Genomic DNA, 57112 nt, shown 5'->3' with positions numbered 1-57112 from the left:
CCTGTTCGCGCTCGGCGGCATGGGCGGCGGCGACGCCAAGCTGCTGGCCGCGACCGCCGTATGGATGGGGCTCAACATCAATCTCATCGGCTATCTGGTGACCTCGACATTGATCGGCGGCCTCTTGACGGTTGCCATTCTGGCCTACCGGAAATCGCCATTTGCGGTCTACACCGGCCACAACCGTTTTCTGCGCCATTTCGCCGACGAGAGCGCAGGCATTCCTTATGGCGTCGCACTTGGTCTCGGCGGGCTCATCACCTTTCCGGATTCTCCGCTGATGGTCTGGGCGCTCGACAGGCTCACCGCGTAAAGCATATCGCCATCTTCAGATGCGCACGGCACCCCTTGCGAGTTTGGCTTTACGCTTGCCCGGTCCCGAAACCGCTTGTCGCCTTCGCAAGTTGCGTTTCTGTGACAAGGGTTCTCGGCGCTTGGCTGCCTTTTCGTTAACGGCAAACAGTTCAGTCCAATTTGAGTAAACCTTAAATTAATCACGATCGTAAGCATTGCATTAACCTTGTTTTGACGATTGCGGCTGCAAAGTCCGGCTTGGCGAGGTGGTTTGCCTTGAGGCGAAGGGTCCGGACGAATGCCAGCATCCCGACTGATTATTCTGAGCGTGGCCGTGGCCGCGGCGGGTGGCGCGGGTTATGTCGCGAAGAACATGGTAGTCACGCCGCCAGCTCAAGTCGTCGTCAACGCTCCCAAGCAGCCGGCGATCGCGCTGCAGGACGTGCTGGCGCTTTCCGGCGATGTCGCAATGGGCAGCCAGCTCGGTGACAACATCAGGTGGGAGCAGTGGCCGGCGAGCGGCATCAACGCCAATTTCATCACCCGTGCGGCCGAACCGGACGCAGTCGAAAAGCTGAAGGGCTCGGTGGCGCGTGTAGCCATGTATGCCGGTGAGCCGTTGCGGCGCTCCAAGCTGGTCGGCGAGGGGCAGAGCTTCATGTCCTCGATCCTGCCGTCCGGCATGCGCGCGGTCGCGACTGCCATATCGGCCGATACGTCCGCTGGCGGCTTCATCCTGCCCAATGACTTCGTCGACGTCATCATGACCCGGCGCGCCGACGCCAGCAATGGCGGCAGCGGCTTCAATACCGAGACCATCCTGAAGAACATCCGTGTCCTGGCCATCGACCAGACCATCCAGGTGGATGAGGAGGGCAAGAAGACCAGGGTCGGCCAGACCGCGACGCTGGAGCTCACGCCGCAGCAGGCGGAGATCATCACGGTGGCGCAGCAGATGGCGGACCGCCTGACCCTGGCGCTGCGTTCGATCACCGACACGAATGAGAGGAACCTGGGCGAGGCCGACTATCTGGTGAACGGCAATGGCCGGCGCGGCACGGTGCGGTTGATCAAGTCGGGCCAGGTTTCCGAAGTGGGAGCAAGGAAATGAGCCTAATCGGCAAACTGCCCGTCATCGCGGCGGCCGCAATCGGCCTGTTCCTGATCGGCACCAATGCGCCCGGGCTCGTCGAGGCCAAGGCCGCGAAAAGGGCGGCGGGTGTGACGGCCTCGGTTGCCTCGCAACGCGTCAAGCTTGGCCTCAACAAGTCGGTCGTTATCGACCTGCCGAGTGACGCCTACGACATACTCGTCGCCAATCCCGCGGTCGCCGACGCAGTGACGCGCACGGCGCGCCGCATCTATCTGTTCGGCAAGGCGGTCGGCGAAACCAACATCTTCGTCTTCGGCCCCAACGGTGAGCAGATCGCCAGTCTCGATCTGGCGGTCGAACGCGACGTGGCCGGGCTGGAAGACTATCTCAAGCGCTTCCTCCCGACGTCGCAGATCAAGGTCGAGCTGCTGAACGACAACGTAATTCTCACCGGCAATGTCGATACACCGCTCGATGCCAAGCGCGCCGTCGATCTGGCCACCATCTTCGTGTCGGGCGGTGAAGCGACGACCGGCCAATATTCGCAGACGGCCGCCGGCGGCTCCGCCAATGGCGGCGTCGACATCAACAATCCCGACCAGGAGCGCCGGGTCTCCAAGATCGTCAATCTGCTGCAGATTATCGGCGACGATCAGGTAACGCTGAAGGTGACGGTGGCCGAAGTCAGCCGCTCGGTGATGAAGCAGCTCGGCGTCAACATGATGGCTACCGGCGGCAGCAACGGCATCTCCTGGGGCGCGCTCAGCGATCCTTACACTGGTCTCGGTAAGCCGCTGTCGAACGCGGGCGTAGCTGTCAGTGCGTCCGGGCTGCAGTCTTATATCAACGCAATGGAGCAGTCGGGGGTCATGAAGACCTTGGCCGAGCCAACCTTGACCGCGGTGTCCGGGGAAAAGGCGACCTTCAAGGTCGGCGGCGAATACAATATGGTGACCAATGTTTCTGCAAACGTCTCCAACGACAACCAGACCGGCCTGAAGAACTATCAGGTCGAGAAGATCGAATACGGCATCGGATTGGAGTTTCAGCCGGTGGTGCTGTCACCCGGCCGCATCAGCCTGAAGGTGAGAACGTCGGTTTCCGAACCGACAACCGAGGGCTCCGTGTCGGCTTCCACGGATAACAGCAGTATCGGCATGAATGCCCTGTCGCTGCGCAAGCGTCTTGCAGATACGACGGTGGAACTGCCTTCCGGCGGGTCGATGATGATCGCAGGTCTCGTGCGCGACGACGTCAGGCAGGCCGTCGTTGGATTGCCCGGACTGACCAAGATTCCGGTGCTCGGCGCGCTCTTTCGCAGCCGCGACTTCGTGCGCAACGAGAGCGAGCTCGTCATCATCATCACGCCCTATCTGGCGCGGCCCGTTGCGCGCAACGAATTGGCCAAGCCGGACGATAATTTCAATGCGGCGAGCGATGGCGCCGGCATGTTCCTCGGTCGCGTCAATCGCGTCTACGGCACCATGCAGACCGATAGGCCACCTGGCCGTTACCACGGCGTCGTCGGCTTCATCTACAAGTGACGGGAAAGCGGACATGTCCAACTCGACATCGAAGGCCATCGCGATCGCAGCGGCAAAATACGGCCGCGGACGTTTCCGCGGGGCGTCTCCGGTCCTGGCGATCGCCTTTGCGGCGTCGCTCGCCGGATGCGCCAACTTCCACCGCGACAGTGTGACGGTGGGCTCCATTCCGGACGACTACCGCACCAATCATCCGATCGTTATCGCCGAGAAGAACCAGAAGATCGACCTTCCGGTCGGCGCCGGCGATCGCGGCATGACCGCTTCGCAGCGCGACACTCTGCTCGGCTTCCTCGACGGCTACGACAGGAGCGCCGCGCCGGCGCTGACGATCGCGGCCCCGGTCGGTTCCGCGAACCAGGCCGCCGCCCAGGCCGCGAGCCGCGATTTCGCCAGGCTTGCCATTGCGGCCGGCGTCAAGCGCGATCGGATCGTCATGACGGCTTACCAATCGGCCGTGCCAGAAGCTTCGGCGCCGGTCCGCGTCGCCTTCGTCGCCGTGAGGGCCCAGACCGACAAATGCGGGCGCTGGCCGGAAGACCTGCTGCAGACATCGGAAAACAAGCATTATGCCGATTTCGGGTGCTCCTATCAGAACAACCTCGCCGCCCAGATGGCCAATCCCAACGATCTGCTCGGGCCGCGCAAGCAGTCCGACATCGATGCCGAAAATCGCGGCGCGGTCATCGACGTCTACCGGGCGAGAGGCATTTCGGATGAGTTCCTCGGCAATTCGGAAGTGACTTACTGAGCCCACGCCGGATCACGGAAAGAGCATGACGATGAGCAATCTTGCGTACGACACGCCTGCGGATACCGGCGATCTCTCGCAACAGGACATCGCCGCCATGCAGGCGCTGCGCCCGGTGCCGCGCATCTCGATCCAAGCTTTCTGCGAGACCGAAGGCGTCGCAAATCCGATCGGGCGCGCCGGCGAGGACCGCCGCATGGCCAAGGCCCATCTCAAGGTCCATATGGGCGGCATCGCCACCGCGATCGAATTCTACCAGTCGGCGCCGACGCCAAACCTGATCCTGCTGGAATCGCGCAGCGAGCCGAAACAGCTGCTCGAGCAGCTCGCTCAGCTCGCCGAATATTGCGATCCGACCTCGAAGGTCGTGGTCATCGGCCATTACAACGATGTCGGCCTTTACCGGGAGCTTATCCGTTCGGGCATTTCCGAATATGTCATCGCGCCGGTCTCGATGACGGATATCGTCAGCGTCGTCTCGTCGATCTTCGTCGATCCCGAGTCCGATCCGATCGGCCGCTCCATCGCCTTCATCGGCGCCAAGGGCGGCGTCGGCTCGTCGACGATCGCCCACAACGTCGCCTGGGCGATGTCGTCCTTGTTCAAGTCCGAAGTGGTCGTCGCCGATCTCGATCTCGCCTTCGGCACCGCCAACATCAACTTCGACCGGGACCCCGCGCAAGGCATCGCCGAGGCGGTGTTTTCGCCCGAGCGCGTCGACGAGGTCTATCTCGACCGGCTGCTGGCGCAATGCGCCGAGCATTTGTCGCTGCTGGCGGCGCCCTCCACGCTCGAGCGCGTCTATGATTTCGATCCTGACGCCTTCTCCCAGGTCATCGAAACGGCGCAGCGCAGCGCGCCTTTGCTGGTGCTCGACGTCCCTCACGTCTGGAGCGGTTGGACCAAGAGCACGCTGATCAAGGCCGACGAGATCGTCATCACGGCCACGCCAGAACTCGCCAATCTGCGCAACACCAAGAATATGGTCGACATGCTGAAGCGGTTGCGTCCGAACGACCCGCCGCCGAAGCTGATCATCAACCAGGCGGGCGTTCCCAAACGCCCGGAGATCGCGGCATCGGATTTTTCCGAACCGCTCGGCATCACGCCCATGGCGGTGATCAATTTCGAGCCGCTGCTGTTCGGCAACGCGGCCAACAACGGCCGCATGCTTGGCGAGATGGACGCCAAGAGCCCGGTCGTCGGCACGATCAACGAAATCGCGCATGTACTGACCGGGCGCAGCGAGATCAAGGCGAAGAAGAAGGCAGGCCTTGGCGCCATCCTCGGCAAGCTTTCACGCAGCAAGAAATGACGCTCGCTGAGCGGCATCGGGTAGTCGATCATGTTTGGTAAAAGAGGCACAGACGACGGCAGCCGGGCAGCTCCCGAATTCCGTCCGCCAGCACCTCCTCCGGCCGCTCCCGCTCCGGCCGCGACGGCGGCTCTCGATCGGCCGGCCGCGCCCGCGCCGAGCACGCCCGCCGCGTCGCCCGTTCGACGTCCGGTCGAGGCGCCGCCGATGGCGCCCGAGCCGCCGAAAAGGGTCCAGCGCGAGCGCGGCGAAACCTACTATGACACCAAGAGCCAGGTGTTTTCCGCGCTCATCGACACGATCGATCTTTCGCAACTCGCCAAACTCGATCCGGAAAGCGCGCGCGAGGAAATCCGCGACATCGTCAACGACATCATCGCGATCAAGAATTTCGCGATGTCGATCTCGGAGCAGGAAGAGCTGCTCGAGGACATCTGCAACGACGTGCTCGGCTATGGGCCGCTGGAGCCGCTGCTCGCGCGCGACGACATCGCCGACATCATGGTCAACGGCTCAAAGAACGTCTACATCGAGGTTAACGGCAAGGTCGAACCGACCAGCATTCGCTTCCGCGACAACCAGCAGCTGCTCAACATCTGCCAGCGCATCGTCAGCCAGGTCGGCCGCCGCGTCGACGAATCGAGCCCGATCTGCGACGCGCGCCTTCCCGACGGCTCGCGCGTCAACGTGATCGCGCCGCCGCTCTCGCTTGATGGCACCGCGCTCACCATCCGCAAGTTCAAGAAGGACAAGCTGACGCTCGACCAGCTGGTCAAGTTCGGCGCCATCTCGCCGCAAGGCGCGGAGATCCTGAAGATCATCGGTCGCGTCCGCTGCAACGTCGTCATCTCGGGCGGTACCGGCTCGGGCAAGACGACGCTGCTCAATTGCCTGACCAACTACATCGATCGCGAGGAGCGGGTCATCACCTGCGAGGACTCGGCCGAGCTGCAGCTGCAGCAGCCGCATGTGGTGCGTCTCGAAACCAGGCCGCCCAATCTCGAAGGCGAGGGCGAGGTGACCATGCGCGACCTCGTCAAGAACTGCCTGCGCATGCGCCCCGAGCGGATCATCGTCGGCGAGGTGCGCGGACCGGAAGTTTTCGACCTTCTGCAGGCGATGAACACCGGCCATGACGGCTCGATGGGAACGATCCACTCCAACAGCCCGCGCGAATGCCTGAACCGTATTGAATCGATGATCGCCATGGGCGGCTATTCGCTGCCGCAGAAAACGGTGCGCGAGATCGTCGTCGGCTCGGTCGACGTGATCATCCAGGCGGCTCGTCTGCGCGATGGCTCGCGCCGCATCACCCACATCACCGAGGTGATCGGCATGGAAGGCGACGTCGTCATCACCCAGGATCTCGTCCTCTACAACATCAAGGGCGAGGACGCGAGCGGCCGTCTGATCGGCGAGCATGTCTCCACCGGCATCGGCCGGCCGCATTTCTGGGATCGTGCCCGCTACTATGGCGAGGAGCAGCGCCTCGCCAACGCGCTCGAGGCCATGGAGAAACGCGCTGACTGATGCATCTGGAGGTGTAGGGGCCCCGGTCGATGTTCGGAATTGACACCACGGTTCTGGCTTTCGTCGTGCTAGCGGGCCTCAGCGCCGGCGCGATAGCCTATGCTTTCCTGTTCAAGCGCATCGATAACGAGAAGCAGGCCGGCAAGCGGCTTGAAACGATCAAGACAGCCGAGACCGACCGATCGGTGGTGAAGGCTACGCGCGACCGCGCCGCGGAAGCGGTCAGGCGGCGCAAGACGCTTCAGGATTCGCTGAAGCAGCTCGATGAAAAGCAGAAAACCAACGACCGCAACGTCAAGAAACCGCCGCTGAGGGCGCAGATCCGCCAGGCCGGCATGACGGTCTCCCTCGAGCGCTTCTACATCTACTCGGTGATCTGCGGCATCGTGCTTACGGTCCTCGCCTATCTTGCCGGCGCGCCGTTGCTGGTCCTGCCCGGCGCTCTCCTGGCCGGAGCCCTCGGCCTGCCGCGCTGGTTCGTCTCGTTCCGTCGCGCGCGCCGGGTGAAGGCCTTCCTGGAGGAATTCCCGAATGCCCTCGACATCATCGTGCGCGCGGTGAAGTCCGGTCTGCCGCTGAACGATGCGATCCGCCTGATCGCCAACGAATCCCCGGAGCCGGTCCGCTCCGAGTTCCGCCGCATCGTCGATTCCCAGCAGATGGGTATGTCGATCCCCGATGCCACGATGCGCATGTCCGAGACCATGCCATGCACCGAGGCCGGCTTCTTCGGCATTGTCATCCAGATCCAGTCGCAGGCCGGCGGCAATCTCTCCGAAGCACTGGGCAACCTTTCGCGCGTGCTGCGCGACCGCAAGAAGATGAAGGCCAAGGTGCAGGCGCTGTCGATGGAAGCGAAGGCATCCGCCGTCATCATCGGCGCCCTGCCTTTCGTCGTCGCCTTTCTCGTCTATCTGACCAGCCCGAACTACATCATGCCGCTGTTCACCACCAGCACAGGCAATCTGATCCTCGGCTGCTCCGGCGTCTGGATGTCGATTGGCATCCTGGTGATGCGCAAGATGATGAACTTCGAAGTGTAGGGGCACGGATCCAATGACAGACCAGGTCGTCAAGACGCTGACCGATCCTTCCTTTCTTATCGCGCTCCTGGTCGGCATCGCGGTTTTTGCGACCGTCTTCACGCTCATGCCTGCGCTTGGCGGCGATCAGCTCAAGGCGCGCATGAAAACCGTGGCGCTCGAGCGAGACGAGCTGCGCGCTAAGCAGCGTCAGCGGCTCGCCAATGAAGCCGACCGCCGCCGCAAGGGTTTGCGCGAGGAACAGTCGATCGGCATGCGCAACATCGTCGAACGGCTGGATCTCAAGCGCGCGCTTGCCGACGAAGGCACGCTGCAGAAACTGAAAGTTGCGGGCTTCCGCGGCCAGAATCCGCTGACGCGCTTCCTGTTCTTTCGTCTGATCCTGCCCTTCGTCGGATTCGCGCTCGCGGCGATCTATCTGTTCCTTCTCGGCGGTCTGGCGCAGCAGCCTGCCTTCATCAAGCTGTTTGTCTGCATTCTCGTCGCCTATGGCGGCTTCTATGCGCCCATCCTCTACGTCAACAACCGCGCCACCAAACGCAAGCAGTCGATCCAACTGGCGTGGCCGGACGCGCTCGACCTGATGCTGATCTGCGTCGAATCCGGCATGTCGGTGGAAGCAGCGCTTCGCAAGGTCGCCGACGAGATCGGAACGCAGTCCGTGGCGCTCGCCGAGGAATTCGTCCTCACCAATGCCGAGCTCTCCTACCTGCAGGACCGCAGGGTCGCTTACGAGAACCTGGCAAGCCGCACAGGTCTGGATTCGGTGAAATCGGTAACCCAGGCCCTGGTCCAGGCGGAGCGCTACGGCACGCCGGTGGCGCATGCGCTGCGCGTGCTTGCCTCGGAAAGCCGCGACATGCGTATGAATGCGGCCGAAAAGAAGGCCGCAGCGCTGCCGCCGAAGCTCACCGTGCCGATGATCCTGTTCTTCCTGCCGGTTCTGTTCGCCATCATTCTGGGGCCGGCCGGCATCCAGGTCAGCCAGCGCGGCATCTTCGGCGACCAGCACAATTCCAGCAGCCAATAGGCGAAACCATTGAGTCATGACAAAGCCACCTGGCGGGTGCCGCGCGGCTTTCCTTGTCCGGCATCGCTTCAAAGCAATTCCAGGAAGTGTGTAGCGGTTTTCCGTCCGAGATGCGGAAAACCAAACAGCTAGAGAGCAGTTCGCGGTTTCCGCAAAACAGTGACCTGCACTAGGTGCCGGGCCGGGTCAGTTGGTCGCGACCTTCGCCTTGCCCTTGTCCTGATCCTTGAGCTTGCTCCAGGCATTCTGCTGCGCAAGCATCTGGCGCAGATAGGCGATGTTGGCCTGCGCCTGTTCCGGCGAAAGCTCCTGCGAGGCGATCTTTTCGGCCTCGTCGAAGCGGCCCTGCAGGCCGACGACCAGCGCCAGGTTCTGCCGCACGCGGCTGTCGGCGTTAGGCTGCTGCGCGGCCGAGCGCATATAGGTCTCGGCGGTGCGCAGATCCCCCTCCAGCACATAGGACATGCCGAGATTGGAAAGGATCGAAGGTTCGTTCGGCTTGAGCTCGAGCGCCTTCCGGTAGTCCTGACGTGCCTCGTCCCGCTGCCCCATCTGGTCAAGGATGGCGGCTTCCGCCGAAACCAGGCGCCAGTCCGGATATTCCGGCGTCTGCGCGCGGCGCACCGCATCCAGCGCCTGCTCGAACTGCCCGTTGGCGGCAAGCGCCTTGCCGTAGGCGGCGAGCACGTCGCGGTCCTTGGGGTAGGCGATCGCGAGCTTGCGCATCACAGCCAACGACTGGTCGGCGTCGCCATCCATCTGCAGCGCCGCGGCATAGTTGGTGGCGATGCGTTTGTCGTTCGGGTTCCTGGCGTAGGATTCGCCGAGCCTGGTCGTGGCGCTGTGCAGTTCGCTGGCCGACATCGTTTCCAGCGGCCGACTGTCGGAGCGGGAAATGGAGCCGGTCGTGAACTTGCTGGTGCTGCCGCAGCCGGCCACGCTGGCCGCCAGCACCGCCATCAATGCCGTGGTGACCAGACGCTTGCTTGTGAAGGTCAACGCTTTGATCGGCATCGGCGCCTATCTCCATTCCTGCGCGGCCATTAAGCTGGCCGTCTTCCCTCCCACAGAAATATTCTGTTAACCCTAACGGATCGTTAAAAAAGCCGACTCGCTGTGCCGGCCGGAGACCATCGAATGCCTGTTGAACTCGTTGACCAGAAACCGGAAGCAGCCTTGCCAGTCTACCTGATGGGAAAGGATGGCCTCGACGGCACTGGCCTTCCCCCTTCCGTTATCGCCTGGGCACGGGCCAACGGCTTTTCCGGCGAGGCGGGCCGCACGCTCGTTCTGCCGGCCGAAGGTGGCGGTCTCGCCGGCGCGCTGTTCGGCACTGGCGACGGCGAGAGCCGGCTTGCCGTGGGCGCCTTGGCGCGGTCGCTGCCCGAGGGCGAATGGCATTTCGCCCAGGATCTGCCAGCGCCCGAGCTTGCCGCGCTGGCCGTCGTCCTCGGCGGCTACGCCTTCACCCGCTACGGCAAGAAACCCGGCAGGGCGTTGCGCTTCGCGCTGCCGTCGGGCGCCGACGGCGCGCATGTGCGCCGCACCGCTGAGGCTATTTTCCTGACGCGCGACCTCGTCAACACGCCGACGAGCGACATGGGGCCGGATGAGCTGGAGGAGGCTGTCCAGGCATTGGCAGCCGGGCACGGCGCCGACGTCTCCGTCGTCAAGGGTGACGATCTCCTGGCGCGGAATTTCCCGATGATCCATGCCGTCGGCCGCGCCTCGGCCGGCGCGCCGCGGCTGATTGACATGACCTGGGGCCCGAGCGACGCGCCGAAGGTGACGCTGGTCGGCAAGGGCGTCTGCTTCGACACCGGCGGCCTCGACATCAAGCCGTCGTCAGGCATGCTGCTGATGAAGAAGGACATGGGCGGCGCCGCCAACGTGCTGGGTCTCGCCTCGATGATCATGGCGGCGAAACGGAATGTGCGGCTGCGCGTGCTGATCCCTGCGGTCGAGAATTCGATCGCCGGGAATGCCTTCCGGCCTGGCGACGTGCTGAGGAGTCGCAAGGGCATAACGGTGGAGATCGGCAACACCGATGCTGAAGGCCGGCTGGTGCTGGCCGACGCGCTGGCGCTTGCCGACGAGGAAAGGCCGGCCCTGCTGTTCGACATGGCGACCTTGACCGGAGCGGCCCGTGTTGCGCTCGGTCCCGATCTGCCGCCCTTCTACACCGGCGACGAGGCACTGGCGTCCGACCTGGCCGCGGCTTCGCTCGCTGTCGAGGATCCGCTGTGGCGCATGCCCCTGTGGCGTCCCTATGACGCGAAGCTTTCCTCGAAGGTTGCCGACGTCAACAATGTCACGACGGACGGTTTTGCCGGATCGATAACCGCGGCACTCTTCCTCAAGCGCTTTGTCGAGAAGACGCCCGGCTGGGCGCATTTCGACATTTTTGCCTGGAACCCGAATGATCGCCCGTACGGTCTGACCGGCGGCGACGCGCAAGGCATTCGCGCGCTGGAACGAGTGATCTCGACGCGCTTCGGGTGAGGTTTGGCCAGGAAACTGGCAAAAGTGGCCGCGGACTGAAACGGAAGCGAAACAATTTGCCGTCATGCTGTCCGGATGTCGATCTCGATGCGCCCGAGCCAGGCCTTGCGACTGTGGCAGCAGGTATTGCTGTCGCAGGTGCGCGAGAACGAGCCCGACCTCACCATGCGCCAGACCGCGATCCTGCTCACCATCTACCTCGATCCGCCACCGCATACGGTGCGCGGGCTAGCCGCGAGGCTCAACGTCACCAAGCCGGTCATCACTCGCGCGCTCGACACGATGGGCGCGCTGAAGCTGGTCTCGCGGCACCGCGACGAGCTCGATAAGCGCAACGTGCTGATCCGGCGCACGGTGGAGGGCGCGCTCTTTGTCGAGCGTTTCGGCGATGGTATCGTTGCAAAGGCGCATGAGCTGCCCATCTGACTGACAACTTGTCTATCCGACCGATAAACCCATTTGACTGGACTACCGATTTGACCGCCAGGGATGCCCGCCTTCACGCCTTTCGTTCCGATCTCGCCGATGCCCGGCTGAAGGGGGAGGTCGCCGCCGACCGCTTTGTCGCCGGCCGCCCGGCGCGGATCACCGCCTCCATCGCCGACCTGCGCAAGGCGCCGCGCCCCGATGCCGGCATCAACACGCAGGCGCTGTTCGGCGACGACGTGCTGGTCTTCGAGGTTGCGGATGGCTGGGCCTGGGTGCAGGCCGAGCGCGACGGCTATGTCGGCTATGTCGCCGACAATGTGCTCGGCGCACCTGAGCACGCGCCCACCCACATCGTCTCCGTGCCGCGCACCTTCCTCTATCCGGGACCGGACCTGCGCTTCCCGATAGGCGGGCAACTGTCGATGGGCTCCGCGGTGACGGTGACGGGTTCGGCCGAAACGCGCGGCACGCACTACGCGCTGCTGCCATCGGGCCAGGCGGTCATTGCCCGCCATCTGCGGCCGCTCACCGAGGGGGCAGACGACTTTGTGACGGTCGCCGAAAGCTTCCTCGGCACGCCCTACCTCTGGGGCGGCGTCTCCGGCTTCGGCATCGACTGCTCCGGCCTCGTGCAACTGTCGATGCGCATGGCCGGCAAGCATGTGCTGCGCGACTCCGACATGCAGGCGGCATCGATCGGGACGCCGCTCGAGCCGGGCCCTGACTTTGCCGGACTGCAGCGCGGCGACCTCGTCTTCTGGAAGGGTCACGTCGCGATCATGACCGACGCGAAGGACATGATCCACGCCAATGGCGACACCATGCTGGTTTCGCGCGAAGGGCTGAAGGAGGCCGTCGAGCGGATCGGCTATCTCTATGGCGGCCCGACCGGGTTCCGGAGGCCGTAGCGGCCTTAACTCTCCCCCTGTGGGAGAGGTCGGATTGCCCCGATTTGCTCTTCGCAAATCGGTTGGCAATCCGGGTGAGGGGCAAGTAGCGCCAAGCTGGATCACTCCTCATCCGTCTCGGCGCTGCGCGCCGAGCCACCTTCTCCCACAAGAAGGGGAGAAGGGAAGAATGATCCCCTTTTGTTCCGATTTTCCTTGGCGATCGCTTGCCAGCGCGCTACCTCTTTGCGCGTGACAGAGCAGCCGCGCCTTGCCGAACAGAATGTCGCCGTCCTTCTCCCCGAGCCATTCGTAAAATGGTTCGCTGCAAAAGGCTGGTCACCGCGCCTCCACCAGCTCGAACTGCTGGCGAAGGCTCGGGCCGGTCAATCGGCGCTGCTGATCGCGCCGACCGGCGCCGGCAAGACGCTGGCCGGATTCCTGCCCTCGCTTACCGAACTCGCCAAACGTCCGCGCCGCAAGCCCGGCGGGGCGCATCGTGGCATCCACACGCTCTATATCTCGCCGCTCAAGGCGCTGGCCGTCGACATCGAACGCAATCTCGGCAAGCCGGTCGAGGAGATCGGACTGCCGGTCACCATCGAGACCCGCACCGGCGACACGCCCTCGCACAAGCGCCAGCGGCAGAAGCTCGCGCCGCCCGACATCCTGCTCACCACGCCCGAACAGCTCGCTCTTCTGATTGCCTCGGCCGGCGCCAGGCGCTTCTTCGAGGATTTGCGTTATGTCGTCCTCGACGAACTGCATTCGCTGGTCACCTCGAAGCGCGGTCATCTTTTGGCGCTAGGCCTGGCGCGGCTGCGCGCCTTTGTCCCCGAGCTGCAGACCATCGGCCTGTCGGCTACGGTCGCCGAGCCGGATGAATTGCGGCGCTGGCTGGTCAGCCAGGCTTCCCCTGAGGCCATGTCCGAGTTGATCGTCGTCACAGGCGGCGCAAAGCCCGACATCTCCATTCTCGATTCCGAAGAGCGGGTGCCATGGGCTGGCCATTCCGCCCGCTATGCCACTCCGGAAATCTATCGCGAGGTCAAGCGGCACAAGACGACGCTGCTCTTTGTCAACACGCGCAGCCAGGCCGAGCTGCTGTTCCAGGAGCTGTGGCGCGTCAACGAAGACACGTTGCCGATCGCGTTGCATCACGGCTCGCTCGACGTCGCCCAGCGGCGGCGGGTCGAGAAGGCGATGGGCGAAAATGCCTTGCGCGCCATCGTCGCCACCTCGACATTGGACCTGGGCATCGACTGGGGCGATGTCGATCTGGTCGTGCATGTCGGCGCGCCGAAGGGGGCCAGCCGCTTGGCGCAGCGCATCGGCCGCGCCAACCACCGCATGGATGAGCCATCGAAGGCGATCCTGATCCCGGCCAACCGGTTCGAGGTGCTTGAATGCCGTGCCGCGCTCGACGCCAACTATCTCGGCGCGCAGGACACGCCGCCTTTGGTCAATGGCGGGCTCGACGTGCTGGCACAGCATGTGCTCGGCTGCGCCTGCGGTGCCCCGTTCCACGCCGACGCGCTGTTTGACGAGGTGAGGACGGCTGCGCCCTATGTCAGCCTGGACCGCCCGACATTCGACCGCGTCATCGATTTCGTCGCCACAGGCGGATACGCGCTGAGAAACTACGAGCGCTACGCCCGCATCCGCCAAACCAAGGAAGGCTTGTGGCGAGTATCCAATCCCAGAGTGGCGCAACAGTACCGGCTCAATGTCGGGACCATCATCGAAGTGCCGGCCCTCAACGTTCGTTACGTACAGGCTGGAAGCAAGGGCGCGGCTTCGCGCGGCGGCAGAGTCTTGGGAAAGATCGAGGAGGCTTTTCTCGAGACCTTGACCTACGGCGACACTTTCATGTTCGCCGGAAGAGTCCTGCGCTTCGAGGGTATTCGCGAGAACGAGTGTTTCGTGTCGAATGCTCCTGGAAGCGACGCAAAGGTGCCCTACTACGGCGGCGGCAAATTCCCGCTTTCGACCTATCTCGCCGAGCAGGTGCGCGCCATGCTCGATGATCCGCAGCGCTGGAAGAAGCTGCCCGAGCAGGTTGCCGATTGGCTGCGGTTCCAGGCGGAGAAATCCGTCCTGCCGAAACGGGACGATCTGCTGATCGAGACCTTTCCACGCGGAAACCGGCACTATCTCGTCGCCTATCCGTTCGAAGGCAGGCTGGCGCATCAGACGCTGGGCATGCTGCTGACGCGCCGCCTGGATCGAGCGGGCGCCAAACCGGTCGGCTTTGTTGCCACCGACTATGCGTTGGCTATTTGGTCGCTGGCCGACATGGGCTGGATGTTCAAAAACAAAAAACCGTCGCTGGCTGCGCTCTTCGATCAGGACATGCTCGGTGACGATCTTGAGGCATGGTTTGCCGACAGTTGGCTGCTCAAGCGCACCTTCCGCAATTGCGCGCTGATTTCCGGACTGATCGAGAAACGTCATCCCGGCAAGGAGAAAAGCGGCCGCCAGGTCACCGTATCGACCGACCTGATTTATGACGTGCTGCGCAGCCACGAGCCCGACCACATCCTGCTGCAGGCGACGCGTGCCGATGCGGCGACCGGATTGCTCGATGTCAGCAGACTTGCCGAGATGCTCTCGCGCATCCGCGGTCGAATCGTGCATAAGGACCTGGAACAGATATCGCCGCTAGCCGTGCCGATCATGCTCGAAATCGGCAAGATGCCGGTGCATGGCGAGGCGGATGAAACGCTGTTGATGGATGCCGCCACCCTCGTTGAAGAGGCCATGGGGCCGGAGATGGCCGACTGAGAGAAGGCAAGAGGGGATGAATTTTTCGCTGTCGCGCGCAACGCTGATAGCCGAGGCCGACTTTGTCGGCATCGCCGGCGAGCGCGCTGTCTGCGACCGGCGCGGTGTGCTCTATTTCCCCGAACTGCGGCTGCTTGCGGTCTCCGACCTGCATCTCGAAAAGGGCTCATCCTTCGCTAGGCGCGGCGCCCTCATTCCGCCTTACGACACGGGAGCCACACTGCTACGGCTGCAGGCGGTAATTGCCGACTACCAGCCGCGAATTGTCGTCAGCTTGGGTGATTCCTTTCACGACGGCGGCGGCGCCGAGCGCATGCATCAGAGCTTCCGCGAGCGGCTTGAGGCGATGATGGCCGGCCGCGACTGGTTCTGGGTCGCGGGCAACCACGATCCGGATGCTCCTGCCGATCTGCCTGGTGACACTGTGAGGGAACTCGCAATCGGCTCGCTCGTGTTCCGCCACGAGCCCTCCAAGCTGCGGGTGGAAGGCGAGATCGCCGGCCATCTCCATCCCTGCGCCCGCATCGTTCAGCGCGGCCGCTCGGTCAGGCGGCGCTGCTTCGCCGGTGACGGCGGCCGCATGATCATGCCGGCCTTTGGCGCCTATACCGGCTCGCTCAACGTGCTCGACCGCGCCTATGCCGGTCTGTTTCGCCTGGAAACTCTTGTTGCCTACATGCTGGGTGCAGAGCGCATCTTTGCCATTTCGAGCTCGATGCTGAGACCAGGCTAGCGCACCTATCTGCCGTAATAGAGCGTGACGGTGTGCTTCGCCTCGGCGAAGAACAGCCAGCGTTCGACCAGCATGCCGGCGAGCTGTGAGAGCGCTGCAAGCAGTGATGCGGCTGCTGCGAAAGGCCATGGCAAGGCGAAGGCGATCATGAGCAAGATAGCCGGCATGGCGAAGGCCAGCACCTGCGTGATTCGCCTCAGCTTCGCGCTGTGTTTGCGCGCAATTCGAAACCCCATCTCCTTGAGCAGGTAGTTTTCTTCCGTATGCGGCCATTCGATGGACCGCACCGTGCCGCCGGCCAGGCCGGTCGCCGTGTTGGCCGTGGTCGGGATTTCCAGCCGGTCGTTGTAGTGCCAGGTCGCAAGCTTCCAGCCCCACCCGGCGAGCGTGGCGAGCAATGCGCCGACCAGAGCCGCGGTTGATCCGGCGCCGAAACTGCCCAGCAGGCCGTTGAGCAGCATGCCACCCGTCATTGCCGAGAAGATAAGATAAGCCGGCAAAGTATAGCGGCTGTGCCACTGCGCGATCGGTTTCAGCGAGGCATAGATCATTCCGGTCGTGCAGACTGTCATGACGGCGCCGGCGGCAGCCAGCAGGCCGACGATGGCGACCCAACCGCCGCTTTTGCCCATCAGCACCCAGCCAATGCCGAACAGCCCGGCCGGGATGAAGGTCGCGACCGAGGCCATCCCTTCGCGCGACAGCCAGGAGCTTCGCCATTGCGAGAAGGCTCGCCAGGCGCGTTCAGGCCGGCCGAGATGGCCGGTCGAGGAGAGCAGGCCGGCCGCGATCAAGCCAAGCGAAAGCGCCATGCCAACGAGCCCGAGCCAGAACTCGGGCGCGATGAATCCCAGCCCGCCAAGTACGCCGAGCAGCGCCAGCAGGCCGTAACCGGCCCCGGTGGCGGTGGTGAAGAAGACGACGGAGTAGGCGGGATGCATGGCTGCGCGAATTCAGTTCGAAAGCATGCGGTCGATCCAGCCGAGGAAGCCTCCGTCGGCCCGGATCGGTTCCAGCGCCGGCGCGTCCACCTTCGCCGCGCGCTCGGTGCGGGCACGCGGGGGCAGGTATTTGTTGGTCGGCTTGTAGCCAAGCTCGGGCATCAGCTCCACGCCGCCACGCTCTTCTACGAGCTGCGAGATTGCCGAGGCGGGATCGCCGAGATCGCCGAAATGCCGGGCACTGGTCGGGCAGGCGGCGACGCAGGCCGGCACGCGGTCCTCTGCCGCCAGATTGTCGTTGTAGATGCGGTCCACGCAGAGCGTGCATTTCTTCATCACGCCGACATCCGTATCGAATTCGCGCGCGCCATAAGGACAGGCCCAGCTGCACAGCTTGCAGCCGATGCACTTGTCCTCGTCGACCAGCACGATGCCGTCCGAGGCGCGCTTGAAGGACGCGCCGGTCGGACAGACGGTGACGCAGGCCGGCTGCTCGCAATGCAGGCAGGAGCGCGGGAAATTCACCGTGCGGCCACCTTGTTCGGTCGTGTGCTCATAGCTGTGCACGCGGTTGAACCAGACGCCGTCGACACGCCCGCCATACGGATCCATGTCGGTCAGCGGCGCCATATGTCCGCCGGTGTTCCATTCCTTGCAGGCAGTGACGCAGGCCTGGCAGCCGACACAGGTATCGAGGTCGATGACGAGGCCGAGCTTCTTCTCGGTTTGGGCGGGAAGGCAGGTCATTCGGCGGCTTCCCTTCTTACGCGGAATTCATCACCGAAGCGAAGCACATCCGGTGACGGCTCGAGATTTGGCGGCTGCCGCAAGCGCTCGAATTGCGGCTCGGTGAAGCCGGCCTCTTCCGCTGCGCATCTGGCGATACGCACGCGCATGTCGAACCATGCCGCCTGTCCGGTGACGGGGTCGGAGTTCGAATAGCGCTTGCCTTTGGCATCGGCCGCGGTCTGGTCGCCGATGATGTGATTGAGCAGGAAGCCGCGATTGCTCTCTGCGGCGTCGTCCTTCAGACCCCAGCTGCCGCGCCGCTTACCGATCGCGTTCCAGGTCCAGACAGTGTCCGGATTGACGCCGTCGATCAGCTTGAGCTGCCCCTTCACGCGGCCGTTGACGCTTTCGATCCACACCCAGTCGTCGTCGGCCAGCTCAAGCCTCGCTGCCGTCTCCCGGTGCACGAACAGCCGGTTCTGGCTGGTGATTTGTCTCAGCCACGCATTCTGCGAGCCCCAGGAATGATACATGTGCATCGGCCGCTGCGTCAGCGCGTGCAGCGGATATTTTTGCAAGTCGACAGTGTCCTCCTCGAAGGGCGCGTACCAGAACGGCAGCGGGTCCATATAGGTCTCGATGCGGTCGCGCTCGGCCTCCTGCGGCTGCAGCTTGCCATGACCGCGCGCGGCGAGGCGGAAGCGCTGCATCGGCTCTGAATAGAGCTGGAAGACGATCGGGTCGGCCTTGGAGATGAATCCCATCTGCACGGCGAAGTCGAGATAGGCGCGGTTGCCCATCTTGTAATAGCGCTGGTCGTCGGCGAACTCGTGGTGCCAGAAGCCGCCATTGTCGATGTAGCGCTGCAGCTGGTCTGGGTTCACCTCGCCCTTGCCGATCGCGTCGCCGTTTTTACCGCGCCAGCCGGCGAGCGGCCCGATGCCCGGCATGCGCTCGTGGTTGACGATGTAGTCGGCATAGTCGCGGTATTTCGCCGAACCGTCTTCGTTGACAAAGCCAGGAAGGCCGAGCCGCGCGCCGAGCTCGATCAGCACCGATTGGAACGGCCGGACATCCCGGTCCGGCTGCACCACCGGGTGCCGGATGGCATCGCCCGGCCCGTCGGCATGGCTGATCGGCCGATCGAGCAGGCTGATGCAGTCGTGCCGCTCGAGATAGGTCGTGTCGGGCAGCACCAGGTCGGCGAACGGCACCGTCTCGGAGTAATAGGCGTCGGAATAAATGATGAAGGGGATCTTGTAGGCGCCCGCCTCGTCCTTGTCGGTAAGCATACGAACAGTCTCGACGGTATTCATCGAGGAGTTCCAGGCCATGTTCGACATATACATCATCAGCGCGTCGATCGGATAAGGATCGCCGGCCCAGGCATTGCGGATGACGCTGTGCATCAGGCCGTGCGCGGCCAAGGGCGCTTCCCAGGAATAGGCCTTGTCGATGCGGATCGGTGTACCGACCTCGTCGACGAGTAGATCGTCGGGCCCTGAGACGAAGCCGAGCGGCGTGCCTTCAAGCGGCGTCATCGGCCGCACGTTCTTGCCGGCGGGCTTCGGCCCCGGCGGCGCGCAACGCGGGTAGGGCGGCTTGAAGCGGAAGCCGCCGGGCACGTCCACCGTGCCGAGCAGAACCTGCAGCAGGTGGATGGCGCGGCAAGTGTGAAAGCCGTTGGAATGGGCCGAGATGCCGCGCATGGCATGCATCGACACCGGCCGGCCCTTGATCGTCTCGTGCCGGCGGCCCGCCCAATCGGTCCAGGCGACCGGCAGCTCGATCGCCTGCTCGAAGGCGACATGCGCCAGCTCCGCCGCGATCCGTCGGATGGTGTCGGCGCCGACCCCGCAGCGCTCCGCCACCGCATCCGGCGAATGGCTTTCGTCCAGGTATCGGTCGGCGATCAGCTGGAACACTGGCGTGCAGCGGCGGCCATTGACCGTGTAGCTGCCGGTCAGTGCTGGTTTGGCATCCGGATCGGCGGCATTGACGGGCGTTTTCGCCACCCTGTCCCAAGCCAACAGGTTGCCGTCGTCATCGCGCATGAACAATCCGTCATCGGCGGAACCGGGCTCCTGCACGACAAGCACCGGCGCGTTGGTGTAGCGCAGCAGATAGTCGAGATCGACGCGGCCGGCCTTGAGCAACTCATGGACGAGCGCCAGCACGAACAGCCCGTCCGTGCCGGGTCGTATGCCGATCCAGTCGTCGGCGATCGCGTTGTAGCCGGTGCGGCAAGGGTTGATCGACACCACCTTGGCGCCGCGCGCCTTGAGCTTGCCGAGGCCGATCTTGATCGGATTGGAATCATGGTCCTCGGCGACGCCGAACAGCATGAAGTATCTCGTATTGTCCCAGTCGGGCTCGCCGAACTCCCAGAACGAGCCGCCGATCGTGTAGAGCCCACCGGCCGCCATGTTGACCGAGCAGAAGCCGCCATGGGCGGCGAAGTTGGGGGTGCCGAACTGGCTCGCCCACCAGCCGGTCAGCGACTGCGATTGGTCGCGCCCGGTGAAGAAGGCGAGCTTCTTCGGATCGGTGCGGCGGATCGCCGACAGCCGCTCGGTGGCGGTGGTGAGCGCTTCGTCCCATTCGATCTCGCGAAACTCGCCGGAGCCGCGAGGCCCTGTGCGCAGCAGCGGCTTCCTCAGCCGCGCCGGGCTGTAATGCTGCATGATGCCGGCGCTGCCCTTGCCGCAGATCACGCCCCGGTTCACCGGGTGGTCCTTGTTGCCGTTGATGTAGCGCACCCTTCCGTCCTTGATGTGGACGTCGATGCCGCAGCGGCAGGCGCACATGTAGCAGGTGGTCTTGGCGATGCGGTCGGAGACGCTCGGCGAGGTGTCGACGCCGTCGCCTTCGTCAGGCGCTTGGCTGTCGGCCAGCGGCCGCTGGGAGGGCGCGGAGTTTGCGCCGCGTGGTTCAGCTAGGCTCATGATCCGCGAACGCTCTTGCCGCTTGCCATCTTGGCTTTGGTCTTCGGACCGGGCCCGCGCATATAGTGCAGCTCAGGATGGTAGCGGTCGCCGGCGAACTGCCGCTTCAGCTGGCGGCTCCAATGCGCGAACAGAGATTTGAAGCGCCCGATCATTTCCAACCTTGGCGGCAGAACGGCCAATTTTTTCCAAGCTCGGGTAAAAAGTTAGAACAAAGCGATTAATCTGTCTAACAAGCCGCTCTTGTAATTCCGATCGATTTTGCTTCTTAGTTGGCCATGACCCTCGATCAGCTTCGCATCTTCGTCGCCGTCGCCGAGCATGGCCATATGACCAAGGCGGCCGACCTGCTCGGCATCTCGCAATCCGCCGCCTCCGCCGCCATCCGCGCGCTTGAAAGCCAGCATGGCGTGCGGCTGTTCAACCGGGTCGGCCGCAACATCGAGCTCGCGCAGACCGGCCACCGGTTCCTGCCCGAAGCCAAGGCTGTTCTGGAACGGGCAGCGGCTGCCCACAACGTGCTGGAGCATGTTTCCCAGACCATCACCGGCAGCCTGTCGATATCGGCCAGCCAGACCATCGCCAGCTACTGGCTGCCGCGGCGCCTGGCGTCCTTTCACGAGGCCTATCCGGCTGTGCGCCTGAGCGTCACCATCGGCAACACGCGGCAAGTGGAAACCAATGTGCTGGACGGCCGGGCCGATTTCGGGCTGGTCGAGGGCCGCACCGAGTCCGACATATTGCGGCGCGCCACCGTCGATGAGGATCGCCCCATGCTGGTCGTGGCAGGCTCACATCCCGAGCTTCCGACGACGCCGGCGGGAAACCTCGACATCAGGTCGTTGCGCTGGATCATCAGGGAGGGCGGGTCGGGCACGCGCGAGGCGCTGGAGGATTTTGCGCGCAGTGAAGGAGTTCCGCCGGCGGAGTTGCAGATCTTTCTTGTCCTGCCCAGCAACGAGGCTGTGCGTCAGGCGGTGGAGGCTGGTGCCGGCGCGACCATAATTTCCGAGCTCGTCATCGCGCGCTCGCTGGCGGAAGGCAGCTTGCGATCCGTGCCGGTCGATCTGCCGAAACGCGATTTCGCCATGATTACCCATCGCGACCGGCAGGCGAGCCTCGCGCAAATGGCGCTCAAGGCGCATCTCACCGGCAAGCAGGACGCGTCGTCGACGGGCAGGGGCTAGGGCAAGGAAGCGTCAGGCGAATTTGCGTCGCGCATCAAGCGCGAGCCCAAGCCCGACCGAGCCGAACATGTCGCCTTCGATGACCGAGGCCTGCGGCACAAGCGAAAGGATCCGCCGCTTTGCCAGCGGGATCGCCGTCGAACCGCCGGTAAGGAACACGGCGGTGATGGCCGAAGCTCGAACGCCTGCATCGGCGATCGTCTGCCTGACCGTCGCGGCCACCCGTTCGATGTCGCCGCCGATCGTCTCTTCGAGGCCGGCGCGCGTGATCTCGGCCGCGAAGCGTGCGCCGGGCAGCGACACCTTCACCTCGGCCGAGGATTGGTCTGTCAGCGTGATCTTGGCCCTTTCGACCAGGCCGGCCATCGCGTGCCCGTAACGATGCTCGACGATGTGGATGAAACGGTCGACCAGATCGGCGCGCTCGGCCTCGAAGCGGATCTGCTTCAAATCCGACATCGCCTTCGCGGTGTAGACGAGGTTGATGCGCTGCCAGGTCGCGAGGTCGATGAAATAACTTGCCGGCAGATTGCGCTTGCCGTCCTTGGTCGGCGTCAGATAGCCGAGCTCGGGCATGATATGGGCGATGCTGAGCAGCCGGTCGAAATCCGTGCCGCCGATATGGGTGCCGCGATTGGCCAATATGTCGCCCTTGCGGTCGTCCGAGCGGGCGCGCTCCGGTGAGACACGCACGATCGAGAAGTCGGAGGTGCCGCCGCCCATATCGACGATCAGCGCCAGCTCTTCGCGGGCGACGTTCTGTTCGTAATCGAGCGCCGCCGCGATCGGCTCGAACTGGAAGGCGATGTGCCTGAAGCCTTGCGCGCGCGCCGCCTTTTCGAGCTCGCTTTGCGCCTTGGCGTCGGCGTCGGCATCGTCATCGACGAACTGCACGGGCCGGCCGAGCACGACGCGTTCGACCGGGCCGCCGGCGTCCTCTTCCAGCCGCTTCTTCAAATGGCTGATGAAAAACCCGATGATGTCGGTGAAGCCGATCAGGCGCGCCTTGATGCGCGTCTTCTCGTTGGCTAAAGAGCTGCCGAGAACGCTTTTCAGCGAGCGCATCAGCCGGCCCTCGACGCTGTCGGTGTAGTCGGCGATCGCGCGACGGCCGAAATAGGTGTGGCCGTCCTCGAAGTTGAAGAAGACGGCGCTCGGCAAGGTGGGCTGTTCGCCCTCCAGCGCCACCAGTCGCGCCCGGCCGTCGCGGATCACGCCCACTGTGGAATTGGACGTGCCGAAATCGATGCCGCCGAATGCTGGATGCATAGCAGCCTCCCGTAATTGGTTTCGTCGCGGCGCATCGCCGGCGTCGGACAACGCGCCGTCATCCGGTCGCCGGACCGCTCTGCCGAATTGAATGTGTGCTTGTCCCCGAGCTGGGAGGCGGCGACTTATCCCAAATCCGGGAAAAGGGGAACCCTCATTCCGCGAAAAACGTCAATCCTTGCGGAAGACGATGCGTCCGAGCCAGCCGGTGAGCATGGCAAGCGACACGGCGAACACGCCATAGAGGAAGGAATAATCGTGCGCGACGCGGAAGATCGACTGTTCGAAACCGGACTTGCGGATTTCGAGCTGGGCCGAGCTCTCCTTCACGAACATGCCGCTCTTGAACAGGAAGGCGCGCGCCTTGTGCGTGCCGACCGGGATGTTGGGCGCGAGACGGACGGTGGCGCGGAACAGGTTCTGCGACAGGAACTGGACGCCGCCGACATTCTCGCTGTAGAGGCCGGTCGCCGCCTTGCGCTCGCGAAGTGCCGAGGTGAATTCCTCGATCGTCATGGGGCTGTCGCTGGGCTCGGCCGGTTGCATGTAGAGGTTCGAGGCGCCAAGCGACAGCTGCTTGTAGCTGTTCGGCTCGGTGATGTCCTGCAGCGGACGGGTCGTCGCCACCGAATAGGACACCGGCACATTCTCGAAAGTCTCCGATTCCAGATTGATCCAGACGCCCAGCACCCTGTCCTTGCGGCGCACGACGACGGGGCGGGCGGGACCCTCCAGCACGACGATGACATCATAGCGTCCCTGGCGAGCGACCAGCGGATCGGGATTTTCCAGCGAGCCGAAAATGGTGAGGTCAGCGCCGGAAAAACCGGCAGTGATCGAAATGGCGTCGGTCGACAAGCCGATCTGGATGCTTTCCGTCGCCGGCGTCTGCGCCGCCGCCGGCAGTGCTGCGGCAGCGAGCGACAGGATGGCGGCTGCGAACGCTCTCAACGGTCCCATCAGGTCAGGCCCGCGAGCGAATAGCGATTGGGCGGCGTCACGAAAAGGTCGATTGCCAGGCGGATGGCGACGGCCAGAACCAACAGCGCCAGCAGCGCCCGCAACTGCTCGCCCCGCAGCCGCTGGCCCGCCTTGGCGCCATATTGCGCGCCGGCAACGCCGCCCGCCATCAGCAAGAAGGCCAGGATCACGTCGACGGTCTGGTTGGTGGTGGCATGCACCAGCGTGGTGTAGGCCGAGGTGAAGATGATCTGGAACAGCGAGGTGCCGATAACGACGTTGGTCGGCACCTTGAGCAGGTAGATCAGCGCCGGCACCATGATGAAGCCGCCGCCGACGCCCATGATCGACGACAGGAAGCCGATTGCCGCGCCGAGGCCGAGCACCGGGATGACGCTGACGAACAGCTTCGAGGCGCGGAAGCGCATCTTGAACGGCAGCCGGTGGATCCAGTTGTGCTGACCGGATTTCTTCAGCACCGGCGCCGCGCCGCTGCGGCTGGCGCGCAGCGCGTTGACGCTCTCGACAAGCATCAGCCCGCCGACCGTTCCGAGCAGCGCGACGTATAGCAGAGAGATGAAGAGGTCCAACTGGCCAAGCCGGCGCAGCAGCGCAAAGACATAGATGCCGGCGGTCGAGCCGACGATGCCGCCGGCCAGAAGCACCCCGCCGAGCTTGAAGTCGAGCGTGCCGCGCTTGAAGTGCGACAGCGCGCCGGAAAAGGAGGAGGCTATGACCTGGTTGGCGCCCGTGGCCACCGCGATCGCCGGCGGGATGTTGTAGAAGATCAGGAGCGGCGTGATCAGGAAGCCGCCGCCGACCCCGAACATGCCCGACAGAAAACCCACCGCCGCGCCCATCGCGAGCAGCACGAAGACGTTGACGGAAATTTCCGCGATCGGGAGATAGATGCCCACCCGTCTGTCTCGATCAGTTTGCCTGTCGGCGAATGCCGCCGTCCCCGGCAGTTTCGCACCGAAAAGCCAATTTTTTCTTGCGCGGCGCGGCGCCAGGGTCAAACCCCGGCGCCGCGCCGAAACGAAAACCGTCTCAATCAGTTAACAGGCAAATCTGTGGCAAGCCGTCGCGGAAGCGACGCCCCTGCCGTTATTTGTGCGCAAGCAGCGCCTTGACGAGCGGCGCATCGATCTCGCCGGTCGGCTTCATCTTGTTGTCGGTCTGAAAGGCCATGATGGCGTTCTTGGTCTTGTCGCCCATCACGCCGTCGGCGCCGCCGGCATCATAGCCGTTCTTGTTGAGGATCAGCTGGATGTTCTTCACCGCCTTCTTCATGTCGATGCTGGCGGTGGTCTGCGGCGTGCTGTCCTGCCAGGATTCCGGAATGTCGGCCGAGTTGGTGGCCGCGTTGAGCGGCTTTGCCCTCCACAGGTCCGTGGCGGCGCGCGCCCGCTCGAGCTGCTCGGGCCTCAGCGCATTGGCGATCTCGTCGCGTTTGGCCGCGGCGTCCTTGTCGCCGGTCTTGGCGACGAGGGCGAACCATTTGTAGGATTCCTCGAGGTTCTGCTTCATGCCGACGCCCTTGGCCGAAAGGATGCCGAGATTGAACTGGCTGTCCTTGACGCCGAGGTCGGCCGCCTCCTGGAACCAGTGCGCGGCCGACTCATTGTCGGTCACGCCGTCCGCCGCCATGGCGAACAGAACCGCCAGATTGTGCATGGCGCTGGCGTTGCCCTGTTCCGCCGCGAGCTGGTAGTAGGTCTTGGCTTTCTTGATGTCGCGCGCGACGCCGATGCCCTTCTCGTAAAAATTGCCGATTCGGTATTCGGCCGGCGCGAAGCCCAGTTCGGCGGATTTTTCATACCATTTGGCGGCCGCCGCCATGTCTTCCTTGACGCCGCGCGATTCCGCGTAGCGCGAGCCGATCTCGAACAGGGCCTTGGCATCGCCGCCTGCGGCCGCGTCGTGCAGCGCCACCGGACCGATATCGGCCGGGACATCGATCTTGGCGGCCGAGACTGCCGTCTGGCCGCCGGCCGGCGGGACGGTGCCCGTGGTGTCGGCGGACGTGGTTGCCGGCGTGCCGGCCGAGGAAGCGCCGGCTGCCGCGACGCCGGGCACTGCTGTGCTCGCCGCCGGCGCGCTGATGGTGGGCTGCGCATCCCCATCCTTGTCCATGGCAGGCCCGTTCGCAGCCGGAGAGACTGGCTCCGAAGGTGTCGCCGAAGCCATCGGCGCAGGGCGGGCTGGCGCGGACAGAGTCGCCGGGGCGGGCGCCGGTTCGGCTGGCGCCGCGGCCGCGGGCATTTCGGGTGCGGATGGCTGGAAGGGGGCCTGTGGTGTTGGATCGTCCTTCGACGGCTCGGCCTGCCTGACGACACGCGCCGGCGCGCTCTCGGGCTGCGCAGCGCCCGTGTCGGGCTTGGGCGTGCTGGCATCGAGCGAGGCGGTTTCGACCGATTGGGTGGAGACCATCGGCGCGACGTCATTGCTGGCGACCGGCGCGGGGTCGGAGAAGAAGGCCTTGCCGAGCTGCAGGCCGGCCAGCGCCATCATGATTGCGGCCGCCGCCATCAGGATCGGCTTGCGCCGCGCCTTGAGCAGATCGCCGATTCTGAGCGCCTTCACCGGGCCGGTCATCGTCGACTGCCGCTTCAGCGCGTCGGCTTCCGCGGCGGCGGCCTGCGCCGCGCGGCGGGCGGCCGCGATGAAATCGGACTTGGCGGCATCTGTCTCGCTGCGCTTGGCCGGCTGACCGCCGCGCTCGTCGCGTACGCGCTTCATGATGGCGTTGAGGTCCGGCGCGCCGGAACCGGGCTCGAGCGGCCGGTTGGCGGCTCTGGGATCGAGCGGCTCATCAATGTCGACGGTCGGAACGTCGCCGGCCGGCGCCGAGCCGGCAAGCGGCGGCGTGTCCTCGTTCTTCTTGCCCTTGAAGGCGCGCGCCAGGCCGCTGAACATCGACTTCTTGCGGCCGGTCGCCTCGGCCTTTTCGCCAATCTCGCCCGATCCGAGCGCGGCCATTGCGGCGGCGGCCGCGGCCTCGGCGGGCGTGCGAGCGGCGGCGTCGCCACGCATAACAGGTTCGCCACGCGTAACAGGTTCGCCACGCGTAACAGGTTCGCCTCGTGCAGCCGGCTCGTTTCGCGAAACCGGATCGTTGCGCAGGATGGAGGCGGCGCGCGCATCGAGATCGGCGATGTCTCCGGTCAGTGGCAGCGGCTGGTCGATATCCATCGACGGCGCGTCCTGTACGGCGATCTTGCCGGTGCGGGCGGCCCGCTTGCCGCCTGGCTGCGCGTCGATCAGTTCGCTGACCGCTTCACTCGGACCTTCGGCCTCCAGCGAGCCGAGCCGGTCGACGATCTTGAGCAGCGTGTCGTGGATCGCCTCGAACGTGCGCGAATTGCGCTCGTCGGAACGGCGGGTGAGCGCTTCGAGCGTCTTCAGGTCCTGCGCGAGCCCGCTCACGGCGGCTGCGTTGGAAGCAGCCGTGCCGGAACTCGACTCGCCCAGTGACCGCACGGCGTTCTCCGCAGCTTCGCGCGCGACGGTGAGTATGGAATCCCGCGTGCCGGCCAGCGACTTCTCGATCTCGTGGAGGCGCGGGCTGATGTCCTCGAAATCGGGCAGTGGCGCGCTCGGCTTCGAAAGATGCGCCGAAAGGGTGGTCACCTGCGACTCCAGGCTGCGGATCAGCGCCGGATCGATGCCGGCGACCTGCGCGGCGGAGGATTCCAGCCGGCTGGAAATGTCCTCGAGCCGGCTTTCCAGACCACGGATCGCCATCTCGTTGGCGGGATCGGGCGCGCGCGTCTCGATGCGCTTGGCAAGCGCGGTGAAGCGGGCGTCGATCGCCTCCATGATACCGGCGCCGTCGTCCTGCCGCATGCGCTGATCGAGCCTGTCGGCGACTTCGTCCAACCGCCGCTCGAGGTCGCGGAACAGCATGTTGCCCTGCTCGATGGCGTCGCCCTGCCGGCGCTCGAGCAGCGTGGACAGCGCGTCGAAGCGCTGCTCCAGGCCCTGGAAGATATGGTCGGCGTCGGGCATCGCCGGCGCGCTGTCCATCTTGTCGGTGATCAAAGCAATCTGCCTGCCGAGACGCTCCATCGCCTGCTCCGGCAGGTGGGCGCGCCCGGCGAGTTCGTCCACACGGCTGGACAGAAGGTTGAGGCGGTCGATGACCTCGGCGCCGGGACGTGACTGCGCGACCTCCTCGATCTGCTCCGCCAGCGAGGCGATCCGTTTCTCGATTCGGCCGAAGGTTTCCGGATCGAAGGCATTGGCCTGTGCGGCCACCGTCGAGGCGACGATGGCGCGCGAGATCTCGTCCAGCCGCTCGTCGATCATGGCAAGCGTCTCGCCGCCGCGCATCGTCTGCTGGCTGGCGAAACGGTCGACCGCGCCGGCGAGGGTGCGCACCTTTTCCTCCAGCGAGGCAAGCGACAGCGATTGCGGCAGGTTGTTGACCGCGCTGCTGATCTGTTCGAGGCGGTCGGTAAGCGCCGAAAGGTTGCGACCCTCGGCGCGCTGGCGCTGGTCGGCGTCAACGCGATCCTCGAAGGCGCTCCAGCGGCGATCGAAATCGTCCCAGCGGCGGTCGACGGCCCGCACGCTTTGGTCGACGGCCCGCACGCTTTCCTCACGCGCCAGCGTGTCGAGCGCCGCCTTGACCTGCTCCAACTCCAGCCGCAGCAGGTTCACGCTGCGATCGTCGCTTTTTTCGGCAAGCGTGTGGATGGCGCCGGAAAGCCGTTCGAACTCGAGGCCGAGCTCGGCGCTGTTCTTGTCGGCGGGGGCGCCGTGCTGGCTCGCCGCCTGCATGGCGCGATCGATATCCTCACGCAGCGCGTCGAATTCGCGCTGCAGGCCGGCGGTCATCTGATGGCGCAACTCCTCGCGCAGTCCGCGCAGTTCGACCGCGATCTTGCCCACCATAGCGACGCCGTCTTCCTGTCCGCGCACCCTGTCGATGTCGCGGGCAATGGCCTGATAGTTGGGGGCGAAGTCGGAAGTGGCGGGCGCCGGGTTCTGCGGCCCCCGGTTTTGCGTTCCGCGATTTTGTTCCCTCTGCGGGGTGTAGGAGTCCTCGTACCAGCGCGGCGAACCATAAGGTTGCGCGGCGGCATAGCGCGGCTCGGCGGCCGGTCGCCGCGGATCGGGGCGCTCGGGCGGGTCGCTGCGCGTCCGCTCCAGCCGCTGCTCGAGCGTTTCGAGCGAGCGGCTCAGATCCTCCAGCGAGGTCTGCGACCGGCGCTGCCTGCCGGCGTTGAGTGTATCGAGATAGGACCGCTTGCTGTTCATCGATGCGCCCGTGTTCAGAATGACCGGCCGAGACCGGTTTCCCAGAGTCTGCCGGGAACGAAGGCGTCCGCGCGGTTTTGCTGCGGAGGAAGACGGGCTTCCCGGGTTTCTCACCCGCGCTTCGAAAACCGTGAAAAATTCGCTACAGGATAAACACGGGTGACCGACATGCGCACATTTCGCCCAACGTGGTAAACAAGGCGTTAACCAAGCTTAAGAAGTGGCGCATAATCCTGAGCCGCCCGCCCTATTGGCATCCGAGTGCGGCATAAAGCGATGTTCCGACAACGCCCTTGCGTCAGGTGCCGGCTGTCGGTATAGAATTGACGTAAACGTAAAAGGTGCGAAGCCGTGCCTCTTGCGATTGAATTGTCGAAACCACGATTGGAAGCACGCCCCCGCTTCCACTCAGGCGACGTTTGGTCCCTGACCGCGACGCCATCAGGGGAAAGCCAGTGACCATGAAACTTGTTTCGCCCGGCGAAGCCGCGGCCAATAGCAATCACATATCGGTCGAGGCCGACGAAGAATTCGTCCGCATCGGCGAGATGGCCAAGAAATACGGCGTGACCTTGCGCACGCTGCGTTTTTACGAGGACAAGGGCCTGCTCAATCCGAAGCGCGACGGCTCGACCCGTCTCTACACGCGCCGCGACAGAGCCCGGCTGAAGCTGATCCTGCTCGGCCGCAAGGTCGGATTCTCGCTGCGCGACGTCAAGCAGATGATGGATCTTTACGATCCGACCGGATCCAACACCAAGCAGTTGCGGCTGGCGCTCGACAAGTCCGAGAAGCAGCTTACCCGCTTGCAGAAGCAGCGCGCGCTGGTCGAGGAGGCTATAAGCGACCTGAGCAATTCGATGGCGATCGTTCGCCAGATGCTGACCGAGCGGGCCGCGCCGCAGGCAAGCGCCGCCAGCTGATTTCGCGCTAACGGCAAGCCCAGGATGGAGAAAGCCGCGTGGCTGCAGCCGCGCGGCTTTTTTGTTGCCCTGGAGCCCCCGCTCATCAAAAACTTTCAGGCTGCGACGAAGTTGACGTTTACGCAAACGTCAAAATTTGCTATCGGGGCATCGACATTGGCTCGGCCTCCCCTCCGGATCCGGATCGGGAACTTGCTGGCCGGCCGGGACCGCAAGGGTGGAGGAAGGCATGACGATCTACAGGGCGCCCGTCCAGGACACGCTGTTCGTGCTCAACGACGTGCTCGGCTACCAGCGCTATTCTAATCTTCCGGGCTTCGCGGACGCGACGCCGGACGTCGTCGAAGCGATCCTTGCCGAAGGCGCCAAGCTCGCCGAAAACGTCATGCATCCGCTGAACCGGATCGGCGACATGGAAGGCTGCGTGCGCCATGACGACGGTAGGGTGACCACGCCCAAAGGCTTCAAGGACGCTTTCAACCAGTATCGCGAGGGCGGCTGGATGGGCCTAGCGGCACCCGCCGAGTTCGGCGGCCAAGGCCTGCCCTACACCGTCCACACCGCGGTCTCCGAATACATGGTCTCCGCCAACATGGCGCTGATGATGTATCCCGGCCTCACGCAGGGCGCTATCGCGGCCATTGTCACCCATGGCACGGACGAGCAGAAGGCCACCTGGCTGCCCAGGCTGATCGAGGGCGTCTGGACCGGCACCATGAACCTGACCGAGCCGCATTGCGGCACCGATCTCGGCCTGCTGCGCACCAAGGCCGTGCCCAACGGCGACGGCACCTACAGGATTTCCGGCCAGAAAATATTCATCTCCGCCGGCGAGCACGACATGGCCGACAACATCGTCCATCTGGTGCTGGCCCGTGTCGAAGGGGCGCCGGAAGGTGTCAAAGGCATCTCGCTGTTCATCGTGCCGAAGTTCAAGCTCGACGGCTCGGGCAATGTCAGCGCGCGCAACGCGCTCTCCTGCGGCTCGATCGAGGAGAAGATGGGCATCCACGGCAACTCGACCTGCGTCATGAACTATGACGAGGCCGAGGGCACCTTGCTCGGCGAGTTGAACGGTGGCCTGAAGGCCATGTTCACGATGATGAATGAAGCCCGCCTCGGCGTCGGCCTGCAAGGGCTTTCGGTCTCGGAGATCGCCTACCAGAACGCGGCCTCCTACGCCAAGGACCGCCTCCAGGGCCGCTCGCTGTCGGGCGTCAAGGCGCCGGACAAGAAGGCCGACCCGATCATCGTCCATCCCGATATCCGCCGCTCGCTGATGACCATGAAGGCGTTCAACGAGGGCGGCCGCGCGCTGGCGCTGTGGACGGCGATCAAGTCGGACGTCGCGCACCGCTCCGGTGACGACAAGGACCGCCAGGCGGCCGACGACTACACCGGTCTGATGACGCCGGTGGTCAAGGGCGTGCTGACCGACAAGGGCTTCGATCACGCCGTGATGGCGCAGCAGGTGTTCGGCGGCCACGGCTACATCGAAGAGCACGGCATGAGCCAGTTCGTCCGCGATGCCCGCATCGCCATGATCTACGAAGGCGCCAACGGCATTCAGGCGCTCGATCTGGTTGGCCGCAAGCTGGCGCAGAATGGCGGCCGCGCCGTGCAGGCCTTCTTCAAGGAGGTCGGCGAATTCTGCGAGGAAAACCGCGCCGACGACAAGATGGCGCCCTTGACCAAGGCGCTGAAGAAGGGCCTCAACGATCTGCAGGCGGCGACCATGTGGTTGGTGCAGAATGCCATGGCCAAGCCCGACAATGCGGGCGCAGCCTCGACCGATTACATGCATCTCTTCGGCCTTGTCGCGTTGGGCTACATGTGGGGCCAGATGGCCAAGGCCGCCCAAACGAAGCTCGCCGAAGGTGCCAATGGGACCGCCTCATTCTACGACAACAAGCTGGTGACGGCGCGCTTCTTCATGGAGCGGATCATGCCGGAAACGGCGATGCGCCTTGCCCGCATTTCCAGTGGCGCGGATACGCTAATGGCGCTGCCGGCGGAAGCGTTCTAGAAATGCTCGGTGTCCCCCTCCCCCTTGAGGGGAGGGTGGCCCGAAGGGCCGGGAGGGGTCGCCCGCGACGAACTCGACGCCAATTCTGGCGACGCACCCTGGGAGGAGGACTAACGCAATGCCCCGCACGCGGGTCAGTTTCGAGATGCGACAGAAAGCGCGCTCGCTTCGTCTCCACGCGACGAAGGGCGAGTCCTTGCTGTGGTACGAATTGCGGGAGCTGACGGCTGATGGCCTGAAGTTCAGGCGGCAATCGCCGATAGGCCCGTACATTGTCGATTTCGTCTGCCCGAGGATCAAACTGATCGTCGAGGTCGACGGCGACCTGCACGAAACCGAAGCTGGCAGACGTCATGATGTGAACCGCGACGCCTATTTGCGGTCACTCGGGTACGTCGTTGTCAGGATCGATGAGCCTGATGTCATTAACAGTGCAGGGCATGTGGCGCAGTTTGTTAAGGACAAGGCCGAGCACCTCATCGGCGACCCCTCCCGGCCGCTTCGCGGCCACCCTCCCCTCAAGGGGGAGGGGAACGCCGGCGCAGTGGAGGAAACAGCATGACAAATCCAGCCGAGGTTCTTGGCCTGCCGAAGCCCGCCTGGGCGGCGGACGAAGTCGGCATGCTCTACGACATGGCGAGCCGCTTCATGTCGGAGGAGATCGCGCCGCGCTACGACGAGTTCGAGAAGAACGAGATTTTCGACCGCGAGAGCTGGCTGAAGGCGGGCGCCGCCGGCCTGCTCTGCGCCTCGATGCCGGAAAAATATGGCGGCTCCGGCGGCACCTTCGCGCATGAGAGCGCCATCATCGAGGCAATCGGCCATGTCGGCGTCGACGGCTTCGGCATCGGCCTGCACAATTCGATCGTCGCGCCATACATCCTGCATTACGGCTCCGGGGAGCAGAAAGAAAAATGGCTGCCGAAACTGGCGACCGGCGAGCTGATCGGCGCCATCGCCATGACCGAGCCTGGCGCCGGTTCGGACCTCCAGGGCGTCAAGACCCGTGCCGAGAAGGACGGCAATCACTACAAGATCAACGGCTCAAAGACTTTCATCACCAACGGCCAGCTCGCCAACCTGATCATCGTCGTCACCAAGACCGATCCGGATAAGGGCGCCAAGGGCACCTCGCTGATCGTCGTCGAGACCGACGAGGTCGAGGGCTTCGAACGCGGTCGCAACCTCGACAAAATAGGCCTCAAGGCCAACGACACCTCCGAGCTGTTCTTCAACGACGTGCGCGTGCCGACCTCCAACCTGCTCGGCCATGAGGAAGGCAAGGGCTTCGTCCAGCTCATGCAGCAATTGCCGCAAGAGCGGCTGCAGATCGGCACCGGCGCGATCGCCATGATCGAGCGGGCGCTGGCGCTCACCATCGACTACGTCAAGGAGCGCAAGGCCTTCGGCAAGGCGATCATCGATTTCCAGAACACCCAGTTCAAGCTGGCGGAGCTGAAGACCGAGGCCACGATCGGCCGCGTCTTCTACAATGACTGCGTCGCCCGCCACATCGACGGCGGCCTCGACCCGGTCACCGCCTCTATGGCCAAATACTGGCTGTCCGACCTGCAGGGCAAAGTCGTCGACGAATGCCTTCAACTGCATGGCGGCTACGGCTACATGAACGAGTATCCGATCGCCCGCATGTTCCGCGACGCCCGCGTCCAACGCATCTACGGCGGCACCAACGAGATCATGAAATTGCTGATCGGGCGCTCTCTCTGAGCGCAGCGACCGGCAAACCTAAGGAGCACGAAAATGGCCGAAGCTTACGTCTATGACGCCGTGCGCACGCCGCGCGGCAGGGGCAAGAAGGATGGCTCGCTGCATGAGGTGCCGGCGGTGCGGCTCGCCGCAAAGACGCTTGAGGCGCTGCGTGACCGCAACGAGCTCGACACCGGCAGTGTCGACGACATCATCTTCGGTTGCGTCGATCCGGTCGGCGAAGCCGGCTCGGTCATTCCGCGTGCCGCCGCCTTCGAGGCCGGCTACGACACCAAGGCCCCCGGCATGCAGATATCGCGCTTCTGCGCTTCCGGACTCGATGCCATCAATTTCGGCGCCGCCAAAATCGCCCAAGGGGCGGACGAGATCGTGATCGCCGGCGGCGTCGAATCCATGTCGCGTGTCGGCATGGGCATGTCCGGCGGCGCCTGGTTCATGGACCCCTCCGTCGGCCTTCCCGGCTGGTTCGTGCCGCAGGGCATCTCGGCCGACCTGATCGCGACGAAATACGGCTTCAGCCGCGACGACGTCGACGCTTACGCCGTCGAGAGCCAGAAGCGCGCCGCTAAGGCGTGGGACGACGGCCGCTTCAAGAATTCGGTGGTCCCGATCAAGGACCAGAACGGCCTCACCATCCTCGACCGTGACGAGCACATGCGACCTTCGACCGACATGCAGTCGCTCGCCTCGCTCAACCCGTCCTTCGTCATGCCGGGCGAGATGGGCGGCTTCGATGCCGTGGCCGTGCAGAAGCATCCGGAAGTCGAGGAAGTGAACCACGTCCACCACGCCGGCAACTCGTCCGGCATCGTCGACGGCGCCGCGGCCGTACTGCTCGGCTCCAAGAAGGCCGGCAAGGCGATGGGCCTGAAGCCGCGCGCGCGCATCCGCTCCTTCGCCAATATCGGCTCCGAGCCGGTGCTGATGCTGACCGGCCCGGTCGACGTCACCGAAAAGCTCTTGACGCGCGCCAAGATGAGGCTGTCGGACATCGACCTGTTCGAGCTCAACGAGGCCTTCGCCTCCGTTGTGCTGCGCTACATGCAGGCCTTCGACATCCCGCATGACCAGATCAACGTCAATGGCGGCGCGATCGCCATGGGCCATCCGCTCGGCGCCACCGGCGCGATGATCTTCGGCACGGTGCTGGACGAGCTGGAGCGCCGCGACCTGAACACCGCGCTGGTCACGCTCTGCATCGGCGCCGGCATGGGCACCGCCACCATCATCGAACGCGTCTGACGGGGAGAGTAAAGATGAGCTACACCAATTTCACCCTCGACGTGGACGCCGACGGGATCGCGCTGGTCACCTGGGACATGCCCGGCCGCTCGATGAACGTCTTCACCGAAGAGGCGATGCGCGAGCTCAACGCCATCGTCGATCGTGTGGCGGGCGACGCCACCATCAAAGGCGCGGTCATCACCTCCGGCAAGGACAGCTTCTCCGGCGGTGCCGACATCACCATGCTGCAGAAGATGCTCGCCACCTTCGCCGTCGAAAAGGAGAAGGACCTCGAAAAGGCGACCAAGGCGCTGTTCGACAATGCCGGCTATATGACCGGTCTGTTCCGCAAGATCGAGACCTGTGGCAAGCCGTGGGTGTCGGCGATCAACGGCACCTGCATGGGCGGCGCCTTCGAGATGTCGCTTGCCTGCCACGGCCGCGTCGCGGCCGATTCCGACAAGGTGAAGATGGCGCTTCCCGAGGTGAAGATCGGCATCTTCCCGGGCGCCGGCGGCACCCAGCGCGTGCCGCGCCTGACCGATCAGCAGCAGGCGCTGCAGATGCTGACCACCGGCCAGAATCTGACGCCGCAAAAAGCGAAGTCGATGGGCCTGATCCACGAGATCGCCGAGCCGAAGAAGCTTGTCGAGACCGCCAAGACGATGATCAGAAACGGCCTGAAGCCGGTGGCGCCATGGGACGAAAAGGGTTTCAAGCTGCCCGGCGGCCCGATCTATTCGGCAGCCGGCGCCAATCTCTGGCCGCCGGCCATTGCCATCCTGCGCCGCGAGACCTACGGCAATTATCCGGCGGCCGCCGCGATCCTGAAATGCGTCTATGAGGGCCTGCTGGTTCCCTTCGACACCGGGCTCCGGATCGAGCAGCGCTACTTCACGCAGATCATGCAGACCAAGGAAGCGGCGGCGATGATCCGCTCGCTGTTCGTGTCGCTGCAGGAACTGAACAAGGGCGCGCGCCGCCCGGCCGGCGTGCCGGACACCAAGTTCAAGAAGATCGGCATCCTCGGCGCCGGCTTCATGGGCGCCGGCATCGCCTATGTCACGGCCAAGGCCGGCATTCCCGTCGTGCTGCTCGACCGCGACATGGAGTCGGCCGAGAAGGGCAAGGCGCATTCCGACAGCCTGATTTCGGACCAGGTGAAGAAGGGCCGCGCCAAGCCCGAGGAAAAAGACAGGTTGCTGTCGCTGATCACGCCGACGGCCGACCATGCCGACCTAGCGGGCTGCGATCTTGTCGTCGAGGCGGTGTTCGAGGATTCAGCCGTGAAGAAGCTCGCCACCGAGAAGGCGGAAGCGGTGCTGAAGCCCTCGGCGATCTTTGCCTCGAACACTTCGACCATCCCGATCACCTCGCTGGCGAAGAACTCGGCGCGGCCGAAAAACTTCGTCGGCATCCACTTCTTCTCGCCCGTCGACAAGATGATGCTCGTCGAGATCATCCTCGGCAAGAAGACCGGCGACAAGGCGCTCGCCGTCGCGATCGACTTCGTACGCGCCATCAAGAAGACGCCGATCGTCGTCAACGACACGCGCGGCTTCTACGTCAATCGCTGCGTGCTGCGCTATATGTCGGAAGCCTACAAGATGCTGATCGAAGGCGTCCCTGCGACGATGATCGAGAACGCCGCCAAGGCCGCCGGCATGCCGGTCGGCCCGCTGGCGCTGACCGACGAGACGGCGATCGACCTTGCCCAGAAGATCATGAAGCAGACCATCAAGGATCTAGGCGAGAAAGCCGTCGATCCGAAGCAGATGGCGCTGATCAACACCATGGTCGACACGCATGGCCGCTTCGGCCGCAAGAACGGCAAGGGTTTCTACGACTATCCGGCCAAGCCGGCGAAGAAGAAGCTGTGGCCGGGTCTCAAGGATCTCTATCCGCAGCAGAAGCCCGAGAAGGTCGACTACGAGGAGCTCAAAGAGCGCCTGCTGGTCACCATCGCCCTGGAGGCGGTGCGCGTCATGGAGGAGGGCATCGTCACCGATCCGCGCGAGGCGGACGTCGGCTCGATCCTCGCCTTTGGCTTTGCGCCGTTCACCGGCGGCGCGCTCTCCTACATCGACGGCATCGGCGCCAAGCGTTTCGTCAAGATCGCCAGGGGCCTGCAGAAGAAATACGGGGCCGAGTTCAAGGCGCCCAAGCTTTTGCTCGACATGGCCGAGAAGGGCGAGACTTTTTACCAGCGCTTCGACCCTTACCAGAAGGGCGAGGTCAAGAAGGCCGCCTGACGAACATGCACACGAGCGTTACAGCGTCTTTTGCGCGTCCGACAGGACACGCGGCGCTGTAATGTATGTCTGGGGACGCCTCGCCCGCATGATGGCCACGGCGCGCAGCCGTGGCCCTTATCAAATCGGCGATCAGAGCCGGCTGGCCTTTCGCTGCCTGCCGACCGACATCGATTTCAACAGCCATCTCAACAATGCGCGTTACATGATGCTGGCCGATCTTGGCCGCATCGATGTCTTTCTTCGCGTCGGTCTTGTCGCGCTCGCGCGGCACAACGGCTGGGCGCCGATGATCGGCGGGCTGCAATCGGCCTATGTGCGCGAGATCAGGCTGTGGCGCCGCTTCGAGGTGGTCTCGTCGATCGAGACCTGGGAAGGCACTTCCGTAATCGGCAAGCACCGCTTCGTCCTCGATGATGGCGAGACGGCAGCGCTGATCCTGACCACCGGCGGCGTCTATGACCGGCGCGGCCGCCGCTTTCTCGAGATCGAGGAGGTCGTCGCGGCGCTTGGCCATTCTGCTCAACCGCGCCCGCCGACCGAGTCCGAGCGGGCATTCATCATCTCGCACCGGAACCTCCGCGAGCAGGCCAAGCGGGCCTGATCGAGCACGCGTTCAATGTTCGGCCCGAAAGGTTTTGCCCAGATCGACCGCGTCGCCAAAATAGTGCCGGAACACATAGAACAGAGGATTCCAACGCGCAGTGTCGACGTGGTTTGTTCCCGGCACGACGATGCTGCTGTGCGCATGAACCCGCCGCACGTCTACCTCCATGATGAGGTGCGCCGAGGATGCGCCTTGCTGCTTCGCGCTGAGATGGCAGGTCAACAGGCGTGTTTCGAACTGCAGGGGGCATTCTGCGATGCGCGGCGTCAGGATCAATTCGCTAGGCTGGACCGCAAAGCCGCCTAAAGCGAACTTGTCGGCCTCATGAACGAACCCCAATTCGGCCTTATGGGGTGGAACTGGATTCACACCCGTCGTGCGCGCGATCCGTTCGACATTCGCCCAGAGGCTGGCCGATGGAAAATTGAGGGTGCATTCGCCATTCCGCAGAAGATTGATGGCGCCCTGTGTCGCCGAACTCAAGCCGAGGACCACGCATGAACCCAAAGCCCACGCGGACGACATGGGTGTGATGTTGGCGGTGCCGTCACGGTTTCGGGTAACCATCAGGACGACAGGCGTCCCAAAATAAAGAACGGATGGTGCGATGGATTGGTGGTTCGGCAACATGAGCAGTCCTTCGTAATTCGAGAACTGCACCCTACCAGGCTGCGCAAGGCGACGTTTCGGCCGGGGTCGAACGATGCATTGCCCACGCGGCGGCTCGCGGGTGCCGGCGCCCGGAACAGGATCGAGCCCATCGATCCTGCGGGAGCGGGCGACTTTCTCTCCAATCCGCTGTCCGCGCCGGTGGACAATCGAATGGGCGCGCGCTAGACAGCATTGAGGCATTTTTTCCTGTTTTCGAAGGAGAGCGGACTTGCTCTCACACGATAGCGTCTGGGCCGCAATCGATGCTCTTGCCGAGCGCTATTCGCTCTCGGCTTCCGGTCTCGCCCGCCGCGCGGGCCTCGATTCGACCGCCTTCAACAAGTCCAAGCGCCTGTCCTCCGACGGCCGGCCGCGCTGGCCTTCGACCGAATCGCTGGCCAAGATCATCGAGGCCACCGGCGCCTCGCTGGAAGAATTCACCGTGCTGGTTGAGGGTCGCAGTGCCTCCGCTGCGCCGCCCCCGCGTATGGCCGTCCCGCTGCTTGGCTTCGCCCAGGCCGGCGCCGGCGGCTTCTTCGACGATGCCGGCTATCCGTCGGGGCAGGGTTGGGATCTGATCGAGCTTCCGGCGCGGGCAGCGGAAACCTCCTATGCGCTGATGGTCCAAGGCGATTCCATGCTGCCGCTCTACCGCAACGGCGACGTGCTGATCGTCGAGCCGGGCGCGCCGACGCGCAAGGGCGACCGCGTCGTCGTCAAGACCACCGCCGGCGAGGTGATGGCCAAGGTGCTCGACCGGCAGACCGCGAAGTCGGTCGTGCTGGTCTCGCTCAACCCCGCCCACCCGGACCGCGACATCCCGATGAGCGAGGTGGAGTGGGTGGCGCGGATCGTCTGGGCAAGCCAGTAGGTCCGGGCTGGTGCGGGTCCTCCATCTTGCGCTGGCGCTTGCGGCGGTTCCGGCAATGGCGGCGCTGGTGGTCGCCGGAGGCCGCTCGCTGAAGGGCAGCGAAAGCGTCGTCGCGATCGATCAGATCGATCCGGCCGATGCCCTTCTAGAGCAAGGCGCCGATATGGCGCCTCAGGAACCGACCACTGCGGAACCGGTGACGTCCGCCATTCTGGCGCCTGCCGCGCCGCAGCCGCCGAAGCCGGTGGCGCATTCGCGGGCGATCGATCCCGACGTGGTGGCGCCACCCGAAGTGCCCGTCGAGGAACTGGAACGGGCCGAGCCGCGCGCGCCGCTTAGCGAGCTGGCGCTGGCCGGTCCGCCCAAGCCGCGGAAAACGAAAATGCCGGATGGCGGGGAAGGCACCAAGCTGTTCCAGCCCATCGCCACCGCCGCCGGCATGATCAAGGCCAAGGATTACTCTATCGCAGTCTCGGGCATCGACATCGTCAAAGAGGACGAGACCTGCAGCGATGAGGGCAAGCCCTGGGACTGCGGTGTTCGCGCCAGGACCGCATTCCGCGCTTTCCTGCGTGGCCGGACCCTGGTCTGCTCTGTGCCGCCGCAAGGCGGGCAGAAGGCCATAGCGGTCAAGTGCTGGGTCGGCAACAAGGATGTCGGTCTGTGGCTGGTGGAAAACGGCTGGGCCCGCGCGGCGCGAGGCGGCCCCTATGTCGAGGCGGGCGACAAGGCGCGCGCGGCGAAGAAAGGCATTTTCGGCGCCGCTCCGAACCTCGGCGGCCTGCCGGCATTGCCGGCCGCTACCAGCCCGGCGCCCACCGCGCCGAGTTCCATCCTGCCGGCGGAAGATGGCGCCGTTACGCCGCCAACTGACCAGCCAGGGCCCGCTCAATGAGCGCGCGCGTTTCCGCGATGCCGTAGAGCGCCGCGAAAGAGCCGAAACGCGGCCCCCGTTCCTGTCCGATCAGCACCTGATAGATCATCTGGAAGAAGGCGACCGACACGCCCGGTCCGCCTTCCGGGCTTTGCTTGGAATGGTCCTGATAGCGCTCGATCCGCCGCGCGACGTTGAGCGCCGCGTTCTGGATCGCTTCGCCGTCCGCGCCCTGCGGCAGCGCGCCGAGCGCTTCCGAAAGCTTCGCCAGCGCCTCGCGCTCCACCTCGTCGGCGGCGCGATAGACCTTGGTCGGCTTTACGAAGTCGTCGAAATAGCGGATGGCATAGCCGGTCAGCCGGTCGAGCTCGGGGTGCGTGTGCGGCGTCACGCCGGACGCATGGCGCGAGATGAAACCCCACAGCACCGCCTTGTCATGCGCGTTGGAGGCGCTGACCAGATTGAGCAGCAGCGCGAACGGGACCGGCAGGTCGATGGCCGGCGGATTGCCGTCATGCATGTGCCAGACCGGGTTGCCGAGCCGCTCCTTCCATTCCTGGCGTGGATAGGCGGACAGGAAGGCGTAATATTCGTCGACCGCCTTCGGGATAACGTCGAAATAGAGCTTCTTGGCCTGCCGCGGCCGCTGGTACATGTAGAGGCCGAGGCTCTCGGTGGGCGCATAGGTCAGCCACTCGTCGATGGTGAGCCCATTGCCCTTCGACTTCGAGATCTTCTGGCCGTTCTCGTCGAGGAACAGCTCGTAGACGAAATGCTCCGGCGCGCGGCCGCCGAGGATGTTGCAGATGCGGTCGTAGATCGCCGCATTGGTCTGGTGGTCCTTGCCGAACATCTCGAAATCGACGCCGAGTGCTGCCCAGCGCATGCCGAAATCCGGCTTCCACTGCAGCTTCACATGGCCACCGGTGACGGGCAGCGTGGTCTCGGTACCTTCGTCGTCGAAGGTGATGGTGCCGGCCTCGGCGTCGACATGCTTCATCGGCACGTAGAGCACGCGGCCGCTTTTCGGCGAGATCGGCAGGAATGGGCTGTAGGTCGCCTGGCGCTCCTCGCCGAGCGTCGGCAGCATCACCGCCATGATCTCGTCATAGCGCTCGGCGGCGCGCAGCAGCACTTCGTCGAAGCGCCCGGACTTGTAGTATTGTGTCGCGCTGGCGAACTCATAGTCGAAGCCGAACGTGTCGAGGAAGCGGCAGAGCATCGCGTTGTTGTGGTCGGCGAAGCTCGCATAGTCGCCGCCGAAGGGATTGGGCACCGATGTAAGCGGCTTGTGCAGGTAGGGCTCGAGCGCTGCGCGATCCGGCACGTTGTCGGGAATCTTGCGCATGCCGTCCATATCGTCGGAGAAGCATAGAAGCTTGGTCTTGACCTTGTCCTGCGTCAGCACGCGGAAGGAGTGCCTCACCATGGTGGTGCGCGCCACCTCGCCGAAGGTGCCGATATGCGGCAGGCCGGATGGACCGTAGCCGGTCTCGAACAGAACGGTATCGGGAAAGTCCTTGTTCTTGTAGCGGGCAATGATCTTCTTGGCCTCTTCGAACGGCCATGCCTTGCTTTCGGCGGCGGCCGCAAGCATCTCGGCATTGAGATCGATGATGTTTGATCCCGTCATGTCACTTTCCAGGCTCATGCGCCGGCCAGATGTGTCGGCTTGGCGGCGCGCAAAGATTTTCACCCGGTCTCTAGGCGCGGCGGGCCGGAGCGTCAACGATTTGCGGCGCTTTTCCTTGCGGCGCCTCAATGGCAATCCTACGTTGAGGCCTCACCATCAAGGAGTTTTGAATGCCTTTGACGCCGCATGAAGCCCTGATCTATCTCATGGTCATTACTTCGGCGTCCGACCGCGACATGACCGATGTCGAACTGGCGCGGATCGGAGACGTCGTCCGTTCTTGGCCTGTGTTTGTCGATTTCGCCAGCGACAGGCTGGTCGGCGTGGCTCAAGCTTGCCAGCAGGCCCTGCACGACAAGGACGGGCTGGAAGGCGTCCTTGCGCGCGTCGCCGATGCGCTGCCGGAGCGGTTGCGTGACACCGCCTATGCCGCCGCTTTCGAGGTCGCGGCCGTCGATCTCGAAATGCGCATGGAGGAGGTGAGGGTGCTGCAGCTCATCCGACGCGAGCTCGATCTCGACACGCTCACAGTGGCGGCGATCGCCCGTGCGGCGAAGGCCCGCCTGCGCACACTCACCTAGAGCATGATGCCGAAAAGTGTGAAGCGGTTTTCGGACGACATCATGCTCTATCTCTTTGATTTAGAGCCGGATTCAGATTTCAGGCCGATTCGACCTGAAATCATCCGGCTCTAGAAAAAACTCACCGGGAAATAGCGCAGGTAGAACTCGGCGAAGGTTCCCTTGATCGAGATTTCCTGCAGCGCGTAGTCGAAGGCGGCGGCCAGTGCCGTGTCGCCCGCCCTGGTGGCGATCGCCATGCCCGAGCCCAGATATTCCGGCGCGAGATACGGCCCGCCGGCAAAGCGGCAGCAACCGGCCGCATCCGAGCCTCCCAGCCAGAAGGCGAAGCGCATGCCGTCGCCGAAGGCGGCATCGATCCTGCCGGCCTTGAGGTCCGCGTAGAGGTCCTCGGGCTTGTCGAAGGGCACGACCTGCACCGTGCTGAAATAGTCGCGCAGCATCTTCTCATGCGCCGAGCCGGCGATGACGCCCACCCGCTTGCTGCGCAGCTTGTCGAGGACCGGCTCGGTCAAGGCCTTGGCCTTCGGCATGATGAAGCGCGCCGGGAACTGCAGGTAGGAACGCGAGAAGGCGTATTTCTCGCGGCTTTCCGGCGTCGCCGCGATGCCGGCGATGATCGCCTCGCCTTCGCCTTTCTGCAGCGCATCGTCGAGCTCGTTCCAGGGCAGCGCCTGGACCTGGCATTTCTCGACGATGCCGAGTTCGGCGCAGATCGCCCGCGCCAGGTCGATGTGAAAACCCGACAGCCGGCCGGAGCCGTCGAGGAAGTTGAAAGGCGGAAAATCGGTGGTGGTGAGGAACCTAAGCCTCGGCAACGCCGAAAGATCGGGCTTGGGCAGCCGCTCCTTGGCATCCCACAGCACCGGAACCTGCGGCTCCGCGGCTTGACTCGCGGCGGCAAATGGCAACGCTCCGATCAGCGCCGACAGCAGGGCCAGAAATATGCATCGGAATGTCACGATAACGCTCCGCCCAATCATGTCCTCGGCTTTTCGTACGAAAACAGAGCAGGCACAATTTGTTTTTGATTTCAAACGGGCGAATTAGGCGTATGGTTTTAGCACGTTTGCAAGTTTGAGCGCGCGCCGGCAACGGGGGAGTTGCAGGCGTAGCGAAGAAGCTTGCGGTCCGGGGTTGATGGCGAAGGGTGGTTCGGGCATCTACCATCGGTACGAAAAGCAGAAGCAACATGGGGTAGATGTTGCGATGAGCATGTTCGATAGAACTCTGGAATACATAGACCAATTGCAGCACGCCAACACTGCTTCGGCAGTGTGCGAGCGGCTGCTCGGCGTCACCTCGAATTTCGGGCTGACGGCGCTGATGGCCGGAACGGTGCCGCAACCCGGCACGCCGCGCGGCCAGCAGAAGGACCACGTGCTGCTCTGCGACTGGCCGGGCGAGTGGCTGGAGCGCTACGTGGCGCGCAACTATGTCGACCATGATCCGGTCGTCAGCCACATGAAGCAATTGCAGGCCCCGTTCCAGTGGCGGGAGGCTTCGCAGGCCATCGTCATCGACAAGAGCAGCGACGAGGTCATGGGCGATGCCCGCGAGTTCAAGCTGCGCGACGGCCTCGCCTTCCCACTAGTCACGCTCGACGGCCAGATCGTCATGGTCTCGCTGGGTGGCGAGTCCGTTGAACTGTCGGACGTCGAATTCGGAATGGTCTCGCTGGTGTCCACCTACGCCATCGGCCGCGCCATGCAGCTTCACACGATGGCCGGCAAGGTCGTCGACCACATCGAACTGACGCCGCGTGAGCGCGAATGCCTGCAATGGGCGGCTGTCGGCAAGTCCGAGTGGGAAATTTCGCAGATTCTCGGCATTTCGGAGCATACCTCCGAGAAACACCTTCTCAACGCGAAGAGCAAACTGGGCGCCGCCAACCGTGTGCAGGCAGTCGCCGAGGCAATTAGGCGCGGCTATATTAGCTAGATCGGCCGGTGCTGGCGCAGAAATAGTCGCCTGCGCATTCGACTAATATTTTAAGCAAGGGCGAGCCGTATCCTTGTCTTAAGAGAGGGCTAATACTTTCTTAACGCCAAAGCAAACTGGGCGTCGCCAACCGCGTGCAGGCGGTCGCGGAGGCGGTTAGGCGCGGCTATATTCGCGGGGTCGGTCGGTGTCGACCTAGAAATTCTTGCCTACGCGATCGCGTAATATTTTCGGGAGAGCCCGGCCGTATCTTCCTCTCAAGCCCAGGAGACGGCTAATGCTTTTTTCCCTCACAACTCAGGAATTGATGGAGCGCCCCGATCTGTGGGAAGCGGTTCACCGCCTGCGCTACAAGATCTTCGTCGAGGAGATGGGCTGGACCGATCTCGACCGCCCGGACGGCCTCGAGATCGACCAATTCGACCATGACGAGGCCGAGCATCACCTCGTCATCCGCAACGGCGAGCTAGCCGGCTACCAGCGCATGCTGCCGACGACGCGGCCGCACCTTCTGACCGATGTGCTGACGGACCTCTATGAGGGGACGCCCCCCTCGGGGCCGCGAGTCTGGGAGCTGACTCGCTATGCGGTGGCGCCGGGCTTCCGTGACGGCAAGCGCGGCGTCTCGACGGTCGGCACCGAGCTGATCGCCGGTTTCGTCGAATGGGGCCTCAAGCGCAACGTCAACCAGGTCATCATCGAGTTCGAACCGATGTGGGTGCTGCGGGCGCTGCAGCTGCACTTCCTGGCGACGCCGCTCGGTTACCAGCGCACCTATGGCAACCAGCAGGTGGTGGCGACGCTGCTCACCTTTTCCGAGCATACGCTGGAGGTGGTGCGCCAGCGCCGCAATCACTTCCCGCCGGTGCTGATGAGAGGCTATCCCGGCCAGCTCGGCCTCAGACAGGCTTCGTGAAGGAGGTTGTCATGAGCTTCCACCCCGAACCTGAGCTGCGCGGCCACACGCTGGTCGTTACCGTGTCCTCGCATGACGGCCGGCCGGTGCTGGACAGGCACGCCTATGCGAGCCTCGCCAAAACCTTCCACGAGGCCGCCGTCGATGACGAGGTTCGCGTGGTCGTGCTGCGCGGCCTTGCCGGCTGCTTCTGCCTCGGCGGCGACTTCTCGGAGTTCCTCGACGCCGCCAAGCACCAGCAGCTGATTGCCGCCGTCACCGATATGTTCCGCATGCTTGCGACCTTTCCCAAGCCGGTCCTTGCCTGCGTGGACGGGGATGCCGTCGGCGTCGGCTGCACCATCCTGTTCCACTGCGACATGGTGATTGCTTCCAGGGGGAGCACGTTCAGGGTGCCGTTCGTCGATTTCGGCCTGGTGCCGGACGCGGCAACCAGCATCCTGGCGCCCCAGAAGCTCGGCTACGCCGGCGCCTTCCGCTTCTTCTGCCTGGGCGACACGCTGGGCGTCGACGACGCCAAGGCGCTCGGCCTTGTCGGCGAGATCGTGGAAGGCAGCGCCGAGGAAATGGCCCTGGCGCGGGCAAGGCAGCTCGCCAAGAAGCCGGTTGCCGCGCTGTTGCAGACGCGCGGCCTGCTCAAGGGGGATACGGACGTTCTGTGCGACCGCATTGACCATGAGATATCGCTGTTCCAGCAAGCGCTGCAGGACGACGCCACGCTGAAGCGGTTGCAGCGGATCGCCCGCCTCGCGGCGTGACACCTTGGTGGAAAGTCTCAGCGCCGCGTACCCGAGAAGGTGCGCGGCGCTGTAATGTTGGCCGGAGGCACGGTGCAAGCTATTTCTCCAGGAACGACGGCCCTTCGCCGATGATCTTCTTGTCTTGCTTGCCGACGGCGTCGAGGTCGCGGCCGTCGTAAGGCAGCGACGAAAGGATACGCTGCATCACCGCAAGCCGCGCACGGCGCTTGTCGTTGGCGCGCACGATGATCCAGGGCGCGAACTCCTTGTGAGTGCGCTCGAACATCAGGTCGCGCGCCTTGGTGTAGTCGTCCCATTTGCTGATGCCGGCGATGTCGATCGGCGAGAATTTCCAGTTCTTCAATGGCGACCAGCGGCGGTCATGGAACCGTTCGAGCTGCGTCTCGCGGCCGATGTTCAGCCAGAATTTGAAGAAGTGGATACCCTCGTTACAGATCATGCGCTCGAAATGCGGGGTCTCGTCGAGGAATGTCTCGTGCTGTTCCGGGGTACAGAATCCCATGACCGGCTCGACGCCGGCGCGGTTGTACCAGGAGCGGTCGAAGGTGACGAACTCGCCGGAGGTCGGGAAGTGGTCGACATAGCGCTGATAGTACCATTGGCCGTGCTCCGTCGGCGTCGGCTTGGTCAGCGCCACGTTGCGCGCCGTGCGCGGGTTCATGTACTGCCGCAGCACGAAGATCGTGCCGCCCTTGCCGGCCGCGTCGCGCCCCTCGAACAGCGCCATCACCCGTTTGCCGGTCGCCTGCAGCCAGGCCTGCGCCTTGACCAATTCGATCTGCAGCCGCTCGAGTTCCTTGTCGTACTCTCCACCCTTCATCTTCTTGTCGTAGGGATAGCCGCCGGCGGTCAGCTTGTTGTCCTCGACCCAGTCCGGGAGCACCGGGTTGTCGATGTCGAACTCGCGTTCCTTACCGCCGATCCTCATCTTGATCGGTCCTGCGGCAGGTGCCGCGTCGGCATTTTCCTCGGCTTTTTTCATCGAGACGAACCTTTCCAGCTTGCAGACTCGTGCTATGGGAGCCTCTGAGGCGTTGCGTCCGTCTGGACGCGCTGTAGCACTTTGATTTTGCGCATGAACATTCCAGAAAATCGATTCCGATTTTTGTGGGTCATGCGCCGGTCCGGTCGGGGACCTTTCACCGACGGAGATACGGGGCAGCGCATGGTCGATAAGGGCGCAGACCAGAAAGGCGCAATACCGGCAGCGGTAGCCCGGCTCCGGCGCAGCCGTTGGTTGCTGGCCGCGGCCATGGTCGCGGTCCTCGGCGTCTATGGTTTCGGCGGCCTTTCGATCTTTGTGCCGCTGCTGGCCCTGGCGTTGCTGGTCGCGGCCGCAATGCTGCCGGCCGAAGCCGAGCGGCAGTCAGCCAACGGTGCTGCCGCAATCGAAGTCGGCGGCCTGCAGCGGCTGTCCGGCGAATATCTGGCCGCCGCCGTTGCCGATCCGCTGATCATCTTCGACCGGACCGCCACGATCGTCCACGCCAACGCGGCGGCCTTTGCCGCCTTCGGTGGGCTGGCGCCCGGCATGTCGCTGTCGCTCAAATTCCGCGCGCCGGAAATGCAGGCCTTGCTTGACGGCATCGTCTCGGGAACTATGGCGTCCGATGTCGTCGACTACACGGAAAAGCTGCCGGTCGAGCGCACATACCGGGTGAGCGCGTCCTCGGTCGGCCATGCCACCGATCTCTACGTGCTGGTGTTCAAGGATCAGAGCGAAGCGCGCCGCATCGACCGCATGCGCGCCGACTTCATCGCCAATGCCAGCCATGAGCTGCGCACCCCGCTCGCCTCGATCGCCGGCTTCGTCGAGACGTTGCGCGGGCCTGCCCGCAACGACGCGGCGGCGCGCGACCAGTTCCTGCAGATCATGCAGAACCAGACCGGCCGCATGGCGCGCCTGATCGACGACCTGTTGTCGCTGTCGCGGCTGGAGATGAAGCCCTATTTGCGGCCGGGAACCGCGGTCGACCTTCGTCAGACCATCGACAGCGTCATCGACTCGCTCGCGCCGCTGGCCAACGAGAACGGCATTGCCATCGAGCGGGACTTCACCGATGGGGCGATTTCCGTGCCCGGCGACCGCGACGAACTCTTCCAGGTGTTCGAGAATCTCTTGGAGAATGCCTGCAAATACGGCCAGTCGGGCGGACGCGTCACCGTGTCGATCGCACACGCCGAGGACGGCCAGGACCCAGGCATCGACGTGACCATAAGAGACTATGGTCCAGGCATTGCCGAGGAACACATCCCCCGCATCACGGAGCGCTTCTACCGCGTCGACGTGGAAAACAGCCGGACCCAGAAAGGCACCGGCCTTGGCCTTTCGATCGTCAAGCATATATTGACACGTCATGACGCAAGGCTGTCGATCAAGACGGAAGTCGGCAAGGGCGCGGCGTTCACGGTTCATTTGCCGGCTCAGTGATCCTATATTGGTTGCCAACCGGCATTTTCTTTTTTCTGTCATCTGGCTCGCGTATCAGCGACAGATTGAGGGAACGCACCAGCCGGCAGAAACCGGGAAGGCATATCGATGCAGTCCGCCCACATTGTCAGTGCCTATGACGAAGAACTGAAATTCCTGTCGAAGCGCATCGCCGCCATGGGCGGGCATGCCGAGCGCATGGTCGAGCAGGCGGTCGCGGCCCTCGTGAACGCCGATCCGGGTTTGGCACAGAAAGTCATCCACGACGATCTCGTCCTCGACGAGGGGCAGCGCGAGATCGACGACAAGGCGATCATCATCATCGCCAGGCGGCAGCCGATGGCGACGGACCTGCGAGAGATCGTCGGCGCCATCCGCATCTCGGCCGATATCGAGCGCGTCGGCGATCTCGGCAAGAACCTCGCCAAGCGCGTCGCGGCGGTCATTGACGGCCGCCAGCCGAGCAGCCTCTTTCGCGGCCTCGAGGCGCTGGCCGATCTGGCGTTGACGCAGCTCAAGGAAGTGCTTGACGTCTATGCCTCGCGCTCGGTCGAGAAGATCGGCTTCGTGCGCGACCGCGACGATCAGATCGACGCCATGTACACCTCGCTGTTCCGCGAACTTCTGACCTATATGATGGAAGATCCGCGCAACATCACGCCCTGCACCCATTTGCTGTTCTGCGCCAAGAACATCGAGCGGATCGGCGACCACGCCACCAACATCGCCGAAACCATCTATTACATCGTCACCGGCGACCAGATGCCGGCCGAACGGCCGAAGGGCGACAAGACCGACCAGGTGGTGGTGCCTGGCCCAGCATCGGCCAAGTGACGCAGTATCGACGACCCAATATCGGCCAAGTGAACAGCGGCCACTCGAACGGCTTTCTAATTTAGGCTAAGCTCCTCCAGGTGCAGCGATTTTGTCAGTCGCCGTCTCGGGAGGTTTGCGATGGAACAAGTTCGAAACCTGACCCCGGTCCCGCAGCCGACATCCGGCATTGTTGCGTCCAGCGTCTATTCCGCCGGCAAGCGCGTCGCCGACATCACGATCGAAGAGGCCGGCCCATGGGCGGCAAAGCCCGGCCATGTGGTCTGGATCGGTCTGCTCGAGCCCGACCGCAACCTGCTGCTTAGGGTGCAGGCGCAGTTCCACCTGCATGATCTGGCGATCGAAGACGCCGAGCATCCGCATCAGCGGCCGAAAATCGAACAGTACGGCGATGCCTTGTTCATCGTTGCCCGCACAGCGCAGCTGATCGATGGCCGCGTCACCTTCGGCGAGACGCATCTCTTCGTCGGCACCGGCTATATCGTCAGCGTCAGGCACGGTCCCTCGACCTCCTATGCCGCGGTGCGCCAGCACTGGGAAAGCTGCCCGTCTTCGCTCGCCAAGGGCGAGGATTTCGTCCTCTATGCCATTCTCGACTTCATCGTCGACAATTATATGCCTGTGCTCGAGCAGATCGAGGATGAGGTCGAGCAGATCGAGGACAAGGTGCTACTGAAGCCGATGAGCGGTGGCGACATCGAGCGGCTCTACATGCTGCGCCGCGATCTGCTCAGGCTGCGCAACGCGGCGCTGCCGCTGGTCGAGGTCTGCCGGCGGCTGACCAGCGCCGAGCTGCCGCAGATCCATGCCGCCATGCATCCGCTGTTCCGCGACGTGACGGACCACATCCGCACCGTGCAGGAAAAGATCGACAGTCTGCGCGAGGTGCTCGCCTTCGCCTTCGAGGCAAGCCTTCTGGTCGGACAGAGCCAGGAAACGGCGATCTCCAAGAAGCTTGCCTCATGGGCGGCCATTCTGGCGGTGCCGACGGCCTTCGCGGGCATCTACGGCATGAACTTCAACGACATGCCTGAACTGAAGATGGAATACGGCTACCCGACCGTGCTGATGGCGATCGCGCTGATCTGCGCGTTCCTGTATTGGCGGTTCCGGAAGAATGGATGGTTGTGAATAGTGAATAGTGAATAGTGAATAGTGAATAGTGAGAAAAGGATACTTCACGCGACCTCTATTCGGCCGCATATCCATTCACCATTCACCATTCACCATTCACCATTCACCTCGCCCGCCGCCTCTCCGCCGCCGGCTGAAACGCGACGCGCGAGTGATACTTGCAGTACGGCCCGGTTTCGCCCGCGTCGTTGCCGCAGAAGCTGAAGTCTTCCGACAGGGGATCGCCGTTCGGCCACTTGCAGGTGCGCTCGGTCAGCTCGACGAGTTGCAGGTTGCGCGAGATTGGCACGACAACGTTCTCGACCGGGCGGATATAGTGGCGCGCCACCGGCTCCGCCTCGAACTGCACCTGCAGAGCGGTCGCGCCGATGGAGGCCGTCACATGACGGGCAGCGCTGGCGGCACGAGCCACGGACTTCTGCATCGAGGCGCCCTGCGTGGCCTTCTTCTGCCGTGCCGGCGCCGCGGTCGCGCGGCCGCGGCCCGACAGTTTCAGGCGATGCACCTTGCCGATGACGGCATTGCGGCTCACTCCGCCGAGCTGCGCCGCGATCTGGCTGGCGCTGAGACCCTCCGACCACAATTTCCTGAGAAGTTCGACCCGCTCGTCAGTCCAGTTCATGAGACCGCGCTCCTGCTGAGGCGTGCGGCGGCCAGAATCCTTTCCCGAGCCGGCTCTCGCCGGGCAAACGACACCACATGTACCGGGTGATTAGATCCGCCGCACGAAATCTAGTTATTTCTCGACTACAATTACCTTATGCGCTGACTCGGTGACAAGAGTCCCCAGGGCAACACCGATTCGGTTTTTACGGTTTTCCCCAACTTGCCCAACCGCTGATGGGCCGGCGCGGCGCTGGAGCCCTGCCGCGCGCTTCTGCGCGACCTTTTCGTTGACTTCATGGCCGAAAAACATGATAAGCCGCAAAGGCCGCCGCATTGGCGGCTTTTTTGATTTCCGGTTCCGGAGACGCATATAATGAGCGGTTCGGCGCTTTACGAGACTTTTGCTCGCGCACCCCTGGCCTTCGACCGCGGGGAGGGGACCTGGCTGGTCACCGATAAGGGCGAGCGATATCTCGACTTCGCCGGCGGCATCGCCGTGAACTCGCTGGGCCACAGCCATCCGCACCTGGTCGCGGCGCTCACCGGGCAGGCGGCCAAGCTGTGGCACGTCTCTAACCTCTACGAGATTCCGGAGCAGCGCAGGCTGGGCGAAAGACTGGTCGATGCAACCTTCGCCGACAAGGTGTTCTTCACCAATTCGGGCGCCGAGGCGCTGGAATGCGCCATCAAGACGGCCAGGCGCTACCAGTTCGTCAAAGGCCATCCGGAGCGTTTCCGCATCACCACTTTCGAGGGCGCCTTCCACGGTCGCACGCTGGCGACGATCGCCGCCGGCGGGCAGTACAAATATCTTGAGGGTTTCGGTCCGAAGGTCGAGGGCTTCGACCAGGTCGCGTTCGACGATATCGACGCCGCCGAGAAGACGATCACACCGGAAACCGCGGCCATCCTGATCGAACCCGTACAGGGCGAGGGCGGCATCCGCCCGGTGCCGCCGCAGTCGTTGAAGCGGCTTCGGCAGCTCTGTGACCGCCACGGCCTGCTTCTGATCTTCGACGAGGTCCAGTGCGGCATCGGCCGCACCGGCAAGCTGTTTGCGCATGAGTGGGCGGGCGTCACGCCTGACCTGATGGCGATCGCCAAGGGCATCGGCGGCGGTTTTCCGATGGGTGCCTGCCTCGCAACCGACGAGGCGGCGGCCGGCATGACGGCCGGCGTGCACGGTACCACTTTCGGCGGCAATCCGCTGGCGATGGCGGTGGGCAATGCCGTGCTCGACGTCGTGCTGGCCGACGGCTTCCTCGAGGACGTTCAGCGCAAGGCATTGCTGCTGAAGCAGGGACTGGCGGCGGTCGCCGACGAATTTCCCGAGATCATCGAAGGCATCCGGGGAACCGGCCTGATGCTTGGGCTGCAATGTGCCATGCCCAACGCCAAGGTTAACATGGCGCTGCGCGACCAGCATTTGCTTGCGGTGCCGGCGGGCGACAACGTCATCCGGCTTTTGCCGCCGCTCACCGTCACCGACGAGGAGATCGGCGAAGCGCTGAAGCGCATTCGGTCGGGCGCCAGGCGCCTGACCGACGCGATTGCGGCCGAAGCCGCGAAGTAGTTCTGGAATCTGCCGATGAGCGTTCGTCACTTCACCGATCTGTCCGCCGTTTCCGCAGGCGATCTGCGCATCATGCTGGACGATGCGGTGGCGCGAAAGACCAGGCTCAAGGCCGGCGAGCGTTCGAAGCCGCTCGAAGGCAAGGTGCTGGCGATGATCTTCGACAAGCCTTCGACGCGCACGCGCGTTTCCTTCGACGTCGGCATGCGCCAGCTCGGCGGCGAGACCATCATGCTGACCGGCACCGAGATGCAGCTCGGGCGTTCCGAAACCATCGCCGACACCGCCAAGGTGCTGTCGCGCTATGTCGATGCCATCATGATCCGCACCACCTCGCATGACCGGCTGCTTGAGCTCACCGAGAACGCCACCGTTCCGGTGATCAATGGGCTGACCGACGATACCCATCCCTGCCAGCTGATGGCCGACATCATGACCTACGAGGAGCATCGCGGTCCGGTGGTCGGCAAGACCTTCGCCTGGACCGGAGACGGCAACAACGTGCTGCACTCGCTTCTGGAAGCCTCGGCGCGGTTCCGCTTCAATCTCAATGTCGCGGTGCCGGAGGGCAGCGAGCCGTTCGAGAAATATGTCGATTGGGCGAAGGCCAATGGCGGCAAGGTGAGGTTTGCCGGCTCGGCCGAAGAGGCCGTGGACCAGGCGGATTGCGTCGTCACCGACAGCTGGGTGTCGATGGGCCAGGAGCACCGCGCCCGCGGCCATAACGTCTTCCTGCCCTACCAAGTCAACGCCGCGCTGATGGCGAGGGCGAAGTCCGACGCGCTTTTCATGCACTGCCTGCCTGCCCATCGCGGCGAGGAAGTCACCGACGAGGTGATCGACGGACCGCATTCGGTGGTATTCGACGAGGCCGAGAACCGGCTGCACGCCCAGAAGGCGGTGCTGGCCTGGTGCCTGGGCGCTTGACAGGGGCGGGCTTGATCCGCGCCAACTTGATCCGGCGATATGTGATGCCTATTTGCGGGCCATCACTGAAATCGAACGCGCTTCGATCTATGCCGCCTGGAAAGCGGGATGGACGCGCCCCGGAGTTTTGTCATGCTGGAAACGCATTCCTTGGCTGAGCATCAACCCAAACTCGGCGAATTCGGCTTCGCAGGCGACGACCATGTCGTGCCTTACGAAGTAGCGCCCTTGGATGTGCGCGGCCGCACGGTGCAGCTCGGGCCGATGCTCGACGCCATTCTCAGCCGCCACGAATATCCCGAGCCGGTCGCGCGCCTGCTGGCGGAGGCCTGCGTGCTCACCGTGCTGCTCGGCACGTCGCTGAAATTCGAGGGCAAGTTCATTCTGCAGGCCCGCACCGACGGACCGGTCGACATGCTGGTGGCGGACTTCACAACGCCGCATTCGTTGCGCGCCTATGCGCGCTTCGACGCCGACCGGCTGCAGGCGCTGATTGGCTCGGGCGAGATCTCGCAGGAGAAGCTGCTCGGCGCCGGCGTCCTCGCGCTGACCATCGATCAGGGCGCGCACACGCAGCGCTATCAGGGTATCGTCCAACTCGACGGCACGTCGCTGGAAGAAGCCGCGCGCACCTATTTCCGCCAGTCGGAGCAGATCCCGACCGATCTGCGGATGTCGGTTGCGAAGCTGGTGACGCCGGGCCCCGGCGGGCCTCGCGAGCAATGGCGCGCCGGCGGCATCCTGGCGCAGTTCCTGCCGCAGGCGCCCGAACGCATGCGCGTGCCCGACATTTCCGGCGGGGACGGCGATCCGCGAGACGTGGCACACGAACCGGCCGACAATTCCTGGCGGGAACTCTTGGCGCTGCTCGCCACGATCGAGCCGACCGAGCTCATCGATCCGACGGTGGGCGCCGAGCGGCTGCTCTACCGGCTGTTCCACGAGCAGGGCGTGCGCGTCTTCCGCGGTGTGCCGGTTGCCGACCAGTGCTCCTGCTCGCGCGAGAAGATCCGAGGCATTCTCGAAGGCTTTTCGGCCGAGGAGATCAAGGACTCGACCGAGGACGGCGGCATCCATGTCGCCTGCGAGTTCTGCTCGACGCAGTACGACTTCGATCCGGCGGAGTTTGCTGCGGAGTGAGAAAGCTCCGGTTCCTCCCCCCGCTTTGCGGGGGCGAGGAACTCGAGTTTTTAGTTCACCGTCCTCTTCGTCCCCGGCATATCGAGCGAGAAAGCCGGAATGGCGACGTCGAACGTCTCGCCGCGGCCGTTCCGCATCGTGTAGTGGCCGACCATGATGCCGGACGGCGTCGAGAGTGGGCATCCCGACGTGTACTGATAGCTGTCGCCGGGGTTGAGCTCCGGCTGGTCGCCGACCACGCCCTCGCCGCGCACCTCTTCGACGCGGCCACGCCCGTCGGTGATGTGCCAGTAGCGCGACAGAAGCTGCACGAACTCGTCCGACTGGTTGTCGATCGTCACCTGGTAGCCCCATACATAGCGGTTCTCGGACGGATCGGAACGGTCCTCCAGATAGAACGGCCTGACCTGCACTTCGATGTTGCGCGTCACGGCACGATACATGAGCCACTCCGGTGCCGCCGCAGGGAAACATTTGTCGCGCTTCGCGGTTCTACCTCCGCAGCGTGGCCAACCTGCCGGCTTTTCCACCGCAAGTGCCGACAAACAATGTCATTTAAGTGACACATGACAATGTTGGTGTGCACAAACCGTGCGGGCGACTCGGGCGCTCTGTCGAGTGATTGAAACGGCCGCGGGCGGCCTTTCCGGAGTGACCAGATCTCGATGGAACTGACCTTTGCAGCCGCCTTTGCCTCCTCGGCCCTTCTTTTTTCCAACCTTGCCAGCATCCTGTTCGCTTCGTCGCGGCTGAAGGCTCGTCGCGTCCTTCCCGCGCCCTCCGGCGAGCCGCCGCCGGTCTCGATCGTCGTGCCGTCGCGCGGCGTCGAGCCGTTCACGCAGGAGACGCTCAACCGCGCCTTCTCGCTCGACTGGCCGAGCTATGAACTGATCTTCTGCGTCGCCAATGGCGAAGACCCTGTCGTCAAGCTGATCGATGCCGCGACCGCGCGCTTTCCCAAGGTTCCGGCGCGGCTGCTGGTGGGCGATGACAGGATCAGCGCCAATCCCAAGCTCAACAACTGCATCAAGGGCTGGCAGGCGGCGCGGCACGACTGGGTGATCCTCGCCGATTCCAACGTGCTGATGCCCAAGGACTATGTCCAGCATCTGATGGCGGCCTGGCGGGCGGACACCGGCCTCGTCTGCTCGACGCCGATCGGCTCGCGGCCGGACGGTTTCTGGGCCGAAGTCGAATGCGCCTTCCTCAACACGCTGCAGGCGCGCTGGCAATATGCCGGCGAAGCGCTCGGCCTTGGCTTCGCCCAGGGCAAGAGCATGCTGTGGAACAAACCGATGCTGGATGCAAATGGCGGCATCCAGGCTTTAGCCGCCGAGATCGCCGAGGACGCGGCGGCGACCAAGCTGGTCAACAGCCTTGGCCTTCGGGTCAATCTCGTCGCTTCGCCCTTCGAGCAACCGCTCGGCCAGCGCACGCTCGCCGAAATCTGGTCGCGCCAGGCGCGCTGGGCCCGCCTGCGCCGCGTCACCTTCCCATTGTTCTTTGCGCCCGAAATCCTGACCGGTGTGGTCGTGCCGCTGCTCCTGGCGCTGATCGCGGCGGCAAGCGCCGGTGTCAGTCTGCCCACGACCGCGCTTTGCGTGCTGGCGATCGCCTATGTGCTCGAATGGCTGCTCGCCTGGTCCAAGGGCTGGTATCTGTCGCCGCGCAGCGTCACCGCGATGATCGTGCGCGACGCGATGCTTCCCGCCATCTGGGCGCGCGGCTGGCTTGGCGGGGCCGTCGAATGGCGTGGCAACGCAATGACCATCCGCAACAGCGGGATGACTGAACTCGAAGAGATTGCTTGAGCCAGCTGCGGCTCAAGCGTCCTCTTTGCCGCCGTGGCGGTTCATTCCTTCGCCGCCTTCAGCGCCTGTTCGATGTCGGCGAGCAGGTCGTCGGTATCCTCCAGCCCGACGGAGAGCCTGAGCGTGCCTGGTCCGATGCCAAGCTCGGCGCGCGCCTCGTCGCTGAGGTTCTTGTGCGTCGTCGTCGCCGGATGCGTGATCAGGCTCTTTGCGTCGCCGAGATTGTTCGAGATCAGCACGATGTCGAGCGCGTTCTGCAAGGCGAAAGCGGCCTGCTTGCCGCCCTTGACGTCGAGGCAGATCAGCGTCGAGCCGCCGGACATCTGCTTCCTGACGATATCCGCCTGGGGATGGTCGGCCCGGCCCGGATAGATGAGGCGGGCGATCTCCGGCCGGCCGGCCAGGAAATCCGCGATCTTGCCGGCGCTTTCGGTCTG

At 64.2% G+C, this 57112-nt stretch carries 49 protein-coding genes (2 of these 49 running past the window's edge); 34 read left to right on the top strand and 15 right to left on the bottom strand.

What is annotated here, in order from left to right; translation table 11 throughout:
• The 8 genes from CK220_RS25695 to CK220_RS25660 form a co-directional block, all read left to right on the top strand.
• Positions 1–313, top strand: the 3' portion of a protein-coding gene (locus CK220_RS25695; RefSeq protein WP_095814193.1) for a prepilin peptidase. 206 nt of this gene lie to the left of the window's left edge; only the last 313 of its 519 coding nucleotides appear in the window; its start codon lies beyond the left edge, outside the window; it ends in the stop codon at positions 311–313.
• A 279-nt stretch (positions 314–592) separates the two neighbouring features.
• Positions 593–1405, top strand: coding sequence for a Flp pilus assembly protein CpaB (gene cpaB / locus CK220_RS25690; protein ID WP_095814192.1), 813 nt, complete (start codon positions 593–595; stop codon positions 1403–1405).
• A complete protein-coding gene (locus tag CK220_RS25685; protein ID WP_095814191.1) occupies positions 1402–2931 on the top strand; it encodes a type II and III secretion system protein family protein in 1530 nt (509 codons plus the stop codon). Before cpaB ends, CK220_RS25685 begins: the two co-directional genes overlap by 4 nt.
• 13 nt (positions 2932–2944) lie before the next feature.
• On the top strand, positions 2945–3682 hold the full coding sequence (locus CK220_RS25680; protein WP_095814190.1) for a CpaD family pilus assembly protein: 738 nt from the start codon (positions 2945–2947) through the stop codon (positions 3680–3682).
• A gap of 31 nt (positions 3683–3713) precedes the next feature.
• Positions 3714–4997, top strand: coding sequence for a CpaE family protein (locus CK220_RS25675; protein ID WP_176479204.1), 1284 nt, complete (start codon positions 3714–3716; stop codon positions 4995–4997).
• A 30-nt stretch (positions 4998–5027) separates the two neighbouring features.
• Positions 5028–6527: a CpaF family protein gene (locus CK220_RS25670; RefSeq protein WP_095814188.1), complete on the top strand. Its 1500-nt coding sequence runs from the start codon at positions 5028–5030 to the stop codon at positions 6525–6527.
• A 29-nt stretch (positions 6528–6556) separates the two neighbouring features.
• Entirely contained in the window at positions 6557–7570 is a 1014-nt protein-coding gene (locus CK220_RS25665) for a type II secretion system F family protein (protein WP_095814187.1), read from the top strand.
• Between the two features lie 13 nt (positions 7571–7583).
• Entirely contained in the window at positions 7584–8600 is a 1017-nt protein-coding gene (locus CK220_RS25660; RefSeq protein WP_095814186.1) for a type II secretion system F family protein, read from the top strand.
• Between the two features lie 186 nt (positions 8601–8786).
• On the opposite strand, the gene CK220_RS25655 is transcribed toward CK220_RS25660, so the two are convergent.
• A complete protein-coding gene (locus CK220_RS25655) occupies positions 8787–9614 on the bottom strand; it encodes a tetratricopeptide repeat protein (RefSeq protein ID WP_095814185.1) in 828 nt (275 codons plus the stop codon).
• A 123-nt stretch (positions 9615–9737) separates the two neighbouring features.
• Here CK220_RS25655 and CK220_RS25650 point away from each other — a divergent pair, with 123 nt between their 5' ends.
• The 5 genes from CK220_RS25650 (at position 9738) to pdeM (ending at position 15935) form a co-directional block, all read left to right on the top strand.
• On the top strand, positions 9738–11102 hold the full coding sequence (locus tag CK220_RS25650; protein ID WP_095814184.1) for a leucyl aminopeptidase family protein: 1365 nt from the start codon (positions 9738–9740) through the stop codon (positions 11100–11102).
• 75 nt (positions 11103–11177) lie between these two features.
• Positions 11178–11528 carry a MarR family winged helix-turn-helix transcriptional regulator gene (locus tag CK220_RS25645; protein WP_095814183.1) on the top strand — a complete coding sequence of 117 codons (351 nt, stop codon included), beginning with the start codon at positions 11178–11180 and terminating at the stop codon, positions 11526–11528.
• A gap of 50 nt (positions 11529–11578) precedes the next feature.
• Positions 11579–12439: an NlpC/P60 family protein gene (locus CK220_RS25640; protein WP_095814182.1), complete on the top strand. Its 861-nt coding sequence runs from the start codon at positions 11579–11581 to the stop codon at positions 12437–12439.
• A 231-nt stretch (positions 12440–12670) separates the two neighbouring features.
• Positions 12671–15202, top strand: a complete 2532-nt coding sequence (locus tag CK220_RS25635) for a ligase-associated DNA damage response DEXH box helicase (protein WP_095814205.1) — start codon at positions 12671–12673, stop codon at positions 15200–15202.
• Between the two features lie 16 nt (positions 15203–15218).
• A complete protein-coding gene (gene pdeM, locus CK220_RS25630; RefSeq protein WP_095814181.1) occupies positions 15219–15935 on the top strand; it encodes a ligase-associated DNA damage response endonuclease PdeM in 717 nt (238 codons plus the stop codon).
• 5 nt (positions 15936–15940) lie between these two features.
• On the opposite strand, the gene CK220_RS25625 is transcribed toward pdeM, so the two are convergent.
• Genes CK220_RS25625 through CK220_RS25615 form a run of 3 tightly spaced genes read right to left on the bottom strand, consistent with a single transcriptional unit; the run spans position 15941 to position 20550 of the window.
• Positions 15941–16876 carry a DmsC/YnfH family molybdoenzyme membrane anchor subunit gene (locus CK220_RS25625; protein WP_095814180.1) on the bottom strand — a complete coding sequence of 312 codons (936 nt, stop codon included), beginning with the start codon at positions 16874–16876 and terminating at the stop codon, positions 15941–15943.
• Positions 16877–16888: 12 nt separating this feature from the next.
• A complete protein-coding gene (locus tag CK220_RS25620) occupies positions 16889–17623 on the bottom strand; it encodes a 4Fe-4S dicluster domain-containing protein (RefSeq protein ID WP_095814179.1) in 735 nt (244 codons plus the stop codon).
• The gene (locus CK220_RS25615; protein WP_095814178.1) at positions 17620–20550 is read right to left on the bottom strand and encodes a molybdopterin oxidoreductase family protein; all 2931 of its coding nucleotides are present in this window, start codon (positions 20548–20550) and stop codon (positions 17620–17622) included. Before CK220_RS25615 ends, CK220_RS25620 begins: the two co-directional genes overlap by 4 nt.
• Positions 20551–20828: 278 nt before the next feature.
• On the opposite strand from CK220_RS25615, the gene CK220_RS25610 reads away from it, so the two are divergent.
• Positions 20829–21737: a LysR substrate-binding domain-containing protein gene (locus tag CK220_RS25610; protein ID WP_095814177.1), complete on the top strand. Its 909-nt coding sequence runs from the start codon at positions 20829–20831 to the stop codon at positions 21735–21737.
• A 12-nt stretch (positions 21738–21749) separates the two neighbouring features.
• Here the strand turns inward: CK220_RS25610 and CK220_RS25605 are convergent, their stop codons facing one another.
• The 4 genes from CK220_RS25605 to CK220_RS25590 all read right to left on the bottom strand — a co-directional run bounded on the left by CK220_RS25605 (position 21750) and on the right by CK220_RS25590 (position 29231).
• Positions 21750–23006: an Hsp70 family protein gene (locus tag CK220_RS25605; RefSeq protein WP_095814176.1), complete on the bottom strand. Its 1257-nt coding sequence runs from the start codon at positions 23004–23006 to the stop codon at positions 21750–21752.
• 171 nt (positions 23007–23177) lie between these two features.
• Complete coding sequence (locus CK220_RS25600; RefSeq protein WP_095814175.1) at positions 23178–23966, bottom strand: TIGR02186 family protein; 789 nt, start codon at positions 23964–23966, stop codon at positions 23178–23180.
• Positions 23966–24883, bottom strand: coding sequence for a sulfite exporter TauE/SafE family protein (locus tag CK220_RS25595; RefSeq protein WP_095814174.1), 918 nt, complete (start codon positions 24881–24883; stop codon positions 23966–23968). Before CK220_RS25595 ends, CK220_RS25600 begins: the two co-directional genes overlap by 1 nt.
• A 190-nt stretch (positions 24884–25073) precedes the next feature.
• Entirely contained in the window at positions 25074–29231 is a 4158-nt protein-coding gene (locus CK220_RS25590; protein ID WP_095814173.1) for a peptidoglycan-binding protein, read from the bottom strand.
• Between the two features lie 461 nt (positions 29232–29692).
• Between CK220_RS25590 and CK220_RS25585 the strand changes: the two genes are divergently transcribed.
• The 7 genes from CK220_RS25585 to CK220_RS25555 all read left to right on the top strand — a co-directional run bounded on the left by CK220_RS25585 (position 29693) and on the right by CK220_RS25555 (position 37988).
• Positions 29693–30154: a MerR family DNA-binding transcriptional regulator gene (locus CK220_RS25585; RefSeq protein ID WP_095814204.1), complete on the top strand. Its 462-nt coding sequence runs from the start codon at positions 29693–29695 to the stop codon at positions 30152–30154.
• Positions 30155–30383: 229 nt separating this feature from the next.
• Positions 30384–32180, top strand: coding sequence for an acyl-CoA dehydrogenase (locus tag CK220_RS25580; protein ID WP_095814203.1), 1797 nt, complete (start codon positions 30384–30386; stop codon positions 32178–32180).
• A 118-nt stretch (positions 32181–32298) separates the two neighbouring features.
• On the top strand, positions 32299–32742 hold the full coding sequence (locus CK220_RS25575; RefSeq protein ID WP_095814172.1) for an endonuclease domain-containing protein: 444 nt from the start codon (positions 32299–32301) through the stop codon (positions 32740–32742).
• Complete coding sequence (locus CK220_RS25570) at positions 32739–33908, top strand: acyl-CoA dehydrogenase family protein (RefSeq protein ID WP_095814171.1); 1170 nt, start codon at positions 32739–32741, stop codon at positions 33906–33908. Before CK220_RS25575 ends, CK220_RS25570 begins: the two co-directional genes overlap by 4 nt.
• A gap of 33 nt (positions 33909–33941) precedes the next feature.
• Positions 33942–35150: an acetyl-CoA C-acetyltransferase gene (locus tag CK220_RS25565; RefSeq protein ID WP_095814170.1), complete on the top strand. Its 1209-nt coding sequence runs from the start codon at positions 33942–33944 to the stop codon at positions 35148–35150.
• A gap of 14 nt (positions 35151–35164) precedes the next feature.
• Positions 35165–37384 (top strand): 3-hydroxyacyl-CoA dehydrogenase NAD-binding domain-containing protein, encoded by a 2220-nt coding sequence (locus CK220_RS25560; protein ID WP_095814169.1) that lies wholly within the window; start codon positions 35165–35167, stop codon positions 37382–37384.
• Between the two features lie 61 nt (positions 37385–37445).
• Positions 37446–37988: a thioesterase family protein gene (locus tag CK220_RS25555; RefSeq protein WP_095814168.1), complete on the top strand. Its 543-nt coding sequence runs from the start codon at positions 37446–37448 to the stop codon at positions 37986–37988.
• A gap of 12 nt (positions 37989–38000) precedes the next feature.
• Here CK220_RS25555 and CK220_RS25550 read toward each other — a convergent pair whose 3' ends face one another.
• Entirely contained in the window at positions 38001–38621 is a 621-nt protein-coding gene (locus CK220_RS25550; RefSeq protein WP_095814202.1) for a flavin reductase, read from the bottom strand.
• 250 nt (positions 38622–38871) lie between these two features.
• On the opposite strand from CK220_RS25550, the gene CK220_RS25545 reads away from it, so the two are divergent.
• Both CK220_RS25545 and CK220_RS25540 read left to right on the top strand, forming a co-directional pair.
• On the top strand, positions 38872–39513 hold the full coding sequence (locus tag CK220_RS25545; RefSeq protein ID WP_095814167.1) for a helix-turn-helix transcriptional regulator: 642 nt from the start codon (positions 38872–38874) through the stop codon (positions 39511–39513).
• 10 nt (positions 39514–39523) lie between these two features.
• Positions 39524–40408: a thermonuclease family protein gene (locus tag CK220_RS25540; protein ID WP_245429397.1), complete on the top strand. Its 885-nt coding sequence runs from the start codon at positions 39524–39526 to the stop codon at positions 40406–40408.
• Here CK220_RS25540 and CK220_RS25535 read toward each other — a convergent pair.
• The gene (locus tag CK220_RS25535; protein WP_095814200.1) at positions 40371–42020 is read right to left on the bottom strand and encodes a lysine--tRNA ligase; all 1650 of its coding nucleotides are present in this window, start codon (positions 42018–42020) and stop codon (positions 40371–40373) included. The two genes, CK220_RS25540 and CK220_RS25535, sit on opposite strands and share 38 nt — an antisense overlap.
• Positions 42021–42190: 170 nt before the next feature.
• Here CK220_RS25535 and CK220_RS25530 point away from each other — a divergent pair, with 170 nt between their 5' ends.
• On the top strand, positions 42191–42601 hold the full coding sequence (locus CK220_RS25530) for a tellurite resistance TerB family protein (RefSeq protein ID WP_095814166.1): 411 nt from the start codon (positions 42191–42193) through the stop codon (positions 42599–42601).
• A gap of 110 nt (positions 42602–42711) precedes the next feature.
• On the opposite strand, the gene CK220_RS25525 is transcribed toward CK220_RS25530, so the two are convergent.
• Complete coding sequence (locus CK220_RS25525; protein ID WP_095814165.1) at positions 42712–43584, bottom strand: transporter substrate-binding domain-containing protein; 873 nt, start codon at positions 43582–43584, stop codon at positions 42712–42714.
• A 226-nt stretch (positions 43585–43810) separates the two neighbouring features.
• On the opposite strand from CK220_RS25525, the gene CK220_RS25520 reads away from it, so the two are divergent.
• From CK220_RS25520 to CK220_RS25510, 3 genes are all read left to right on the top strand, one after another.
• Positions 43811–44542, top strand: coding sequence for a LuxR family transcriptional regulator (locus tag CK220_RS25520; protein WP_095814199.1), 732 nt, complete (start codon positions 43811–43813; stop codon positions 44540–44542).
• A gap of 277 nt (positions 44543–44819) precedes the next feature.
• Positions 44820–45458 carry an acyl-homoserine-lactone synthase gene (locus tag CK220_RS25515; protein WP_066996739.1) on the top strand — a complete coding sequence of 213 codons (639 nt, stop codon included), beginning with the start codon at positions 44820–44822 and terminating at the stop codon, positions 45456–45458.
• A gap of 11 nt (positions 45459–45469) precedes the next feature.
• The gene (locus tag CK220_RS25510) at positions 45470–46216 is read left to right on the top strand and encodes an enoyl-CoA hydratase-related protein (RefSeq protein WP_095814198.1); all 747 of its coding nucleotides are present in this window, start codon (positions 45470–45472) and stop codon (positions 46214–46216) included.
• 79 nt (positions 46217–46295) lie between these two features.
• On the opposite strand, the gene ppk2 is transcribed toward CK220_RS25510, so the two are convergent.
• Positions 46296–47201, bottom strand: coding sequence for a polyphosphate kinase 2 (ppk2, locus tag CK220_RS25505; RefSeq protein ID WP_095814164.1), 906 nt, complete (start codon positions 47199–47201; stop codon positions 46296–46298).
• A 183-nt stretch (positions 47202–47384) separates the two neighbouring features.
• Here ppk2 and CK220_RS25500 point away from each other — a divergent pair, with 183 nt between their 5' ends.
• The 3 genes from CK220_RS25500 (at position 47385) to CK220_RS25490 (ending at position 50615) form a co-directional block, all read left to right on the top strand.
• Positions 47385–48650 (top strand): ATP-binding protein, encoded by a 1266-nt coding sequence (locus tag CK220_RS25500; protein ID WP_095814163.1) that lies wholly within the window; start codon positions 47385–47387, stop codon positions 48648–48650.
• A gap of 108 nt (positions 48651–48758) precedes the next feature.
• A complete protein-coding gene (gene phoU / locus CK220_RS25495) occupies positions 48759–49484 on the top strand; it encodes a phosphate signaling complex protein PhoU (protein ID WP_095814162.1) in 726 nt (241 codons plus the stop codon).
• Between the two features lie 120 nt (positions 49485–49604).
• On the top strand, positions 49605–50615 hold the full coding sequence (locus tag CK220_RS25490) for a magnesium and cobalt transport protein CorA (RefSeq protein ID WP_095814161.1): 1011 nt from the start codon (positions 49605–49607) through the stop codon (positions 50613–50615).
• 106 nt (positions 50616–50721) lie between these two features.
• Here CK220_RS25490 and CK220_RS25485 read toward each other — a convergent pair whose 3' ends face one another.
• Positions 50722–51240, bottom strand: coding sequence for a GcrA family cell cycle regulator (locus CK220_RS25485; protein ID WP_095814160.1), 519 nt, complete (start codon positions 51238–51240; stop codon positions 50722–50724).
• Between the two features lie 357 nt (positions 51241–51597).
• Here CK220_RS25485 and CK220_RS25480 point away from each other — a divergent pair, with 357 nt between their 5' ends.
• From CK220_RS25480 to CK220_RS25470, 3 genes are all read left to right on the top strand, one after another.
• Entirely contained in the window at positions 51598–52797 is a 1200-nt protein-coding gene (locus tag CK220_RS25480) for an aspartate aminotransferase family protein (protein WP_095814159.1), read from the top strand.
• Between the two features lie 15 nt (positions 52798–52812).
• A complete protein-coding gene (gene argF / locus CK220_RS25475; protein ID WP_095814158.1) occupies positions 52813–53724 on the top strand; it encodes an ornithine carbamoyltransferase in 912 nt (303 codons plus the stop codon).
• A 108-nt stretch (positions 53725–53832) separates the two neighbouring features.
• Positions 53833–54864 carry an Hsp33 family molecular chaperone gene (locus CK220_RS25470; protein ID WP_095814157.1) on the top strand — a complete coding sequence of 344 codons (1032 nt, stop codon included), beginning with the start codon at positions 53833–53835 and terminating at the stop codon, positions 54862–54864.
• A 50-nt stretch (positions 54865–54914) separates the two neighbouring features.
• Here CK220_RS25470 and apaG read toward each other — a convergent pair whose 3' ends face one another.
• Positions 54915–55307 carry a Co2+/Mg2+ efflux protein ApaG gene (apaG, locus tag CK220_RS25465; protein WP_095814156.1) on the bottom strand — a complete coding sequence of 131 codons (393 nt, stop codon included), beginning with the start codon at positions 55305–55307 and terminating at the stop codon, positions 54915–54917.
• A 222-nt stretch (positions 55308–55529) separates the two neighbouring features.
• Here apaG and CK220_RS25460 point away from each other — a divergent pair, with 222 nt between their 5' ends.
• Positions 55530–56675 (top strand): ceramide glucosyltransferase, encoded by a 1146-nt coding sequence (locus tag CK220_RS25460; protein WP_095814155.1) that lies wholly within the window; start codon positions 55530–55532, stop codon positions 56673–56675.
• Between the two features lie 41 nt (positions 56676–56716).
• On the opposite strand, the gene CK220_RS25455 is transcribed toward CK220_RS25460, so the two are convergent.
• Positions 56717–57112: the final stretch of an O-succinylhomoserine sulfhydrylase gene (locus tag CK220_RS25455; RefSeq protein WP_095814154.1), read on the bottom strand. 795 nt of this gene lie beyond the right edge of the window; 396 of the gene's 1191 nt are visible here — the last part of the coding sequence; the start codon falls outside the window, past its right edge; it ends in the stop codon at positions 56717–56719.

The sequence above is a fragment of the Mesorhizobium sp. WSM3860 genome (genome assembly GCF_002294995.1).
In the GTDB taxonomy this organism is placed as follows: domain Bacteria; phylum Pseudomonadota; class Alphaproteobacteria; order Rhizobiales; family Rhizobiaceae; genus Mesorhizobium.
The sequence above is the reverse complement of the archived record's forward strand: the minus strand, read 5'-3'. Positions and strand labels throughout refer to the sequence as shown.

What these genes read in the sequence shown, in the direction of transcription:
- cpaB (WP_095814192.1), top strand. Translation starts at nt 593, where the DNA reads ATGCCAGCATCCCGACTGATTATTCTGAGCGTGGCCGTGGCCGCGGCG.
- CK220_RS25685 (WP_095814191.1), top strand. Translation starts at nt 1,402, where the DNA reads ATGAGCCTAATCGGCAAACTGCCCGTCATCGCGGCGGCCGCAATCGGC.
- CK220_RS25680 (WP_095814190.1), top strand. Translation starts at nt 2,945, where the DNA reads ATGTCCAACTCGACATCGAAGGCCATCGCGATCGCAGCGGCAAAATAC.
- CK220_RS25675 (WP_176479204.1), top strand. Translation starts at nt 3,714, where the DNA reads ATGAGCAATCTTGCGTACGACACGCCTGCGGATACCGGCGATCTCTCG.
- CK220_RS25670 (WP_095814188.1), top strand. Translation starts at nt 5,028, where the DNA reads ATGTTTGGTAAAAGAGGCACAGACGACGGCAGCCGGGCAGCTCCCGAA.
- CK220_RS25665 (WP_095814187.1), top strand. Translation starts at nt 6,557, where the DNA reads ATGTTCGGAATTGACACCACGGTTCTGGCTTTCGTCGTGCTAGCGGGC.
- CK220_RS25660 (WP_095814186.1), top strand. Translation starts at nt 7,584, where the DNA reads ATGACAGACCAGGTCGTCAAGACGCTGACCGATCCTTCCTTTCTTATC.
- CK220_RS25655 (WP_095814185.1), bottom strand. Translation starts at nt 9,614, where the DNA reads ATGCCGATCAAAGCGTTGACCTTCACAAGCAAGCGTCTGGTCACCACG.
- CK220_RS25650 (WP_095814184.1), top strand. Translation starts at nt 9,738, where the DNA reads ATGCCTGTTGAACTCGTTGACCAGAAACCGGAAGCAGCCTTGCCAGTC.
- CK220_RS25645 (WP_095814183.1), top strand. Translation starts at nt 11,178, where the DNA reads ATGTCGATCTCGATGCGCCCGAGCCAGGCCTTGCGACTGTGGCAGCAG.
- pdeM (WP_095814181.1), top strand. Translation starts at nt 15,219, where the DNA reads ATGAATTTTTCGCTGTCGCGCGCAACGCTGATAGCCGAGGCCGACTTT.
- CK220_RS25625 (WP_095814180.1), bottom strand. Translation starts at nt 16,876, where the DNA reads ATGCATCCCGCCTACTCCGTCGTCTTCTTCACCACCGCCACCGGGGCC.
- CK220_RS25620 (WP_095814179.1), bottom strand. Translation starts at nt 17,623, where the DNA reads ATGACCTGCCTTCCCGCCCAAACCGAGAAGAAGCTCGGCCTCGTCATC.
- CK220_RS25615 (WP_095814178.1), bottom strand. Translation starts at nt 20,550, where the DNA reads ATGAGCCTAGCTGAACCACGCGGCGCAAACTCCGCGCCCTCCCAGCGG.
- CK220_RS25610 (WP_095814177.1), top strand. Translation starts at nt 20,829, where the DNA reads ATGACCCTCGATCAGCTTCGCATCTTCGTCGCCGTCGCCGAGCATGGC.
- CK220_RS25605 (WP_095814176.1), bottom strand. Translation starts at nt 23,006, where the DNA reads ATGCATCCAGCATTCGGCGGCATCGATTTCGGCACGTCCAATTCCACA.
- CK220_RS25600 (WP_095814175.1), bottom strand. Translation starts at nt 23,966, where the DNA reads ATGGGACCGTTGAGAGCGTTCGCAGCCGCCATCCTGTCGCTCGCTGCC.
- CK220_RS25590 (WP_095814173.1), bottom strand. Translation starts at nt 29,231, where the DNA reads ATGAACAGCAAGCGGTCCTATCTCGATACACTCAACGCCGGCAGGCAG.
- CK220_RS25585 (WP_095814204.1), top strand. Translation starts at nt 29,693, where the DNA reads ATGAAACTTGTTTCGCCCGGCGAAGCCGCGGCCAATAGCAATCACATA.
- CK220_RS25580 (WP_095814203.1), top strand. Translation starts at nt 30,384, where the DNA reads ATGACGATCTACAGGGCGCCCGTCCAGGACACGCTGTTCGTGCTCAAC.
- CK220_RS25575 (WP_095814172.1), top strand. Translation starts at nt 32,299, where the DNA reads ATGCCCCGCACGCGGGTCAGTTTCGAGATGCGACAGAAAGCGCGCTCG.
- CK220_RS25570 (WP_095814171.1), top strand. Translation starts at nt 32,739, where the DNA reads ATGACAAATCCAGCCGAGGTTCTTGGCCTGCCGAAGCCCGCCTGGGCG.
- CK220_RS25565 (WP_095814170.1), top strand. Translation starts at nt 33,942, where the DNA reads ATGGCCGAAGCTTACGTCTATGACGCCGTGCGCACGCCGCGCGGCAGG.
- CK220_RS25560 (WP_095814169.1), top strand. Translation starts at nt 35,165, where the DNA reads ATGAGCTACACCAATTTCACCCTCGACGTGGACGCCGACGGGATCGCG.
- CK220_RS25555 (WP_095814168.1), top strand. Translation starts at nt 37,446, where the DNA reads ATGTATGTCTGGGGACGCCTCGCCCGCATGATGGCCACGGCGCGCAGC.
- CK220_RS25550 (WP_095814202.1), bottom strand. Translation starts at nt 38,621, where the DNA reads ATGTTGCCGAACCACCAATCCATCGCACCATCCGTTCTTTATTTTGGG.
- CK220_RS25535 (WP_095814200.1), bottom strand. Translation starts at nt 42,020, where the DNA reads ATGACGGGATCAAACATCATCGATCTCAATGCCGAGATGCTTGCGGCC.
- CK220_RS25530 (WP_095814166.1), top strand. Translation starts at nt 42,191, where the DNA reads ATGCCTTTGACGCCGCATGAAGCCCTGATCTATCTCATGGTCATTACT.
- CK220_RS25525 (WP_095814165.1), bottom strand. Translation starts at nt 43,584, where the DNA reads ATGATTGGGCGGAGCGTTATCGTGACATTCCGATGCATATTTCTGGCC.
- CK220_RS25520 (WP_095814199.1), top strand. Translation starts at nt 43,811, where the DNA reads ATGAGCATGTTCGATAGAACTCTGGAATACATAGACCAATTGCAGCAC.
- CK220_RS25515 (WP_066996739.1), top strand. Translation starts at nt 44,820, where the DNA reads ATGCTTTTTTCCCTCACAACTCAGGAATTGATGGAGCGCCCCGATCTG.
- CK220_RS25510 (WP_095814198.1), top strand. Translation starts at nt 45,470, where the DNA reads ATGAGCTTCCACCCCGAACCTGAGCTGCGCGGCCACACGCTGGTCGTT.
- ppk2 (WP_095814164.1), bottom strand. Translation starts at nt 47,201, where the DNA reads ATGAAAAAAGCCGAGGAAAATGCCGACGCGGCACCTGCCGCAGGACCG.
- CK220_RS25500 (WP_095814163.1), top strand. Translation starts at nt 47,385, where the DNA reads ATGGTCGATAAGGGCGCAGACCAGAAAGGCGCAATACCGGCAGCGGTA.
- phoU (WP_095814162.1), top strand. Translation starts at nt 48,759, where the DNA reads ATGCAGTCCGCCCACATTGTCAGTGCCTATGACGAAGAACTGAAATTC.
- CK220_RS25490 (WP_095814161.1), top strand. Translation starts at nt 49,605, where the DNA reads ATGGAACAAGTTCGAAACCTGACCCCGGTCCCGCAGCCGACATCCGGC.
- CK220_RS25485 (WP_095814160.1), bottom strand. Translation starts at nt 51,240, where the DNA reads ATGAACTGGACTGACGAGCGGGTCGAACTTCTCAGGAAATTGTGGTCG.
- CK220_RS25480 (WP_095814159.1), top strand. Translation starts at nt 51,598, where the DNA reads ATGAGCGGTTCGGCGCTTTACGAGACTTTTGCTCGCGCACCCCTGGCC.
- argF (WP_095814158.1), top strand. Translation starts at nt 52,813, where the DNA reads ATGAGCGTTCGTCACTTCACCGATCTGTCCGCCGTTTCCGCAGGCGAT.
- CK220_RS25470 (WP_095814157.1), top strand. Translation starts at nt 53,833, where the DNA reads ATGGACGCGCCCCGGAGTTTTGTCATGCTGGAAACGCATTCCTTGGCT.
- apaG (WP_095814156.1), bottom strand. Translation starts at nt 55,307, where the DNA reads ATGTATCGTGCCGTGACGCGCAACATCGAAGTGCAGGTCAGGCCGTTC.
- CK220_RS25460 (WP_095814155.1), top strand. Translation starts at nt 55,530, where the DNA reads ATGGAACTGACCTTTGCAGCCGCCTTTGCCTCCTCGGCCCTTCTTTTT.